Annotated in this window: 56 protein-coding genes (1 of these 56 running past the window's edge); 16 read left to right on the top strand and 40 right to left on the bottom strand. The window is 44.6% G+C overall.

The genetic code is table 11. From position 1 onward, the window contains the following. The 26 genes from LGT40_RS12805 to flgB all read right to left on the bottom strand — a co-directional run. Nucleotides 1–598, bottom strand: partial view of a flagellar assembly protein FliH gene (locus LGT40_RS12805; protein ID WP_226073159.1) — the 5' portion only. Its footprint begins 89 nt before the window's first position; the window shows 598 of its 687 coding nt (coding positions 1–598); it begins with the start codon at nt 596–598; its stop codon lies off the left edge, out of view. Beyond that, nucleotides 585–1,598 (bottom strand): flagellar motor switch protein FliG, encoded by a 1,014-nt coding sequence (fliG, locus tag LGT40_RS12800; RefSeq protein ID WP_226073157.1) that lies wholly within the window; start codon nt 1,596–1,598, stop codon nt 585–587. Before fliG ends, LGT40_RS12805 begins: the two co-directional genes overlap by 14 nt. Then, complete coding sequence (gene fliF / locus LGT40_RS12795; protein ID WP_226073155.1) at nt 1,598–3,289, bottom strand: flagellar basal-body MS-ring/collar protein FliF; 1,692 nt, start codon at nt 3,287–3,289, stop codon at nt 1,598–1,600. Before fliF ends, fliG begins: the two co-directional genes overlap by 1 nt. A gap of 29 nt (nt 3,290–3,318) precedes the next feature. Then, a complete protein-coding gene (gene fliE, locus LGT40_RS12790) occupies nt 3,319–3,651 on the bottom strand; it encodes a flagellar hook-basal body complex protein FliE (RefSeq protein ID WP_226073153.1) in 333 nt (110 codons plus the stop codon). Between the two features lie 44 nt (nt 3,652–3,695). Continuing rightward, a complete protein-coding gene (locus LGT40_RS12785) occupies nt 3,696–5,081 on the bottom strand; it encodes a sigma-54-dependent transcriptional regulator (RefSeq protein WP_226073151.1) in 1,386 nt (461 codons plus the stop codon). Continuing rightward, complete coding sequence (locus tag LGT40_RS12780; RefSeq protein WP_226073149.1) at nt 5,078–6,262, bottom strand: sensor histidine kinase; 1,185 nt, start codon at nt 6,260–6,262, stop codon at nt 5,078–5,080. Before LGT40_RS12780 ends, LGT40_RS12785 begins: the two co-directional genes overlap by 4 nt. A gap of 126 nt (nt 6,263–6,388) precedes the next feature. Continuing rightward, nucleotides 6,389–7,876 (bottom strand): sigma-54 dependent transcriptional regulator, encoded by a 1,488-nt coding sequence (locus tag LGT40_RS12775; protein ID WP_226073147.1) that lies wholly within the window; start codon nt 7,874–7,876, stop codon nt 6,389–6,391. 139 nt (nt 7,877–8,015) lie between these two features. Then, nucleotides 8,016–8,333, bottom strand: coding sequence for a flagellar protein FliT (locus LGT40_RS12770; RefSeq protein WP_226073145.1), 318 nt, complete (start codon nt 8,331–8,333; stop codon nt 8,016–8,018). Between the two features lie 6 nt (nt 8,334–8,339). Then, nucleotides 8,340–8,729 carry a flagellar export chaperone FliS gene (fliS, locus tag LGT40_RS12765; protein WP_226073136.1) on the bottom strand — a complete coding sequence of 130 codons (390 nt, stop codon included), beginning with the start codon at nt 8,727–8,729 and terminating at the stop codon, nt 8,340–8,342. A 29-nt stretch (nt 8,730–8,758) separates the two neighbouring features. Beyond that, on the bottom strand, nt 8,759–10,123 hold the full coding sequence (fliD, locus tag LGT40_RS12760) for a flagellar filament capping protein FliD (protein ID WP_226073134.1): 1,365 nt from the start codon (nt 10,121–10,123) through the stop codon (nt 8,759–8,761). A gap of 47 nt (nt 10,124–10,170) precedes the next feature. Further along, nucleotides 10,171–10,572, bottom strand: a complete 402-nt coding sequence (locus LGT40_RS12755) for a flagellar protein FlaG (protein WP_226073124.1) — start codon at nt 10,570–10,572, stop codon at nt 10,171–10,173. Nucleotides 10,573–10,641: 69 nt separating this feature from the next. Continuing rightward, nucleotides 10,642–11,475, bottom strand: coding sequence for a flagellin N-terminal helical domain-containing protein (locus LGT40_RS12750; protein WP_226073122.1), 834 nt, complete (start codon nt 11,473–11,475; stop codon nt 10,642–10,644). A 186-nt stretch (nt 11,476–11,661) separates the two neighbouring features. Then, complete coding sequence (locus tag LGT40_RS12745; protein ID WP_226073113.1) at nt 11,662–12,498, bottom strand: flagellin N-terminal helical domain-containing protein; 837 nt, start codon at nt 12,496–12,498, stop codon at nt 11,662–11,664. Between the two features lie 156 nt (nt 12,499–12,654). Further along, on the bottom strand, nt 12,655–16,599 hold the full coding sequence (locus tag LGT40_RS12740; RefSeq protein ID WP_226073111.1) for a glycosyltransferase: 3,945 nt from the start codon (nt 16,597–16,599) through the stop codon (nt 12,655–12,657). Nucleotides 16,600–16,607: 8 nt separating this feature from the next. Then, a complete protein-coding gene (locus LGT40_RS12735; protein WP_226073109.1) occupies nt 16,608–17,240 on the bottom strand; it encodes a class I SAM-dependent methyltransferase in 633 nt (210 codons plus the stop codon). A 128-nt stretch (nt 17,241–17,368) separates the two neighbouring features. Continuing rightward, nucleotides 17,369–18,274: a flagellar hook-associated protein FlgL gene (flgL, locus tag LGT40_RS12730; RefSeq protein WP_226073107.1), complete on the bottom strand. Its 906-nt coding sequence runs from the start codon at nt 18,272–18,274 to the stop codon at nt 17,369–17,371. Between the two features lie 10 nt (nt 18,275–18,284). Continuing rightward, nucleotides 18,285–19,676 carry a flagellar hook-associated protein FlgK gene (flgK, locus tag LGT40_RS12725; protein WP_226073105.1) on the bottom strand — a complete coding sequence of 464 codons (1,392 nt, stop codon included), beginning with the start codon at nt 19,674–19,676 and terminating at the stop codon, nt 18,285–18,287. Nucleotides 19,677–19,706: 30 nt separating this feature from the next. Continuing rightward, on the bottom strand, nt 19,707–20,678 hold the full coding sequence (flgJ, locus tag LGT40_RS12720; RefSeq protein ID WP_226073103.1) for a flagellar assembly peptidoglycan hydrolase FlgJ: 972 nt from the start codon (nt 20,676–20,678) through the stop codon (nt 19,707–19,709). Nucleotides 20,679–20,695: 17 nt separating this feature from the next. After that, nucleotides 20,696–21,793, bottom strand: a complete 1,098-nt coding sequence (locus LGT40_RS12715; RefSeq protein WP_226073101.1) for a flagellar basal body P-ring protein FlgI — start codon at nt 21,791–21,793, stop codon at nt 20,696–20,698. A 12-nt stretch (nt 21,794–21,805) separates the two neighbouring features. Further along, on the bottom strand, nt 21,806–22,513 hold the full coding sequence (locus LGT40_RS12710) for a flagellar basal body L-ring protein FlgH (RefSeq protein ID WP_226073099.1): 708 nt from the start codon (nt 22,511–22,513) through the stop codon (nt 21,806–21,808). A gap of 149 nt (nt 22,514–22,662) precedes the next feature. Then, nucleotides 22,663–23,448 carry a flagellar basal-body rod protein FlgG gene (flgG, locus tag LGT40_RS12705; RefSeq protein WP_226073097.1) on the bottom strand — a complete coding sequence of 262 codons (786 nt, stop codon included), beginning with the start codon at nt 23,446–23,448 and terminating at the stop codon, nt 22,663–22,665. Between the two features lie 33 nt (nt 23,449–23,481). Then, on the bottom strand, nt 23,482–24,225 hold the full coding sequence (gene flgF / locus LGT40_RS12700) for a flagellar basal-body rod protein FlgF (protein WP_226073096.1): 744 nt from the start codon (nt 24,223–24,225) through the stop codon (nt 23,482–23,484). A gap of 45 nt (nt 24,226–24,270) precedes the next feature. Then, entirely contained in the window at nt 24,271–25,554 is a 1,284-nt protein-coding gene (gene flgE, locus LGT40_RS12695; RefSeq protein WP_226073094.1) for a flagellar hook protein FlgE, read from the bottom strand. 13 nt (nt 25,555–25,567) lie between these two features. After that, complete coding sequence (locus LGT40_RS12690) at nt 25,568–26,251, bottom strand: flagellar hook assembly protein FlgD (RefSeq protein ID WP_226073092.1); 684 nt, start codon at nt 26,249–26,251, stop codon at nt 25,568–25,570. A 17-nt stretch (nt 26,252–26,268) separates the two neighbouring features. Next, nucleotides 26,269–26,682: a flagellar basal body rod protein FlgC gene (gene flgC, locus LGT40_RS12685; protein ID WP_226073090.1), complete on the bottom strand. Its 414-nt coding sequence runs from the start codon at nt 26,680–26,682 to the stop codon at nt 26,269–26,271. 6 nt (nt 26,683–26,688) lie between these two features. Beyond that, nucleotides 26,689–27,090 (bottom strand): flagellar basal body rod protein FlgB, encoded by a 402-nt coding sequence (flgB, locus tag LGT40_RS12680; RefSeq protein ID WP_226073088.1) that lies wholly within the window; start codon nt 27,088–27,090, stop codon nt 26,689–26,691. Nucleotides 27,091–27,419: 329 nt separating this feature from the next. Between flgB and LGT40_RS12675 the strand changes: the two genes are divergently transcribed. Genes LGT40_RS12675 through LGT40_RS12640 form a run of 7 tightly spaced genes read left to right on the top strand, consistent with a single transcriptional unit; the run spans nt 27,420 to nt 34,370 of the window. Continuing rightward, nucleotides 27,420–27,977, top strand: a complete 558-nt coding sequence (locus tag LGT40_RS12675; protein WP_226073086.1) for a GspH/FimT family pseudopilin — start codon at nt 27,420–27,422, stop codon at nt 27,975–27,977. After that, nucleotides 27,968–28,426: a type IV pilus modification protein PilV gene (gene pilV, locus LGT40_RS12670; protein WP_226073084.1), complete on the top strand. Its 459-nt coding sequence runs from the start codon at nt 27,968–27,970 to the stop codon at nt 28,424–28,426. Before LGT40_RS12675 ends, pilV begins: the two co-directional genes overlap by 10 nt. Beyond that, the gene (locus LGT40_RS12665) at nt 28,426–29,445 is read left to right on the top strand and encodes a PilW family protein (protein WP_226073082.1); all 1,020 of its coding nucleotides are present in this window, start codon (nt 28,426–28,428) and stop codon (nt 29,443–29,445) included. Before pilV ends, LGT40_RS12665 begins: the two co-directional genes overlap by 1 nt. Beyond that, nucleotides 29,445–30,011, top strand: coding sequence for a pilus assembly PilX family protein (locus tag LGT40_RS12660; RefSeq protein WP_226073080.1), 567 nt, complete (start codon nt 29,445–29,447; stop codon nt 30,009–30,011). The genes LGT40_RS12665 and LGT40_RS12660 overlap by 1 nt, the downstream gene beginning before the upstream one ends. A gap of 2 nt (nt 30,012–30,013) precedes the next feature. Further along, the gene (locus tag LGT40_RS12655; protein WP_226073078.1) at nt 30,014–33,646 is read left to right on the top strand and encodes a pilus assembly protein; all 3,633 of its coding nucleotides are present in this window, start codon (nt 30,014–30,016) and stop codon (nt 33,644–33,646) included. 11 nt (nt 33,647–33,657) lie between these two features. Then, entirely contained in the window at nt 33,658–33,966 is a 309-nt protein-coding gene (locus tag LGT40_RS12650) for a hypothetical protein (protein WP_226073076.1), read from the top strand. A gap of 2 nt (nt 33,967–33,968) precedes the next feature. Further along, entirely contained in the window at nt 33,969–34,370 is a 402-nt protein-coding gene (locus tag LGT40_RS12640; protein WP_285229311.1) for a type IV pilin protein, read from the top strand. Between the two features lie 70 nt (nt 34,371–34,440). Here LGT40_RS12640 and LGT40_RS12635 read toward each other — a convergent pair whose 3' ends face one another. From LGT40_RS12635 to LGT40_RS12595, 9 genes are all read right to left on the bottom strand, one after another. Then, entirely contained in the window at nt 34,441–36,369 is a 1,929-nt protein-coding gene (locus LGT40_RS12635) for a retention module-containing protein (protein ID WP_226073075.1), read from the bottom strand. Nucleotides 36,370–36,562: 193 nt separating this feature from the next. After that, nucleotides 36,563–37,021, bottom strand: coding sequence for a hypothetical protein (locus LGT40_RS12630; RefSeq protein ID WP_226073073.1), 459 nt, complete (start codon nt 37,019–37,021; stop codon nt 36,563–36,565). Further along, the gene (gene slmA / locus LGT40_RS12625; protein ID WP_226073072.1) at nt 36,982–37,596 is read right to left on the bottom strand and encodes a nucleoid occlusion factor SlmA; all 615 of its coding nucleotides are present in this window, start codon (nt 37,594–37,596) and stop codon (nt 36,982–36,984) included. Before slmA ends, LGT40_RS12630 begins: the two co-directional genes overlap by 40 nt. Continuing rightward, the gene (gene argB / locus LGT40_RS12620; RefSeq protein ID WP_226073069.1) at nt 37,593–38,498 is read right to left on the bottom strand and encodes an acetylglutamate kinase; all 906 of its coding nucleotides are present in this window, start codon (nt 38,496–38,498) and stop codon (nt 37,593–37,595) included. The genes slmA and argB overlap by 4 nt, the downstream gene beginning before the upstream one ends. Nucleotides 38,499–38,609: 111 nt before the next feature. Continuing rightward, the gene (locus LGT40_RS12615; protein ID WP_226073067.1) at nt 38,610–40,919 is read right to left on the bottom strand and encodes a phosphomannomutase/phosphoglucomutase; all 2,310 of its coding nucleotides are present in this window, start codon (nt 40,917–40,919) and stop codon (nt 38,610–38,612) included. Between the two features lie 8 nt (nt 40,920–40,927). Then, nucleotides 40,928–41,383 carry a dUTP diphosphatase gene (dut, locus tag LGT40_RS12610; protein ID WP_264177904.1) on the bottom strand — a complete coding sequence of 152 codons (456 nt, stop codon included), beginning with the start codon at nt 41,381–41,383 and terminating at the stop codon, nt 40,928–40,930. Next, a complete protein-coding gene (coaBC, locus tag LGT40_RS12605; RefSeq protein ID WP_226073065.1) occupies nt 41,364–42,584 on the bottom strand; it encodes a bifunctional phosphopantothenoylcysteine decarboxylase/phosphopantothenate--cysteine ligase CoaBC in 1,221 nt (406 codons plus the stop codon). Before coaBC ends, dut begins: the two co-directional genes overlap by 20 nt. Further along, the gene (locus LGT40_RS12600) at nt 42,581–43,915 is read right to left on the bottom strand and encodes a YhjD/YihY/BrkB family envelope integrity protein (RefSeq protein ID WP_226073063.1); all 1,335 of its coding nucleotides are present in this window, start codon (nt 43,913–43,915) and stop codon (nt 42,581–42,583) included. Before LGT40_RS12600 ends, coaBC begins: the two co-directional genes overlap by 4 nt. A gap of 34 nt (nt 43,916–43,949) precedes the next feature. Continuing rightward, nucleotides 43,950–44,708: a Nif3-like dinuclear metal center hexameric protein gene (locus LGT40_RS12595; RefSeq protein WP_226073060.1), complete on the bottom strand. Its 759-nt coding sequence runs from the start codon at nt 44,706–44,708 to the stop codon at nt 43,950–43,952. A 73-nt stretch (nt 44,709–44,781) separates the two neighbouring features. Between LGT40_RS12595 and LGT40_RS12590 the strand changes: the two genes are divergently transcribed. Continuing rightward, nucleotides 44,782–45,465: a DUF4126 domain-containing protein gene (locus LGT40_RS12590; protein ID WP_226073052.1), complete on the top strand. Its 684-nt coding sequence runs from the start codon at nt 44,782–44,784 to the stop codon at nt 45,463–45,465. Here the strand turns inward: LGT40_RS12590 and LGT40_RS12585 are convergent. Next, nucleotides 45,462–46,295, bottom strand: coding sequence for a CheR family methyltransferase (locus tag LGT40_RS12585; RefSeq protein ID WP_226073050.1), 834 nt, complete (start codon nt 46,293–46,295; stop codon nt 45,462–45,464). The genes LGT40_RS12590 and LGT40_RS12585 overlap by 4 nt on opposite strands. 105 nt (nt 46,296–46,400) lie before the next feature. Here LGT40_RS12585 and LGT40_RS12580 point away from each other — a divergent pair, with 105 nt between their 5' ends. From LGT40_RS12580 to cynS, 4 genes are all read left to right on the top strand, one after another. Further along, a complete protein-coding gene (locus LGT40_RS12580; protein WP_226073042.1) occupies nt 46,401–47,267 on the top strand; it encodes an SDR family NAD(P)-dependent oxidoreductase in 867 nt (288 codons plus the stop codon). Nucleotides 47,268–47,333: 66 nt separating this feature from the next. Continuing rightward, complete coding sequence (locus LGT40_RS12575) at nt 47,334–49,451, top strand: putative bifunctional diguanylate cyclase/phosphodiesterase (RefSeq protein ID WP_226073040.1); 2,118 nt, start codon at nt 47,334–47,336, stop codon at nt 49,449–49,451. Between the two features lie 194 nt (nt 49,452–49,645). Then, a complete protein-coding gene (locus tag LGT40_RS12570) occupies nt 49,646–50,473 on the top strand; it encodes a formate/nitrite transporter family protein (protein ID WP_226073038.1) in 828 nt (275 codons plus the stop codon). A gap of 75 nt (nt 50,474–50,548) precedes the next feature. After that, nucleotides 50,549–50,989 carry a cyanase gene (gene cynS / locus LGT40_RS12565; protein ID WP_226073036.1) on the top strand — a complete coding sequence of 147 codons (441 nt, stop codon included), beginning with the start codon at nt 50,549–50,551 and terminating at the stop codon, nt 50,987–50,989. A gap of 52 nt (nt 50,990–51,041) precedes the next feature. On the opposite strand, the gene clpB is transcribed toward cynS, so the two are convergent. The 4 genes from clpB to LGT40_RS12545 form a co-directional block, all read right to left on the bottom strand. After that, entirely contained in the window at nt 51,042–53,627 is a 2,586-nt protein-coding gene (gene clpB, locus LGT40_RS12560; RefSeq protein ID WP_226073034.1) for an ATP-dependent chaperone ClpB, read from the bottom strand. Between the two features lie 146 nt (nt 53,628–53,773). After that, the gene (locus LGT40_RS12555; protein ID WP_226073032.1) at nt 53,774–54,454 is read right to left on the bottom strand and encodes a lysophospholipid acyltransferase family protein; all 681 of its coding nucleotides are present in this window, start codon (nt 54,452–54,454) and stop codon (nt 53,774–53,776) included. Further along, a complete protein-coding gene (locus tag LGT40_RS12550; protein ID WP_226073030.1) occupies nt 54,451–55,077 on the bottom strand; it encodes an L-threonylcarbamoyladenylate synthase in 627 nt (208 codons plus the stop codon). Before LGT40_RS12550 ends, LGT40_RS12555 begins: the two co-directional genes overlap by 4 nt. 65 nt (nt 55,078–55,142) lie before the next feature. Further along, nucleotides 55,143–55,973 carry a PHP domain-containing protein gene (locus LGT40_RS12545; RefSeq protein WP_226073019.1) on the bottom strand — a complete coding sequence of 277 codons (831 nt, stop codon included), beginning with the start codon at nt 55,971–55,973 and terminating at the stop codon, nt 55,143–55,145. 52 nt (nt 55,974–56,025) lie between these two features. Between LGT40_RS12545 and LGT40_RS12540 the strand changes: the two genes are divergently transcribed. The 4 genes from LGT40_RS12540 to LGT40_RS12525 form a co-directional block, all read left to right on the top strand. Continuing rightward, on the top strand, nt 56,026–56,619 hold the full coding sequence (locus tag LGT40_RS12540) for a septation protein A (protein WP_226073017.1): 594 nt from the start codon (nt 56,026–56,028) through the stop codon (nt 56,617–56,619). After that, nucleotides 56,619–56,918 carry a YciI family protein gene (locus tag LGT40_RS12535; protein ID WP_226073015.1) on the top strand — a complete coding sequence of 100 codons (300 nt, stop codon included), beginning with the start codon at nt 56,619–56,621 and terminating at the stop codon, nt 56,916–56,918. Before LGT40_RS12540 ends, LGT40_RS12535 begins: the two co-directional genes overlap by 1 nt. Continuing rightward, a complete protein-coding gene (locus tag LGT40_RS12530; RefSeq protein WP_226073013.1) occupies nt 56,915–57,184 on the top strand; it encodes a BolA family protein in 270 nt (89 codons plus the stop codon). Before LGT40_RS12535 ends, LGT40_RS12530 begins: the two co-directional genes overlap by 4 nt. Nucleotides 57,185–57,196: 12 nt before the next feature. Beyond that, nucleotides 57,197–57,671, top strand: a 475-nt coding sequence (locus LGT40_RS12525) for a PilZ domain-containing protein (protein WP_226343212.1), incomplete at its 3' end; no start/stop codon positions are given.

Raw genomic sequence — 57,671 nt, 5'->3', positions numbered from 1 at the left:
CGGCGGTCACCAGCTTAGCTCCACCACGACTGACCAGTGGATCTTCATACCATTGCCAGCCGGTATTCTCATCCAGTTTCAAGCCATTTTTGACCAGCTCCATGTCTTCAGGGTTAAGATACACTTTTAATTGCCGATCGCTGACCGGCAACACCGCAAGCGCTTCACGGATGGCCGTTAAGATCAGTTCGGGACGTTGTTGGATTTCCTGGTAAATCATCTGACGAACGAGCAGACTGACCATCGACAGCAAGTCATTTTCGACAATGGTATCGACTTTTTTAAGCGGGTTATTGAGACTCTCGATCAAAGACTTCCATTGTTGTGCCTGATGCAGGATATCGGCTTCACCAGCCTTTAAGCCTGCCTCATGGCCTTGCTGATAACCTTCATCATACCCCAGCTTAAACCCCTCCTCCTGAGCAGCTTGCTGAACGGCTTCTAACGCTTCAACAGTGAGCGGATTCGTTTGCTCCGCTTCAACATCTGAAACAGATACTACACGAGGAATTTCCCAACGTTCATACGCATTAGCGAGCTCTTCGGCAGATAAAACATTTGCATGCTCAGTGGTGTAAAGATCATCAGATGAAGTCATCACCGCCACCACCGCTTCCTAATGCAATATCCCCTTTTTCAGACAGCATCCGTGCGGTAGCCAGTATGGATTTTTGTGCCGCCTCAACGTCACTGACACGAACCGGCCCCATAGCTTCGAGATCATCACGTAACATTTCTGCCGCACGCTGTGACATATTTTTAAGAAATTTCTCTTTCAGATTTTCGTCGGCACCTTTGAGCGCCAGTTGTAACTGATCCGTTTGAATTTCACGCATCAACGTTTGCATGCCACGATCATCTACATCAATCAAGTTATCGAAGACAAACATCAAATCTTCAATATTCTGTCCCAAATCGGGCTCTGCCTCTTTAATTTTTTCCATGATGGCAGCTTCGCGACTTCCCTCAACAAAATTCAGAATATCTGCTGCGGTTTTAGGCCCACCAACCGTCGCCGTTTGGCCCCCAGCATTGCCACTAAATTGTTTTTCCAGAATTTCATTTAATTCACTCAAGGCCGCAGGTTGTACACCATCTAATGTCGCAACTCGAAGTAATATTGCCGCTTGATCACGTTCCGGGAACATACCCAGTACTTGTGCAGCCTGATCCGAATCTAAAAAAGAGCAGACAATCGCAACAATTTGCGGATGTTCCAAGCGGATGACTTCATAGATAGCGCGTGCATCCATCCACTTTAATTGCTCAAGTCCATTGGTGTTGCCACCCGAAAGAATCCTGTCGAGTAAGCCCCCGGCACGCTCTTCACCCAGAGCTCCAACCAGCATTTTTCGAACATAGTCATGAGAACCTATGCCCAGCCCAGTCTCTTGCTCCACGGTAGTAACAAAATTGTCCAACACAGTTTCAACTTCAACGCGGGTGACATTGGTTAAAGTTGCCATGGCTTGACCAATTTTCTGGACTTCTTTCGGTCCCATATGCTTGAGTACCTGAGCAGCTTCCTCTTCCCCTATCGAGCGGAGAAATACAGCAGCTTTTTCTGTACCAGTTAACTTACGGGGTTGTTCGGCCATTATGCATCACTCGCTGCCCAGTTTTTTACCACTTGCGCAACAAGCGCAGGGTCCTGCTGTACTAAGCTACGGATATTAGTCAAATGCTGTTCAACGCGCTCAGAACCAGTCGTCAGTTTAGCAATATCCTCTCCATTTTTACTACTTGCCGCCAAAACCTGCTCTGCCGACATGCCTTCGCCATTTTCCGCCGATTGATTGGCTATCTGTTTTTCAGGTGATTTATTCAAATCTCTGAAGGCCGGCCGAATCAAACCAAAAATCAGAAATAAAACGACCAGAGCACCCAATACCTGCTTACCTACTTCCCATACCCATGGCTGCTCCCATAAAGGAATAGCAGGCAGCGGTTCTGCTTCAACAGGTGTCACAAAGGGTGCACTCACCACATTTAAACTGTCACCGCGAGCCATATTAAAACCAATAGCATCCATCACCAGCGTATTAATCCGGGCCATTTGAGCATCACTCATTGGTGTGGAGACAATATTTCCTTCTGCATCAGTCGTGGTCGGTTCATCAACCAGTACGGCGACACTTAACTTTTTAATATTGCCAGGTGCCAGACGACTGTGACTGATAGTTCGATCCAATTCAAAATTACGCGTAGTGCGTTTGCTAGTTGAACCCGGTGTAACCGTATTCGTTACGACTTCACCGTCTTCATCAACATTTTCCTGAACCGCTTCCTCCGGCGCGACGCCACCGCCAGGGGGCTGGTTGGTTAGAGCACCAGGTACACCCATGGGGCCCAAAGCACCTACACGCTCTTCTTCTGCTAATTGTTCGCTCCGTAGTGCAGCCAAATCGGGGTTGTAACTCTCTTGGGTCTGTTCAGTCACAGTGAAATCAACGTCTGCTACAACTTGAGCACGTACGCCATTCATGCCCACAATGGGAGTCAGAATATCTTCAATACGGCTGATATATAACTGTTCAAGCTTTTGGGTGAATTCTAACTGCGTATCACTTAACGCCATGCTAGTACTGCGTTCAGGCTGACTGAGCAAATTACCCCGCTGATCTACAACCGTTACATCACTGCTTTTCATATTCGGGATACTGGCTGCGACCATGTGGGTGATTGCAGCAATATGCTCCCGTTCCAACGTTCGTCCAGTATACATATTTAAAACGACGGAAGCTGTTGGTGGCTTACGTTCACGAACAAATACAGATTGTTTTGGGATAGCCAGATGAACGCGAGCGCTACGAACATTTTGTAATTCTGCTACTGAACGAGCAAGCTCCTGCTCCATCGCCCGCTGATAACGAGCCTGTTCGATAAACTGGCTGGTACCAAAACCTTGTTCCTGACTTAAAATTTCCATGCCTTGGGCAGAGCTGCGCGGTAAACCCTCAGCCGCCAGACGTAAACGTAAACCTTGAACTTCTGATGCAGGAACTAATAAGGCTCCGGTCGTTGGATCCAATTTATAGTCGATCTGCATTTGTTGCAGCACGGTAGCTACTTCTGAAGACTCCTGCGCTTCCATACCTGAAAACAACACCTGATATGAAGGTGTCTGAGACCACATAAAAACATACCCGCCCACGGCAATACTGGCGGCAATTGCCAATAGAAACATGATCTGCTTGGTAATCGGTTGACGCGAGATATTATTCTGCATTACTGCCAGAGGTGTATTGGCAGCAAATGTATTTGCTTTTGTAGCTGGTGCATTTTCCATATTCAGGCTCTTCAGTTAAATCAACACCATTAAATCGACATTCTCATGACTTCTTGATATGCCTCAATCAGCTTGTTGCGCACCTGAATAGTTGCATCAAAGGCCACACTGGATTTTTGCGAGGCAATCATGACATCCGTTAAATTCACATTAGGATCGCCCAATTCAAAAGCGGTGCGTAATTGACCTGCGGTTTGTTGTGTTTCATTCACTTTATCAACTGCATTTTTCATTAAATCTGCAAAGTCTACTCGGCCGCTGGGCTGGGTTTGCTCTGCAGGTAAAGGCATAGACTGATTTGCCTGGGTTTGCATTGCCCGCATTTGTGTCAGCAACTGGTTAGGATCAATAGCTTTTATCATGAGTTCTTTCTCGCTTTTTATAACTTAATGAATGCTGGATTGGGTTATGCAGACTTCTTGCCAAATTTTCCGGGGATAGCCACACCCTGTTCCCTAAACCGTGAGATTTTGTAACGTAAGGTACGCTCACTGATCCCTAATTCTTTTGCTGTTTCTCGGCGACTACCACGATGTTTGGCAAGTACGTCGAGAATATGACGCTGTTCATGACTACGCAGGTCATCGCTATTATCATCCGCCACGATACTGTCATGCTGTAACGGAATCTGTGACGATTGAGCCGGAGCATCATTTGATGGTGTTGCAGTTGTGGCTTCATAAGCCAGATCTTCCGCCTTGATCAGCGAGCCGCTTTGCAAAATTAACGCTCGCTGAATCACATTGTCCAATTCTCGGACATTGCCACGCCAGCTATGTTGAGCCAATTTGAGTTGTGCCTCGCTATCAAAATGTGGCGCTACCCGGCCACTATGCTGGCAATGCCTTTCTAGCAACTGCCGGGCTAATGGCACAATATCCTCTGGTCTTTCCCGTAGCGGCAGTAATTGCAGTGGGAAAACGTTCAAACGATAAAATAAATCTTCTCTGAAGCGACCGGCTTTTACTTCATCTCGTAACGTGCGGTTCGTAGTTGCCAGTACGCGGACATCCAACGACAAAGTTTTTCTGCCACCCAGACGTTCCACTTCACGCTCTTGAAGTACGCGTAGTAATTTTGCCTGTAAGGAAATATCCATTTCGGTTATCTCATCCAGCAATATGGTTCCCTGGTTAGCCTGTTCAAACTTACCCGCATAGGCTTGTGCAGCACCAGTGAAAGCACCTTTTTCATAGCCAAATAAAGTGGCTTCCAGCATTGACTCTGGTATGGCCGCACAGTTAATCGCCACAAAGGGTCCATCTTTACGGGGTGAATGGCGGTGAATAAATCTTGCCAGTACTTCTTTACCGGTACCACTCTCCCCATTAATCAAAACCGTTGCATCGGTATCAGCAACTCGTCGTGCTAATGCCTGTAAATCAACAGATGATTTTGCGGCAGCAACCATATCATCACTGACAGGTAACATACGGACATATCGCTGTACTCGTTGTAATAAATCATCCGCTTCAAAAGGTTTCATTAAGTAGTCACAAGCCCCTTCATGCATGGCTTCTACAGCACTTTGTACTGAACCATAAGCTGTCATCAACACAACGGGTAAAGAAGGCAACATTGCTCGTGCTTTTTTCAATAAGGTATGCCCATCCATTGGTTGCATCTGTAAATCACTGAGCAATAATCCAATCGGTTCATTAGCCAGCTTGTCGAGGGCTTTCTGACCGTGATCCGTTGCGGTGACTTTGTATCCAGCTAACTCTAAGGTGTCACACAACGCAATGCGTAAGTTGGCATCATCTTCTACCACCATAATCATTGATTGAGTCATACATGCGCTCCTGTTTGCATTGTTTCTTTTGCCATATTCACTGGTCGATAAACGGGTAGGCGCAAACAAAAAGTACTGCCAACGCCTTGTTCACTATCCAGCCACAACATGCCTTTATGTGCTCGAGCAACTGACTGTACAACCGCGAGCCCCAGTCCTGTTCCGGCCGATCGGGTGGTATAAAAGGGCTGCAAGATCTTGTCGTAATCGACTTCAGCAATACCAACACCGTTATCTTCTACACTTATTTCGATAAACTGCTGCTGATCTTCCTCAGCATAGTCAGCATGAATCGTAATTTTCCCTGACTCACCGCAAGCTTGACGGGCATTATTCAGTAGATTATTCAATGCACTGACTAATGCTGGCTGGCAGCCGTAAACATAGCCATCATTAACCAGATTAATGACCTGTACATTCAGTGATTCGCTTTCCGGCTGGGAGATAAATTGTTGGACCAACTCGTCAATTAACGCGTTGACACTGACAGGGGCAGTGCTATTCATGTCGCCTCTGGAAAAAGCCAGCATGTTGCGAACCAATTGCTCCATATGACTCAGACTTTCATGTAAACGACGAGCAAATTTCAATTGGGTGGTTTGTTCTGTCTCAGGCTTGAGTAGTGGAGCCAGATACAATGTGGCAGAGGATAAAGGGGTACGAATTTGATGAGCAAGGCGCGCTGCCATTTCTCCCATGGCTGATAGCCGTTGCAAATGCGCCACCTTACGTTGTAGTTGGCGAGTTTCAGTGACTTCCTGAAGTAATATAATCTGACCAGGTTCTTTATCTAACGGACTGGTTGATATATGCACCAGACGCCCATCCGCCAGCGAGACATCATGACCATCATCTTCCCGAGGTTTAAACGCCCGTTTGATGACATCAACCCAGCGCTGACCGGTCAGTGGCTCGCCCAGCAGATTAATGGCAACTTGATTGCAATCCTGAACCAGTCCAGAACCATCAATGACCACAACACCACCGGGAATAACCGCAAGCAAGCTGCTTAGCCGGTCAGCAATTCGGCTCTCAGAAGTCGGCAGCTTTTTTGGACTAACGGGTGGGATCCATACCGGAGAATTTTCAGCTTTTGCTTTTACTGTCCGCTTTAATGGCGGAGCTGGCTTTAACGCAAGGCTTTCGCTCTGAAGGGTTATCTCAGGCCATTTCAGGTTCATTTTTTTGCTCCACTAATGTGTTTTCATTAGTGTCATAGCAAAATACATGCCCTGTTTTTTATATATTTAAAATCAACAGGTTATTTTAATTTTATTTATTTTTGAGTCAAAATTCAGGCGCTGAAACTAATTAATTTCCACATCTCGTTGAATACCATATTTACGCATCTTTTCCACCAGCGTAGTCCGACGCATTTTTAATCTGCTTGCAGCATGTGCCACCACGCCAGCCGCTTCATCCAGTGCTTGTTTGATGAGTAAATATTCCAGATTGGCCAAATGCTCTCTTAAGTCCAGGCCATCCTCAGGTATGCTGTCCATTTGTATCAGCATATCGTTAGTGGAATTATGGCTGTTAACGTTTTTACCTGGTTGTGACGACTGATTCAGTGCAGTGACTTTTAAAGCAGTAGCGGACTCGGTTCGGGCTGAAATAGCCTCAGTAACGATATCCGCCAATGGCTCACCTTCAATTTGGTATTTTTCTGGTAGATCGTCAAAATCTACCGTGCCATAGGGATACAATATGACCAAACGCTCAACCACATTCGCCAATTCCCGAACATTTCCAGGCCAGCTATAGCGACATAAAGAAGCAATTGCTGCAGGAGTAAATCTGACTGCTCCACGATTCTCGTGCTCGATACGTTGTGTCAGCTCGTGTATGAGTAATGGAATATCTTCCGGTCGTTCACGTAATGCTGGCATCTCAATCGGAAACACATTGAGTCTGTAAAATAAATCCTCTCGGAAACGACCATCACCAATATGGGTTTCAAGATTACGGTGGGTTGCCGCGATCACTCTGACGTTGGCTTTTTGGGTTTTATTACTGCCAACCCGTTCAAAGGTTCTTTCCTGTAAAACTCTGAGCAGCTTAACCTGCATAGGCATGGGCATGTCGCCAATTTCATCAAGAAACAGTGTGCCACCCTCGGCCATTTCAAAGCGACCTTTACGAGCCGTTATTGCCCCGGTAAAAGCCCCTTTCTCATGTCCAAACAACTCACTTTCTAGCAATTCACCTGGGATTGCACCACAATTTACCGGCACAAAGGGTTTTTCACGACGGGAGGAAAAGTAATGCAGGTTACGGGCAACTACCTCTTTACCCGTTCCGGACTCACCCAATACCAAGACATTCGCTTCAGAATCTGACACCTGTTGAATCATTTTCTGCACGAGCTTCATCTTTGCACTATTGCCCACCAGGGAACGAAACAAAGGTTCCGTCTCTAGTGTATTTTCAGCTTGATTTTTATAAACAGAAGCTTGTTGCAAAGCATTATTGAGCTGGGGATATTTGACTGGATAACTCAGCGAACCAAGTGCGCCGGGAAATTCACTCATACCATTTTCAGGATAACCCAGAGTAAATACAGGAATTCTTGCTTCGTGGTTGACCAATTCTCTAAGGAGTTGTTTCGTCTGGTTCACACCACCACAATCACCCACCAGGGCCATTGCGATATCATCTAAATCAGAAATGTTATCAAACCAACTTTCCATGTCTGTCACGACGACGGCGTGACAATTTACAAACGCTATTAGCGTGGAAAGTGTCTCTCGGCGTTGAGGCTCAATATCTATCACCAAGATATTACACACATTCATAACTGCTCCTGAAGACAAGATCACTCCTGAACCTGTCGGTTTTACTGTAGGGATTGCTAATTCAAGTTAAGGACTTTAATGTGTGTTGTCAAAAAAATGACACCCGTTTTGGGAACTTTTTGAGATAAGTGTGCGCTAACTAATTGGAATGATAAGCAGTTACCGCTTTTTGTGTGAATTTTGCTTGGCGCATTTGCAGCTGCAGGGATTGCTTTCCCTCTTGGCAATGCGCAATCAGCTCTTGATTTGTATCAATGAGCGAGCGTAAAACGCTTGAGATGGTCTCCATCTCGTCAAGACTATCAGCGATGGGAAATATCGCTTGCAATAAAACCTGCCGTTGTTGATTAAGCGGTTCAATCGCTTCCCACTTTTCTTGCTTCGCCAGATTGAGCATCGTTTGGGTTAACTGATGCGTCTGTTGCAGCATTTTAAGTTTATTGTCTGAATGAGACATAGAAAATCAGTGATACTCAGCCGGAATATTATCCCAACCTGCTTTAACTTCCATTAGTAAGCTACTCACCTCATCCAGAATAACAACATCATTGGTCACATTGGCTTCTAATAAACGTCGCCCCATATATTCATAAAGCGAATCAAGATTAGCCGCCACTTCTCCACCTTTTTGGGCGTCAAGACTGGCACGTAATCCCTGAATAATATTCATTCCCCAGGTAATTTGCCGACTTTTTTCTGCAATATCATTTCGAGCAATACAGCCTTTTGCGGTCGCAATCTTTGATAAGGCACCTTCCATTAACATCTGAATAATGCGATGCGGCGAGGCAAAATTTACCTCGGACTCTACGGCGCCCCGACCATAACCTTCCAGCGCTTTTTTATTGATCATGTTTTGCATCATCCTAAGTTCGCTCTGTATTAATTATTACTATTATTCAATGAAGCCAGTTGCTGTGTTAAAAAGTTAGACGTGTTATTCAAACTACTGACTAATGTATCTAATGCCGTAAATTGTGCTCTTATTCGTTCTTCAACGGAAATCATTCGATCTTCCAACCGCAATATTTGGTCATCAATTCCTTCAACTTGAGTTTTTAAACCATCTTCGCGGGAGTCAATTAAGCCATTATCATTAAGCCAACCATCGGCTAATGTAGATAATTTCGCGGCAAAACCACCATTCTCGGAGGCAAATAAGCTGGTAAAAGAATCAAAATCCGTATTCATAATATCTGTGATACGGTCAGAATCAACGGCCATGACACCGTTTTTATCAATTGAAACACCCGCCTCAATCAAATAGCTAAACGAAGAACCTTCAATTGAACTTCCGGCATTTAATACATCAAATATCTGCCGTTCCAAAGTCAGCAACGTACTGTCTGCTTCAAGTTGACCGTCACGTTGCTTGTTAATTTCTGATCGTAGCGCGTTAAAAGCCGTCGCAAATGCTTCAACAGATTCCAGAATTTGTTCATCATCTCGGGTAACATTCAATGTGGAAGAACCCATTGAAGCGGCATTTATGGTAACGCCATCAATAGCACCGGTAATCGTATTGGTGTTACTGGTGACATTAAAACCATCCACGCGAATTTGAGCATTTTGGGCTGTAGAAATAGCCGCACGAAATTCCACACCACCTTCTGGATTGTATGCTAGAGCAGATAAACCGGTTTCATCAGTGTTATTACCATCACTGTCTGTTACGTTTATCCGCAGTGCATTATCAACTCCGGTTTCTTCGGAAGATAATACTAAGCGAGCGCCATCATCTCCGGTAACGATAGTGGCAGAAACGCCGGTGTTATCGGCCGAGTTATTGATCGCATCGCGAATACCAGCAAGTGTATTGTTGCTGCTATCGATAGTCAGCTCAAAACTTTCTGAACCGATACTGATATTCAGCGTGCCCTCACCCACAGCCGTATTGGAATCGGTGTAGCCTTTAGTGGCAATTTTGTCTCTTTCGGCCAGACTCACTACTTCAATATTGTAATTACCTGCGACAGCATTACTTGTAACAGAGGTGGTGAAAACCGATTCGTCACCACTTGAGCCTTGATAAACTTGAAACTTTTCTGGTGAGCTCAGGTTATCCATGGCAGTTTGAAAATCAGCAACTTTGCTTTTCAATGAACCATAGGCACTGATTTGGGCATTAATAAATGATTTTTTGGTCGTTAAGCTTTCGATCGGCTGACGCTCAATCTCCATTAACTTAGTGACAATATCATTTACATCTAAGCCTGAACCAATTCCTGGTGCTTGTATTGTAGCCATTGTATTGCTCCCGATTAGTTTGCAAATTTAAGCAATTTACAAGCCAATCAAACCCTCATTTCCAATAACATACCTCGATACTCCTCCAATGAACTTCGAAGTACCAGTAATTCTTCTGCAGGAATCTGTCTGATGAGTTCATCTGTTTCAGAATCAATCACCTTAATAACAGTATCACCACTTTGCTCATCTACTGAAAATTGTAAAGAGCGATTCAAGTTCTGCATGTAGCTATTTAGCTCAACGACACGCTCTTCAATCGCTGCTAACTGCTCCTCCGTTGCTTCCAGTTGTTTGGAGAGCATATTCGGCTGAGACATTGAATTGACTCGTTGTGTTGTAGCAAGCCCTGAAACAACTTCAGCAGGAACATTACTGCCCTGCTGAATATTGCCAGAATTTGGTAATGACAACGAATCAGGTTTCACTGTGAAATCGTTGGTAGTCATTCCTTCATCCTCCAAGAATATCGGGTAAGCTTTTCCCGGCTATTTGCCGGGAAGAGCCCCCCCGGTAACTTATCCGAGTAATGAAAGTGCTGTCTGAGGCAAGGTATTCGCCTGCGCCAGAATTGAAGTGCCCGCCTGCTGTAAAATTTGTGAACGAGTCAGATTAGCAGTTTCGGCAGCAAAGTCAGCATCTTGGATCCGGCTACGTGCAGCAGTCAAGTTTTCTGCATAGTTTTGCAGGTTTGAGATAACCGCTTCAAAACGATTTTGCAGCGCACCGTATGTTGCACGAGATTGGTTAACGGTATCCAACGCATCACTTAAGGCAGAAAGCGCTGCTGAAGCATTTGCAGCATCACTTACGTCGATCGTATCGGTTGCTGATAAACTTGCCGCATAACCTGCGATACCAGTTAAGCTTACAGTCGAAATGGATAACTGGTTGGAAGCCGCACCGCTCGCACCTACTTGGAAAGTTAAAGAGTTAGCTGCACTTAACAGAGCGTTTCCAGCAAATTCGGTTGTTTGAATAATGCGTGAAATTTCTTGAGTTAACTGGTCAACCTCGGCCTGAATACCTTCACGGTTACCTGTCGTGGCGTTGGCTGATTGTACGGCCAATTCACGGATACGTTGCAAGTTGTTGCCGATTTCACCCAATGCACCCTCAGCGGTTTGACCAAGTGAAATACCATCCGATGCATTACGAACCGCTTGGTTTGTACCACGGATATCACGAGTCAACTGTTCAGCGATGAACAGACCGGCCGCATCGTCTTTTGCGCTGTTGATACGCAGACCAGATGATAGGCGTTGCAGTGATTGATTCAAGCTGCTTTGTGATGATTCAAGATTACGCTGTGCATTTAAAGATGCAAGATTCGAGTTAACAATAACCGCCATGAGAATTCTCCTAGGCTTTTAAGGGCATTTTGCCCCACTAAACATGGCGGACAGACTGTGGAAAACCCAGTATTTACCGCCTCCGGAATGTTTAGCGACCTGCGATTATTTTTCTTTAATCTTTTTTTCAAAAAAATCGGAAAGCGGCAATGCGCCGTCATTCCGAAAGTTTTGAGCGAATCATGATTAACCCTGCAATAACGTTAAGGCACTCTGTGGCAAACTGTTTGCCTGAGCCAGGATTGATGTGCCGGCCTGCTGCAAGATCTGGGCACGCGTCAATCTCGCGGTTTCAGCAGCAAAGTCAGCATCTTCAATGCGACTACGAGCAGCTGTCAAATTTTCGGCATAATTTTGTAAATTTGAAATTACCGCTTCAAAACGATTCTGCAATGCACCATACGTTGCACGAGTCTGGTTGACGGTATCGATGTCCAGGGACAAACCGGACAGAGCTGCTGAAGCATTTGCCGCATCACTGACATTAATGGTACCGGTTGCCGTCAGATTCAATGCATAACCGCCAATGCCGGTGATATTCACCGTATCTAAAACAACTTGGTTATTAGTAGAGCCGCTGGCACCAACCTGGAATACGAGAGAAGTTGCACCACTTAACAATTTGGTTCCACTGAACTCAGTTGTTTGAACAATACGCGAGATCTCCTGAGTCAACTGATCAACTTCTTTTTGCAAGCCGGTACGGTCACCTACAGTGGCATTTGATGCCTGAATGGCGATTTCACGAATTCGCTGTAAATTGTTAGCAACTTGACCTAAAGCCCCTTCGGCAGTTTGGCCAAGTGAAATACCATCAGCAGCATTTCTCACCGCTTGGTTGGTTCCGCGTATATCACGAGTCAGTTGTTGGGCTACAAACAGGCCTGCAGCATCATCTTTGGCGCTATTGACACGCAGGCCGGATGATAACCGCTGTAAAGATGTATTCAGATCATTCTGTGAAGTACTCAGATTACGCTGAGCATTCAAAGAAGCCAGATTACTGTTGACGATTAGTGCCATAACACTCTCCCTAATTGAGCGATTTTATTCAGAACCTGCCGGCTTTCCGAACAGGTATACGATCAACTAAGCAGTGTTCGTGCCAATAATCTTTATTTTTTCAATGCAGTAGGCGTAACCCTATAAAAATAAAGGGCCAGAAGGCCCTTTACGTTTTTACGAATTGTGAACTAAAGCCTCAAGCCATTCATCCAGATGGTCCTCAAGCATGTAATGCTCAAGAACCCAGGACTTTAATGCTGTGCCGGCATGGGCCAATGCCGCTTTATCGGCCAATATTTGCCGGATTGCCGCCACCCATTCATCTACCTCATTTTTTACTCTGATAACCGGAGGATTATTCGTCTGATAGGGATAGATATCGGTACAAATCACCGGCCAGCCAAGCACACCATACTCAAGCAACCTCAAATTGCTTTTAGATTCGTTGAATGGATGAATTTCTAATGGCGCAACAGCTAAGTCAAGATTCAAACTGGCAAGTTTTGCCGGATATTCGTTCATAGGCACAAAATGATGATATTCATGAACATAGGGTTTGATTTCATCAGGGCACATCCCCATAAAAACCCAGTCCACCTCATCCGCTGTCGCTTTAACGATGTCAATCATTATCGCTAAGTCACCTTGATGTTGCTGAGCCCCGGCCCAGCCAACTCGAGGCTTTTGTCCCTGGTTTTGTAAGCTTGATAGTGACAACCAGGGATCTTTGGGTAATCGATTCGGTATGATACGAATATCATCAATCATATCGCTACAAAGGTCCGCCAATGGCTGTGTTGAAACGATCAGTCGATTACTGAATTGTAATGCTTTGCGCAAACGGGTTTTAACGTCGTAAAAATGACGCTTTAGCTCTTTATGTGCAGGACTCTGTTCAGGAACATTCGTTAATAAGTCATCAATGGTATAGACACGCAGAATATCGGGCAGAAAATCATGCAATTGTTCGAGCTGAAATAACTGAATGTCATTGATTGCCGCTTGAAAAACTACCGCATCCGGCGCAACACGTGCATATTCAGAAATCAGAATAGGTCGAGTCGTATTTTGATTAAACAGGTAATACTCACATTGTGCAATGCCGGCCAGACTGAGTGCAGAAAATGGTTGGATAACCCGATATTGACCACTTCCCCCTTTGAGAGGTAGCCCTAACACTCGGGGTCGATCATGAAAATTTGTATCCCAATTTGTGGGTATTTCAGATTCAATTCTTAAATCACGATATGCCAGACTTAAATGACGATTACTTGCAGGATCGTTGGCAATATATTTCATCCAGGTTTTGAGCATATAGCGGTTTTCAGTCTTCGCTCTGTTTCGCGAATTTTCAATTACTGCCGGCTTGAGATACTCCGATTTTTGGCTGACGCTTCCATGATGAACCAAAACGGCATAAGGCGTCCAAACCACTAGATGATTTGTTTCACGTACTTTCAGACATAAATCGACATCGTTATAAAGCACAGCCAGATCTATCTCATTCATGCCTCCGACATCTTCGTATAAAGATTTTCGAATAAGTAAACATGCTCCCGTTACGGCCGAGAAATTTTGATCCAACTGAGCACGATTCATATAGCCTGGTTCACGAATATTCAGATCATCCATGAAATGATGATCCGCAACATAAGTCATTCCCATAATGACACCGGCATGCTGCAACATACCCGTTTCGGGATAAACCAATCTGGCGCCTACCACACCAACTTCCGGTCTTTGAGCGTGAGACATCATTCGCTCAAGCCATTCAGGATGTAAGGCTTCAGTATCGTTATTCAGAAAAAGCAGATACTCGCCTTTAGCTTGTTGGGCAGCAAGATTACTGATGGCAGCATAGTTGAACGGCTTCGGATAATCGATTACCACCAAATCGATACCCGGTCTTTCTTTTAACTCATCAAAATAAGCCAGTGTGTCGACTTCTTCACTTAGATTATTAACGACAATCACTTCAACATTTGGATAATTATTCCGGTATAGCGCTGCTTCCACGCATGGTCGTAAAAATTCCAGCTTGTCTTTGGTGGGAATAATGATGGATACCTTAGGCGTGGTCGGCCATTGATAAACAACGCGCACCGCATTGTCTACTAGGCCCTCCTCTGCTACGGCAGGCACCTGCTGACGAATCAAATGTTGCTGAACGGCTTGTTGACTCATCCGCGTGCTATACAACGACAAACTTGTCTCAGGCAAATGCATCAGGATATCGGCGATATGACCGATGCCGTCAGCTCCAACCCGTTCAAAAATCTTGAAAGCCAAGCTCATATTCTCATGACCCGGCACCTTATCAAATCCACCGACAGCTTCGAAAAGTGTCCGTTTACACAGGATGGGTCCAATGTAATCCTGAGAGCGTAGAAGATCCAGATTAAAGTCCGGTTTAAAACGAGGCTTGCTGCGTTTTCCGGAACTACTGATTATGTCGTCATCACAATAAAAGGCTGCTTTATCGCTGGACAGATTTATATAGTCACCAAATTGCAACCATATCTGAGGTTCAAAACAGGTTCCTGCTGGAATAAAACCCAACCATTCGGCAGTAGATGCAGACATAGTGGAGTTGAGAAAATCATACGGCTCTACTTCATTCGGCAACGTCAGCCATTCCAACACATCCAGCTCTTCAAACATGGCATCCGGTGATGGAGAATCAGCAATCACGGTCAGCTTCCAATTTTGATAAAACTGCTGCCCTAATGATGCCAAAGTATCGGCCAATAAATTTTGTTCTTCTTTAAAGACGAACATATATAAATGAAACGTCGGTTTATTGCTCCACTGCATCATTCTTTCAGCATGGATTTGAGCATCAATTTCCATCAAGGCATGATTATTAATCCAGAATTCGTAACGTTTTCCTTCCCACATTTGTCGTAATAACAACTTCAGCTGGAGTGCAGAATCTGTCATTTCATTTAACGAAACAGGGGTTAATAGTTGCAGACAATCACGAATCGAAGCTTCTTGATGACTGTTGGCCAATAAACTAAACGATGCATCTTTTTCCAGCTCATTCAGTACCAGTTGTACAGCGCTTAGTACAAAAGTGTCTTTTAACTGATGACTGGTCAGCCAATTGAGGTTCTTATTTACAATGGCTTTAACGAGGGTTTGCACACCTAAATCGGTATGTTGCAAGTTAGTCTGAAACAGCTTTATCAATTGTTCCAGCGACATATCCTTCCAGTTGTGCAAATGCAGCTTGAAAAAATAGGCCGGATCAATTGACACTAAATTGGTTAGAACCGTTTTTAATTCTTCTTGGCTTAGAGGATGAGTCTGGCTGGCGATCAAGTTTGAACCAATATCGAATGCCTGTTGCTTGAGGTTGCCTACTACATCGGTATTGTCTGAAAAGAACTCCACCAGGGGACTTAATACTTTGAGCCAAAGAATAGATCGGGAACGTTGCGTTCTGGACGACCAATAACTCTCGCTATGAATACGGTAGGTCGCCATTGGTTTGGCAAAATATTTGATTTTCCCTTTCTGTGCTACGTAGAGGTGCAATACGTAATCCAAAACTGGAGAGGTAAGAAAAAAAGCAGGAAACTCGGTTGGAAATACATTTCGATAAACCACAGACGGAGTATGAATAAAATTACCTCGCGCCAAATCGTCTATAGAGAAATCCTCACCTTGCTTTTTTGTCAGGTTATCCGGAGATAGATGCCCGTTTTCATCCACATTGACCTCATGGAAACTCATCGAATAATCAGCATGAGATTGCAAAAAAGTCACTTGATGTTGCAGCTTATACTCATCTGTCCAATAATCATCCCCTTCACACAATGCGATGTAAGGTGACTTCACTTGCTGCAAGGTATGAATAATATTGTATCGACCCGGGCCACCGGAAAATTGGGAACGATCAGTATTTCTATCCCAGCAAAATAACCGAATGATGTCGGGATATCGTTCTGCATAGGCTTCACATATTTCGCGGGTACCATCGACAGAACCATCTTCACCTATCAAAATCTCAAAGGGAAAATCGGTTTTTTGAGACAGCACCCCATCAAGACATTGCTTTATATAATCTTTGTGTTGATAGGTGATGATACAAACTGAAACCAAGGGCACTGACATATTTCGACCTATATTGCTTCAAAAAGAAAAAGGGGCTCATCTTGATTGACACCATAAACTTCAGGAGCAATATCAGATAAAACTTGTTGGTGAGAAACCACCAGTGACTGGAAGCCTGCACTTGAGAATCGATCAAAAATATCCCGCCCATACAAGCGTACGTGGTCTTCCTGGCCATAGACTTCACGGCAAAGATAATCTCCTTTTATCCCATCATCTGCAAAAGTCGTTTCTAGTTGTTCGCTGTATGGCGTTTGTAAAATAGCCAGCCCACCCTTTTTAAGTACCCGTCGAATTTCACTCAACGCCAACAAATCATCGTTAACATGCTCAAGCACATGATTTGCAATAATCACCGAAAAATATTCATCTGGATAAGGTATAGCCAGCATATCTATTTGCTGGACATCTTCGCTTTGTGGAAACAAATCCGCTTTGATGTACTGTTCTGGTGCCTGAAGCTCAATAACATTTGCCACCCATTTTTCAGGGGCAAAATGCAAAATTTTTGCATGGTTAAATATGGAAAGTAAGTTTAACGAGGCGAGGTAAATTAATAAGTGTCTTTCGCGATCGTGGCTACGACATGATGGGCATAAAAAATGATCGGTATTACTGCCAACAACTTTTAACAGGCGCATCAGAAATGGTCGGTTGGCTGAACCTCCACGATAGGGTTCAAATTTCACAATATTTTGCCCGCAGACAACGCAGTACGCGTGAGTTTGCTGCATTGATAATCCTTTAGATTTTTACGACCAGCAAGATCTTACAAATAATTAAATAAGGACAAACCTTGTACTTTGACATAAACCTGTTGCGCAGCCTGCAAGCCGACTGATTTCAAGTTTAACTGTGTAATCGCCTCAGCATAGTCCAGATCTTCAATTTGAGAAAGCGTGGTGGTCATACTAAACGTCGAACTATCATTGATCTCCCGCTGCTGCTCTACCGCATTTTGGCGGGTACCAATGCGAGTGCGGGCATCCAACGAAGCATCCATGGCATAGTCCATATTTGCCAGAAAATCGCCATTATTTGGCGCGGTTCCAATGGTTCCATTTGAAAGCGCATCAGTAAAATCTTCAATTGTCTGAAAGATTGCCTGATTAGGCCCGGCAACTGTCTGGGTAACAAAGATATCGCTACCAGGTTCATTGATCGGCACCAGATAACCATCACTTACTCGTAATTGCCGTTGTCCACCATCACCATTGTAAGCATAGGTCGTCGTATCGAATGGTTGCACATCAGATTGATAACCGGAAAACAGATATTCACCATTAGAATCTGTTGTATTGGCTAAGGCGACCAGGGTTTCATTCAGCTCAGTAATCTCTTCTGCAATACCCTGACGAGATTCATCACTATTCGTATCATTGAGTGCTTGTACGGCAAGCTCACGTATACGCTGCATGATGTCACCCGCACTTTTTAATGTTCCATCCGTTGTACTCAGACGATTATCCGCAACATCGGCATTATCCTGATACTGTTGTGTCAAACCAATTTGTCTTTGTAAATCAAGCATTTTGACTGAGCCGATCGGATCATCAGAAGGCGTTTGAATCCGTTTACCTGAAGAAACCTGCAACTGGGTTTTGGCCAGTTCACTTTGTTGTCTCAACATGGCCTCCAAGCCTTGTTGAGTAATGCTATTTGTGGAGATACGCATTGAAAATCTCCTAAAATGCGCTAATTAATGAATTAAATACGGTATTGGATACCGTAATAATTTGTGAAGCCGCTTGATAAGCCTGCTGGAACTTGATCAGATTAGCCGCTTCTTCATCCAGATTAACTCCAGACACACTCTCCGCCCGCTGACGAATCTGACTCACCAAACCTGCTTGCGTTTCCTGCGTCACTGTCGCTTGATTGGTTCTTGTAGCAACTTGTGAAACAATTGAGCTGTATTGATCATTAAAGGAACGTGTAATCGCAGGCGGACCAGGATCCAGTACGACTGTACTCTTATCAGTTTGCAAAGCAGCCATTGCCAGTGCATTTTCATTATTACCTACACCCGAACCCGCAGTGGATGAAGCGGCAATCAACCGCGTATCCGTTATAGCCATTGACATGGTCGCAGCCGTAATACCCGTTGCATCAAAGAAATCGGTTCCAGCATTGCCATTGAGATCAATACCATTTCCATGAGCGGTATTCACTGCAGTAACAATCGACTCGGCCAATATGTCGAGTTCAGCCCGGGTGCTATCGACTATATCACTGCGCGCCAGCAACGCTCCGCCGATTTCGCCACCGCTAATTTGTTGTGTAATATTAATTTGGTTAGATCCATAGCCGATAGCGGTCCGAGGTGGATTAGTACTATTGTCGGCGATGGCTGATAGCTCCACACGACTATTTCCCACAACAAGGCCTTGTCCATTACCGATAAAGACATTTATTGCGCCATTCTCCTGCTCGACCACGTTAACTGAAACCAACTCGGATAAATCATTGACCAGTTTATCGCGTTGATCCAGGAGATCATTAGGTTGATAGCCCGCAGCTAAAGATTCTGAAATGGATTTGTTTAAATCGACAATACCTTGTGACAAGACATTAATATCTTTGACTGATGCGGAGATGGTACTGTCAATTTGTTTATCTAACTCTTGTAGTTGACTATCCATGGTATTGAAGCGATTGGCCAGCAAGTCGCCTTGCGTCAGCATCACTTGCCGTGCGGCAATGGAAGTTGGGTCATTGGCCACTTCCTGAACAGAGTTGAAAAATGCTTCTAATCCCCCACTAATACTTAATGAGGAAGATCCTAATAAGTCATCAACTTGTTTGGAAAATGTCAAAAAACCGTCTTGCTGGGACTCAGCTGAGGTATAGGTGCGTAACTGATTCACCAGAAACTGATTGAAGATACGGTCAACACCGGTTATGCCCACACCATTACCAATGTAATAACCACCTTCAAAGTTAGCTGGTTGAGTACCTTGATCGGTTCTTTGGCGCGAATAACCTACCGTATTCACGTTACTGATGTTATGACTGGTGGTTGCCAGTGAGTTTTGTGCGGCTAATAAAGCGGAACTACCAATATTCAGCATGCTCATTTAGATAATCCTCTGCGAGCTCTCGCTGGGTTAATACCCCAGATTCTGAATATATTTATGCGAATTCTGTGCCAGAGTATCACTATTCATAATGCGTTTTATTTTGTTGGCATATTGTGGATCGGTGGCATAGCCGGCTTCATGTAATTTTTCGACAAAGGTTTCTGGCCGTCCCACATGTCTGAGAGCTTCTTGATATCGAGGCTGTGATTGCAGGAAGCTGACATAGTCATCAAATGATTGCTGATAATCATCATAGGAACGAAAACGTGACTGTTCCGCCACCGGTTTGCCATCACGATATTCAAGGGCGTTTTTGGCAACAAAATCACCATCCCATCGACTATCCGCTTTGATATTAAACAAATTAAAACTGGACTGTCCTTCGCCATCCTTAAGCACATAGCGCCCCCAGCCCGTCTCCAACGCAGCCTGCGATAATATAACGTCTGCAGTGGTACCCAAAGCATCCGCCGCTTTCTGTGCCAGTGGCCAGAGCTGCTCGACAAAATCTTCTGGAGAGCGGAATCGTTGCGGTAAAGGATTTAATTGACGACTTTCAACACTATCAATACTTTGGTCAGCAATTGTATCGGTGTTTTCATGCAGCTCTTTCACTATTCGCCGTAAGTCTTGTCTGACGATAATGGTATCAACCCCAAAGGTTTTTCCTCCCTCCGGAATATCGGATCGAACTTCGCCCCCTAACTGCCGAATAATAACGTCTTGCAGCCCTAAACCGCCTCGCTTGGACAAATCCATAGCCAACTGTTGGTCTGCCATTTCTCGATAGGTTTTGCTGTGATTGGAATCAAAAATCCCTTCGGCTAAACTGGCCTGGCGCATACTTTTTAACATCATCGTGGTAAAAAGCGCTTCAAACTGTGCCGCCACCTGCTGCAACGTCTGATCATCATTATCAGAGTTTAATGCCGATTGCCGCAGTTGATTTAAACCGTGGAAGTCGACGGCATTTTGTTGGATATCAGTTGAAATAGTCATGGATTAATCATTAAAACTCAGATAATGACCAGCTCTGCACGTAATGCTCCGGCTTGTTTCAAGGCTTCCAGAATCGCAACTAAATCTCCTGGAGCCGCGCCAACCTGATTTACTGCCCGCACAATTTCATCCAAAGACACGCCAGGGTTAAACACAAACATGCGGCTATTTTCTTCTGATATTTCAATATCATAATTTGGCGTAATAACTGTTTCACCTGCAGATAATGCGTTGGGTTGTGACACTTCAGGATTTGCTGAAATCGTCACCGACAAACTGCCATGTGTCACCGCAGCAGGACTGACTCGTACATTCTGTCCAATCACCACAGTACCACTGCGAGAGTTCACAACCACTCTGGCTGCGGCCTCACCCGGATTCAGTTCCAGATTTTCTATTAAGGATAAAAATGGAATTCGTTGGTTGGGATCTCTTGGGGCATTAACCCTCACCGATGCGGCGTCCAGGGAGCTGGCTGTACCACGACCCAGCGTTTGATTAATCGCATCAGACAAACGACTGGCTGTGGTGAAATCTGCCTGATGTAAATTCAGAATAATATGATCACCCACATTTAGGGCATTTTGCACAGTACGTTCTACTGTCGCGCCATTGGGTATACGTCCTGCACTGGGAATATTGACCGTGACCCGTGAACCATCTCCCGCTTCAGCACCAAACCCACCCACGACCAGATTACCTTGTGCCATGGCATATATTTGACCGTCAGCCCCTTTGAGCGGCGTCATAATCAAACTGCCACCTCGTAGACTTTTCGAGTCACCCAAGGAGGACACGGTAATATCAATGGTTTGACCAGGCTTGGCAAAAGGCGGCAAATCGGCATGGACAGAAACTGCCGCTATATTTTTGCTTTTAGGGTCTACTCCTGCCGGCAACGTTACGCCCATTTCACGCAACATACTGCGTAACGTCTGACCGGTAAAAGCGGTTTTATCACCCGTACCATTCAGCCCTACCACCAGACCATAACCCACCAACTGGTTATTTCGCACTCCGCCAATGGAGGCCAAATCTTTGATACGTTCTGCCTGAGCTACCGACATCATCAACATCAAAAAAGCGGCAAAGAAGGTATTCAATAATGTTCTCATTTGTTTAACCCTTTAAAAAGGCATTAACGCGCCGATAAAGAAGCGACTTAACCAGCCCATTGAATTAGAGTCATTAGAGGGCCCGTCACCGACGTAGGTAATTTGTGCATCAGCAATACGAATGGATGAAATAGTATTGGTCGAGTCAATATCGCGGGGACTAATCATGCCGGTCAAACGCACGTACTCATTGCCCTGATTAATGGTGACAACTTTTTCCCCCCGAATAATCATGTTGCCATTAGAAAGCACTTCCACCACAGATACACTGATATCCCCACTTAAACGATTATTCTGTTCACTTTCACCTTCACCTTCGAAGCTGCTGTTAGAACCGGCACTAAACGCTAAATTGTTGTTATCGGTATCTGCCAAAGGTAAAAATCCTGGCAAACTGAACTGTGGTGTCGTACCAAACAGCGTCGGATTGTTGATGTTATTCGAGTTGGTTTTATCAATCGTTGTCGTGGCTTCTTTTTCCGCATCCGTTCGTTCATCCAGGCGCACTGTCAAAATATCGCCAACCCGACGAGCTTTATAATCTTCGTACAATGCAATGTTGCTGCGCGTATCAAAAATGGCACCATCGGTATTCACCACCGGTTCTGTGGCAACGGGACGGACAGCAGCATAAGCAGGATCACGTTTTACTTCATTACTGACACAGGCAGAAAGCAAAACAAGGCAACTTATCCCCACGAGTCGGTTAATGAATTTCATATGAATCTCCGAGACAACCTGATGTTCAAAATATAACTTGCAGAGTCCATGCCAGAATTACATTTTGAGTAAATAAATACTGACTGTTCTTTAAGCACAAAAAAACCCCGAAGCACATAGATCGTGCTATCGGGGTTCAGTGAATATGATTATAGATTCTGACTAGCGTACTGCAGCATTTGATCGGCTGTAGAAATGGCTTTGGAATTCATCTCATAGGCACGCTGGGTCTCGATCATATTAATCAGCTCAGTCACTACATTCACGTTTGAGGTTTCCAATGCGCCCCCAATCACTCGGCCTAGCCCATCCAGAGTTGGCGTGCCGACAATAGGAACACCACTGGCACCTGTTTCTTTAAACAGATTTTCACCAACAGGCTGTAAACCTGCTGGATTGACAAAATCTGCCAACTCAATTTCACCAATCACGGTGGGCTCGTTGTCTCCTGGTTGGGTAATGCTCACGGTACCATCCACACCAATAGTGACACTTTGCACATCCTCTGGAATATTAATACCCGGATCTAAAAGATAGCCATTTGACATCACCATGTCGCCATCGGCATTAATTTGAAATGTTCCATCCCGAGTATATGCAAGATCACCATCTGGCATCAAAATCTGGAAATATCCCCGACCATCGATCGCCACGTCCAATGCATTATCAGTTTGGACAATATTGCCTTGAGTATGCAGCTTTTCAGTGGCCACCGTTCGCACACCCGTACCAATCATTAATCCTGAAGGCAGCTGATTATCGGTCGTGGTTTGAGCACCAGGTTGACGAATCGTTTGATACAACAGGTCTTCAAACACCGCTCTATCTTGCTTAAAGCCGGTTGTGTTCACGTTGGCCAGATTGTTTGAAATGACCGACATCCTTGTTTGCTGAGCATCAAGCCCGGTTTTAGCAATCCATAATGCCTGGTTCATATATATTCTCCTAAAAACACTGTTGGCCTATAACTACCCATTAAGCTGCAACATGCGTGCCGAAGCAGCGCTATTTTCTTCTGCAGTACTCATCATTTTGACTTGCATCTCATATTTGCGTTGCAACTCGATCATATTCACCAAAGCCCCGACAGCATTGACATTACTGCTCTCGATGGTTCCTGATGCAACTTTAACGGTGGCATCTAATGGGGCTTCAGTACCATCAGCCATTCGCATGAGGCCGTCGCTATCTTTGAACACATTTTGCAGATCCGGTTTGACCAGTTTAATCCGGTCAATCACGGCTAATTCATTTTCAGCACCTCCGATTGGACGAATTGAAATGGTGCCATCGGCGCCAATATCCATTTTCTCAGCTGGAGGAATAGCGATAGGGCCGCCCTCACCCATCACGGGTAAACCGGTACCAGTGACTAACTGTCCCAGCTCGGTGACATGTAAATCCCCTGCACGGGTGTAGCCTTCACGACCATCTTTTCCCATGACCGCAATAAAGCCCTCACCCTGGACGGAAATGTCCAATTCGCGACCAGTCGATTGCACACTCCCCTGCTGATAATCGGTAGCAGGCCGCTCAGTCATCGAATAAACGCGCGTTGGCAAACCCTCACCAAACACCGGCATCGATCTGAACTGCTCCAAATCAGCGCGAAAACCGGTGGTATTTACGTTGGCAAGATTATTCGCATTAGTTGCCTGGGCCAGCATGGTTTGCTGTGCTGCATTCATTGAGATATAAAGCATGCGATCCATTGTCAGCCCCTTAATTTTTTATAACGAACATTAATCACGACCAAACTAACGCAGGTTAATAATGGTTTGAGTAATTGCATTGTTGGTTTCAATAGCTTTTGAGTTGGCCTGAAAATTTCGTTGTGCGGTAATCAATCCCACCAGCTCTTTGGTTAAATCGACATTCGATGTTTCCAAAGCCCCTGACTGAATCAACCCAAAACTGCCGGTTCCGGCTTCGCCAATCCGTACATCGCCTGAATCCAGTGTTGCTTCCCAGGCAGTATTTCCTATCTGTTTTAAGCCCTGAGGGTTAGGAAAATCCGCTAAAACAATTTTGGCTACATTGGTGGTTTGACCATTAGAGTATTGTGCTTGTACCAGGCCAGTATCATCAATATCCAACCCGGTCAGCCGCCCTGTCGGGAATCCATTTTGGTCAGTATCCAGAACAGTAAAAGCAGCGGAGTTCTGTGTCGACCCGGCAAAATTAATTTCAAACTCCAAATCTACTGCACCACTGCTTAAACCCGAAAATGTATAGGTCTCTGTTGGGGTAACACCAGCATCTAAAGCACCACCTAAAGCAGGATCAAAAGTAAGCGTTTTGGTAGTTTGCCCTGCCCCAAACTCCACTAAGGTTTGACTTCCTGCTGGTTCGTTAATGTAAACCTGAACATTCCACTCATTCGGGACGTTGGTTTTCTGATAGTAATAGGTCAGGGTGCTTTCATTACCCAAGGAATCAAAAATATTGCTCGAAGTGGAATTGGTATAGGTCGTTGGGTCTGTCGGATCAATTGGTGTTGCCACTGGATCAATATCTACCGCTGTTGAAGGAAGATTTGCAGCAATATCCACTTCAGTCGTTGCTTGCGGCACACCTGCAGCAACCGGCAACCTAATTGGATTAGTTCCACCTAACGCAGTTGATGAAACACTGCCATCATCATTTACTGGAAAACCCAATAAATATTGCCCGGAACTATTCGTAATATAACCATCACGATTAATATTAAAGGCTCCGGCGCGACTGTATAAAACCTGTTCAGAATCTAATGCTGGTGAAAGTGCATAGAAACCTTGTCCATTTCCACTAATTGCCAAATCCAGTGAGTTATTAGTGACTTCCAGATTTCCCTGATTGAACTGCTGGGCTACATTATTGAGCACAACACCTGTACCAATGGCGGTGTTGCTATTGCCAAACGTTGATAAGGCATAAACATCACCGAACTCTGCCCGGGAACCCTTAAAGCCAATGGTATTAATGTTAGCAATATTGTTCGATTTCACGTTCAAGTCAGCAGTGGCGGCATTGAGGCCTGTTAATGCAGTATTAAATGACATGTGGATTTACCCCTTAAATAATTTCTTGAACTTCACTAAACGGCACCGAACCAATACCGGCCAGATTCATGGTCAGTCCTTGTCCGCTTGAGCCAACCAAAACACTGTCCACTTTCGCTATTACCGCCGTGGCGAATGCGGTGTTCTGTCCATCAACATTGCCGGTAGCCATAAACTGATAGGCCCCTTCAGGCATTGCTTCCCCATCGTTATTCAACCCATCCCATTCAAAGTTGGTGTAGCCAGAAGCGGCCCCCATAGGGATGGTTCTGACTAATTCACCAGTATTGCTATAAATTTTCAGTTCCAGATTAGAGACGGGCTCAGCCACATTAATTTGTCCCCGCATAGGCGAGTCAGCTGTCATCATTCCAATGGAAGACGGAACCAATACTGAGCGCCCAACCAAAGACGAACCTTGTAATGCTTGATCGGATTGCATGACATTCGCAAAGCTGGCGAATGAGTCCTGCAAATCACTGATGCCAGTAACCGTGCTGAAAGAGGCTATTTGTCCCAGAAAATCACCATTCTCCATTGGCTTAAGGGGATCCTGATTCATCAACTGCGTGGTCATCAATGACAAAAAGTCATTCATTTGCAGTGAGCCGGGATCATTTTCCTCTTCAGTCGCACTTGTTGTATTTTTACTGTTGAGGAACGCATAAGGATTGTCGCTTACACCATTTACTGCCATTTCAATGACTCCCTGGTCTATTTGCCAAGCTGCAATGTCTGCAGCAGCAATTGTTTGGAAGTGTTGGCAATCTCAACATTGTTCTGATAGGAACGAGAAGCCGACATCATATTTGCCATTTCTGCAATGGCATCTACATTTGAGTGGTAAATGTAACCATTTTCATCCGCCATCGGATGGGCTGGGTTATATTCCTGCCGGATAGGGGCCTGACTTTCAGTCACACCGAGCACCTGCACCGCTCCGGATTTATAACCCTCTTGTGCATCATCTAAAACTGTGGCAAAAATCGGTTGACGTGTACGGTAGGTTTCATTGACACTGCTACTTACACTGTCAGCATTCGCTAAATTACTCGCCGTTGTATTCAACCGCAGAGACTGAGCACTCATTCCACTGCCTGCAATATCGAAAATATTAAATAATGACATGGCAGATTATTCTCCTTTGATTGCCTTGGTCAGCCCCTGGAAGCGTGAACCCAAAAATTCCAGACTTGCTTGGTATTGAACAGCATTCTGCATAAACTGTGCCTGTTCAACTTGTTCATCTACCGTATTGCCATCTAAGGAATCTTGAAGTGTTGTACGGTATTGGGTAGCCGCTTCAAATGGGTTTTCCCCATTACCGGCAATATGCCGTTGATGAGTCGTATTCAAAGCGGCAGAATTTTGCCCAGATGCCGCCAGTTGCAGCGCTGTTTGAAAATCCATATCCTTTGCTTTGTAGTTTGGGGTATCGGCGTTCACCAGGTTGGTAGCCAACATTTCTGCACGCTGGGTGCGAATTCGCAATGCATCGGCATGAATTCCAAGAGCAGAGTCAAAATTTATCGGCATGCTGTTTCTCCACAACAAACATTTACTTCCACTCAGCTAAGCATCATGTGTGCCACAATTTAATCTCTTTAAAATTCAAAACCTTAACTATGTTGCGGCAATACAAAAACGTTAAAGCGGCAAGCTCTTGCCACTCGCCTTACCCCCCCGTTACAACTGTTATAATTCGTCTGCAGCCCAAGGTTAGATTGAAGAAATTTCTGCCATTGACGATACATTTGCCAACTGGCTCACGTATTTAATAAATAGATAGTTAATGGGCACCATAAGTGCTTGACCCACAATACTTTTAGCGTTAAAACCAAATACCAACACGGAGCGTCATAGAAGTGAAAAAGTTTGCGGCAAATTCTGGTTTCACCCTGATTGAATTAATGATCACATTAGTCGTGGTCATCATCCTAGTTGCCATTGCTGCACCGAGCTTTAATTCTATGATTCGTGAAAATCGTGCGGCTACTCAAGCTAATAGTTTTCTCGCATCACTTCAAACTGCCCGTTCAGAATCCATTAATCGGGGTGTACAAGTCAGTATGCATCGTTTAAGCACTATCAACAGTGTATGGGAAGATGGCTGGCGTATATTTACCGATTGGGATGGTGATGGTGTGTTTGATGGTGATTTGAATGAAAAAGATTGTAGTGTGGAGGCGCAGGATTGTTTGTTAATGGAACAGCAAGCATTGGGTAATAATATTACACTCAGATCGGGGGCTAACCACGCGGTTGGATTAACTTTTCTACCTTCTGGTGAAATCACGGCTGCCGGTGGAGGAATTGTTACGGGCACATTTACTTTATGTATCCCCGACACCAATCGTCGAGAAATAATTATCAATTCTGGCGGTAGAGCAAGGATTAATCCGGAGGATGTAACATGTCCTTAAGCCAACAACGAGGTTTTACCCTGCTTGAAGTGATGATAGCCGTTTTTGTGTTAGCAATTGGTTTACTGGGAATGGCACATCTGCAAATCACCTCACTAAAACACAATCAAACTGCAGAGTTTCGTACACAAGCCGCACTCCTAGCCTCAGATATGTTGGACAGAATGCGGGCCAATCGCGATGCTGCTCATGATGGTAATTACGCTATAAGTCTTGAATCCGATCCACCGGAAACAACAAACTCAATTGCGGATGCAGATATTGTAGATTGGCACAATAATATTGCTACTTTTCTTCCTAATGGAGATGGTGAAATTACCTGCGGTGCATTCACTATCAATACTGAATTTATATGTGACGTCACCATCAGTTGGATCGATACCCAAAATGACGGTGATGATTATGACAGCCGAAGTACCTCGACATTTACGATTAGCGGGGCAATCTAATGTATTTCCATAAAAAACAACAAGGGTTGTCGTTAGTTGAACTAATGGTTGCTGTTGTATTGGGTTTGATATTAGTTGCTGGCGTCATTGAACTATTTGTTAATAACCGTCAGGTTTACCGTGTTCAGGATGCCAAAGCACGAATGCAGGAAAATGGTCGTTATGCCATGGCAATACTGGGACAGAATATTCGAGATGCCGGGTATTATGGTTGTGCCTCACGTAGGGCCGGAGCCGAAACCAATAATGTACTGAACAACAGTAATCTTTTTATATGGGATTTTGCTACAGCAGTTGAAGGTAACGATGCTACTGGTGATAGTGCATGGACCCCCACCAAAGATGATGACATTTCATCTGACTCTGGAACCGATATATTAACTGTTAGAAAAACAACCGGTTCAAGCATAAAAATTACTGCTCATCCCGGAGGAACACCACCCGGCTCAGCCAATATACAAGTTAATCCAGGGAATGGACTTGCTAATGGCGATATTATTATGGCAACGGATTGTTTAACCTCAGCCGTGTTTCAAGTTACATCAAATAATCCTGATACCTCAGGTTCAATTGCTCATAATACTGGGACTGGATCACCCGGAAATATCACTCAAGCGTTAGGGAAAAACTATACAGGTGGATGGGTCGTGCCTGTTGTTACCCTCAGTTATTTCATCAGTTCAAATAATATAAGAAATATGCCTGCCTTATATCAAAGAAATGCTGTGAGCACCGCTACTGTGGAATTGGTAGAAGGCATTGAAGATATGCAAATCTTATATGGGATCGATACCACTGGTGATGGGGTTGTAACTACTTACGAGCCTGCTGATGCTGTGGGTAATTGGAATGATGTGCTGAGCGTAAAAATTAGTTTATTACTAAGAAGCATTGAAGATAACCTAACTGCTGATGGGCCCCAAACTTATCGATTTAATGATACTAATGTTACAGCTAACGATCGTCGACTTCGCTCTGTTTATACCAAAACCTTTACGCTTCGCAATAGGGTTTCTTAATGCAAAACATCAGCCACAGAAATAAACAACATGGTGCGGCTTTGATTGTCAGTCTGGTGATCTTACTATTAATGATGATACTCGGGTTGGCGGCAATACGAACAAGTAGCTTGGAAGAAAAAATGGCGGGGAATACATTGGATCTTGAAATTGCCTTTCAAGCCGCTGAAACCGCTTTACGTACAGGAGAAGCCTGGATTGCAAGTTTATCAGTAGAGCCAGAAGCGACCACAGATGGTTCGAATGTAGTTTGGGTTGGAGATGCTATGGACCCTGACGCTACCAATGCTAAAAATTGGTGGCAAGAACGAAATGGAACCTGGTGGGCTAGTAATGCAATTCAGGTAGCAGATGCTATTACTTTTGAAACCACTGCTGGTACGACCAACATTGTTAATCCACGATACATTATTGAATATCAACAATTTGTAAATGATGACTTACTGGTAGGTACAGGTGGTGGTCCATCTACAGGTAAAGTGTTTTACCGAATTACTGCACGTGGTACAGGAGGAAGTGCTAATTCACGAATCCTGCTTCAAAGCACAATGGCTAAGAGATTTTAATCATGAACAAATTAGCTTACTTATGGTACCTCCTTTTACTTTCCAGCTTGAGTCCCTCGATAGTATTTTCGGCTCCCTTAAATTTGAGTAATGCTCCATTATATCTAGGTGGAAATGCTGAACCCAACATAATGTTTATTCTCGATGATTCCGGATCAATGCATTATGAGGTTATGCCAGATGAAGAATTTCGCTTTGCGTCATTAAACGTTAACACAAAATTTGTTTATCCTCGTGCTGCTCAGGTTTATGGCTCCAACGATTATAATAGTAACATTGCAACCATTCTTTCTTCTAGCGTACATGGAAGAAGAGCTCGTTCTCCACAGATAAACTCTCTTTATTACAACCCATCCGTCACGTATACCCCATGGGTTAAGGCGGACGGAAGCCTTTTCCCACCGGCAAACCCAAGTTCTGCTTATCATAACCCGGTTAGGACTACCCGAGGTTCAAGAAATCTTACTATACCTAATAATCGAACAGATACTGGTACAGGCTCTTCCGAATTTGATAGTTGGCGTGAATGCACGGGTCCCAGTTCAGGTCAATGCTCAAATCAAACCCTTTCAACTAATACATTTTGGCCTGCCACGTATTATTGGTTTACAGGAGATAAAACTAGTAATCGTTGGGCTATAGCAAACTTTGATGGTCCATTTGAAATAAGACCAACCATAGACGAATACTCAGGTCATGGTCGCATAAACCGTAATGAATGTAATGATGGAATTTGCACTTATGCTCAAGAAATACAAAACTTTGCAAATTGGTATACCTACTATCGCTCAAGAGTATTAACCGCCAGAGCTGGAATTGGAAGAGCTTTTGCTAAGCAAAGTCCCGGAATGCGTATTGGATATGCAACCATTAATAATAGCAGTATAAATATTGATGGAGTAAGTAGTGGCAGTGTAGTCACTGGCGTACGTCCGTTTTCTGGTATTGACCGGGCTGGCTTTTTTACCAACCTTTATGAAAGAACAATTCCGAATTCAGGAACGCCTTTAAGACAAGCTCTTTACGATGTGGGCAATTATTTTAGTAGTTCAGATAACCGTGGACCATGGGGCAATACACCAGGGGAAAATGATAATACATCTCATCTCCAATGTAGGGCTAGTTATGCAATTATGATGACAGATGGTTACTGGAGTGGAACCTTATCTGACACAGTTGGTAACACAGATAATACTGCCGGCTTGGTAATTTCAGGTCTAAATTATGAAGATTATCAATATTCCCCTGTATCCCCATTCAATGATTCTTTCTCTAATACTCTTGCTGACGTCGCTATGCATTTTTGGAAGCGCGACTTAAGAACTGACTTAGATAATAAAGTACCGACATCCAACTTAGATCCATCATTTTGGCAGAACATGGTCACATTTGGAGTTGGCTTGGGCGTATCTGGATCTATCGACCCAGATACAGCTTTTAATGCAATCAGTACCAGCAGTGAAATTGCCTGGCCCGAGCCCACTAGTAGTACTGAAGCAAAATTAGATGATCTTTTACATGCTGCGGTTAATAGCCGTGGGGGGTTCTTTAGTGCCTCCGATCCAGATACATTTTCTGAACAATTAAGTCGTATTTTGTCTAATATCGCTGATCGTACCTCTTCAGCATCGTCAGTTGCATTAAATTCTGGGGCAATTTCTAGCGAAAGCCTTGTGTATCAGGCACGATTTAACAGTGGGGACTGGACTGGACAACTGCTTGGATTCCCCATCATCAACGATACTGAAAATGATAATTTCGGAGAACTTTCTACTCCACCCGTATGGGATGCCAGAAATCTCATACCAGCTGCAAATGATCGGAAAATTGTGACATTTGATGGGAATGAAGGACAACCATTCCGTTGGGCTAATATTTCTGCCGAACAACAAGCATTACTTATATCAGAAACTATCTTGAGTTATCTTCGTGGTAATAAAAGTAATGAGCTAAGTAATGGTGGTGATTTAAGAAATCGTAATTACTTGCTTGGCGACATTATTAACTCTGCTCCTGCTTATGTTGCGGCACCAGTTCAACGGTATGCTGATAATTGGGGAACTGATGCTCCGGAGAATGCAAGTCCTTATTCAACCTTCAGAACAACAAATACGGATCGCCAACCAGTTGTTTATGTGGGAGCCAATGACGGGATGTTGCATGCCTTTAATGCCGATAATGGGCAAGAATTATTTGCATATATTCCGAACATTTTATTCAGTAAATTACCTGACTTGGCTAATCCCAATTACACCCATAAAAATTATGTTGATGGCAGCCCTACAGTGGTTGATGCATTTATCAATGGTGAATGGAAAACTGTGCTTGTTTCTGGGCTTGGTGGCGGAGGACAAGGTGTTTTCGCTTTGGATGTGACCGATCCAGGTGCGTTTACTACAGAAAGTACTGCTGCTAGTAAAGTTTTATGGGAGTTTACAGATGAAGATGATGCTGATTTAGGTTTTACCTACGGTCAACCCAGCATTGTTAGACTGCAAAATGGGGTTTGGGCAGCCATATTTAGTGGTGGCTATAACAATATCGTCGATAATAACCTAGATGGGGATGATACAAACGACAGTACAACAGGGAGAGCATTCTTATACATTGTTGATCTTTCGGATGGTTCTTTAATCAAAAAAATTGATACAGTAGTTGGAACAGTTGAAAATCCGAACGGCCTCGCATCACCTGCGGCAATCGACAGTGATGGGGACTTCATTGTTGATTTTGTATATGCCGGTGATTTATTTGGCAATATGTGGAAATTTGATCTTTCCAGTACAAACACTAACAATTGGGCTGTCGCTTATAGCAGTGGTGGTAATCCTCAACCCCTCTATAAAGCCTGTTTTGGAGCGACTTGTGATAGTAGTAATATCCAGCCTATAACAACTCGCCCGCAAGTTGTCAGGCATCCTACTTCAAACGGATTTTTAGTGTTATTTGGTACCGGTAAATATCTAGAAGTAAATGACAATAGTATTAGTGGTCAAGTCACACAATCCTTCTATGGTGTTTGGGATAAGAATCAATCATCATTAACAGCCTTTAGCAGAAGCGATTTGCTCCAACAAAGTGTCACTGACGAAGTAACTGTGGATGGCACCAGTTATCGGGTGACTTCAGATAATAGTATTAACTGGACTAATGACTTGGGTTGGTATATCGATCTTATTAGTCCAAATGCAACAGAAAATCTTGGAGAACGGCAGGTAAGCAATGCGATAATTCGGAATGGACGTATTATTTTCACAACATTACTTCCTTCAGATGATCCATGCGACTTCGGTGGTTCTGGTTGGCTTATGGAACTTAATTTCGCAACTGGAGCTCGTTTATCCTATTCACCCTTTGATATTACAGGGGAAGGCGTATTCTCAGTTGATGACTACGTTTGTGTGGCCAACTGTGATGACGATGACCCTACTAATGATGTGAATGTTCCTACAAGCGGAAAACAATCTGGAGTGGGGATTATTCCTACTCCCAGTATAGCGACGGATACTGGTGGTCAACGAGAATTTAAATATACCAGTGGCTCATCAGGAAATATTGAAGTGACCGTTGAAAATCCTGGGCCTGGTTTTGAAGGTAGACAATCATGGCGTCAATTGGAGTTTATCTTTAGATAAAGGTGAAATTTATGAAATTTTTATCACTAATTTTTCTAATATTACTCAGTAGCTATGTTTATGCTATTGCTCCTTTTCAGCATAGGGGCACTGTAACCGCGCCATACAATGATACCTCTACTATTGAAATTGATGGACAGCCTTTTTTAGTAAACAGTGAAACAATAATTCATCATTATGAAAATGGAGTATTAAAAGAAAAAGTTATTCTAGAAGGTTCATCTGTTGGTTATGAGATGACTTCTGAAACAGATGATGCATTAAACACAATATCGAATATCTGGCTTATCAGAAATGATGAACAGGATGTTGAGGAATAACGATGAATAATAAGCTTCACGGTGGATTTACTTTGGTTGAGTTGATGATTACCGTTGCCATTATTGCAATCATCGCAGCAATTGCCTATCCATCCTACCAAGAGCAGATTAGAGAAACACGAAGAGCAAATGCTCAGGCTGATTTACTTGAGCTTTCAAGCTATATGGAGCGTTATTATACTGAAAGATTTACCTATGCGGGCACCACTACTGAAACATTACCCTTTAATGAATCACCAAAACTAGGAAATAGCAAGTTCTATGACCTTGACTTACAAAATGTAGGAGCAAGCTCTTACACATTAAGAGCCATCCCAAAAGGGGCTCAAACCGGTGACCTTTGTGGCACGATGAGTATCAACGAAGTGGGACAAAGAAATGCAGATGGAGCAAATTGTTGGTAATAATTTTGCTAATAAAAACAATAAACCCGCTGTAAGCGGGTTTATTGTTTTGTATATTTACGGTTATGTTTTAACTATCTACATTCACATGGCCATCTTGCACCAGCTTATTAATGATTTCCGCCTGCTGAGTTGAGGTATCAAATCCTCCCAGCCCCAAATCTGCTAATGACGTTCCTTGAAGCGTTACTTTTTGTGTCACATCACTTGCATCGGGTTTAAGCTCAATCACGATATCCGAACCATCTTCAGTTATCGAAATAAAGTCCGTTAAATTGCCCGAATCTTCACCAACAAGAATATCCGAGAAATCCAGAACATCACCATCAGCGATATTAAAGTCATTCACGATGTCAATAGCAGGAGTACCAATGCCACCTTCATCACCAGTATTCCAAACAAAAATATCTTTACCAGCACCACCTGTAAGAATGTCATCGCCATTATTACCAATGATCATTTCATTTGCATCAGATCCTATTAATACATCATCTGTGGATGCGCCGGTAATTTCCGCATAAGCTGTTTCAGTTACACTTGATGATGAATCATCCATAGTCAAGGTTACTGAACCACTGATTTCATTGATTTGATCGGCAGTAAGTTGTTTGTCTGAAAGCAGTGTTAATACTACTTCATCAGAAGCATCAAACTGATAAAAACCATCGTCGTCAGGCATCAACCCAACTATTGAAACACCTTCTGGTAAAGAGCTCGCCGATAAACTCACTGGCCCAAGTTGGTCACTTGCACTAGATTCCAGCATTCCAGCAGCAATGGATAAATCATATTGATATGTAATTGGTGCTAACTGAATATTATCAACAGCCATGCCCCAATTATCAGCATTTTCGCCTACTTCAGTTAAAACAAGCGTATTACTTCCATCACCAGAGCCTGCTACTAATACGTGAGTAGTGGTTAACCATTCTGTACGGTTATTGCCGTCTATCGTGGCAATTATTTCTCCATTCCACATGATCTGTAATACACCAGATCTTTGACCTGCAAGTCCACCTTCTTGTTTAGCCGCTTTGTCTAAATAATCAATGCTTAATTGATAACTTGCACCATCTGCCAAACCGGTTACTTGTTGTTGAATAGATATCTCGCCTGGACTGGCGCCCAAATCCATATAATGTTCGCCATCTGAGGTACCTACACCAGCATGACCTTTAGCATGTGGTTCCATTGCTACAGAACCATCGGATAACGTCCAGCCTTCCATTGAAGTCATTTGAAGGAATTTTGTGCCAGATAGGCTGTCTGGAGCACTTTCTCCCATTTTTAAGAATTGTGTAGTGGCGTTATCTTTACCAGTTGTTGGGTTCGATTCAAGTGTAGCCTCAGGTCCACCAATATTTTCGAAACTACCATTCCTTATTAGGTTTGTTTCACCGACTATTGATTGCTCATTACCGACACTCATTAATAAGGTAGGAGCATTCGTTGGATCTACTGGATCTACTGGATCTACTGGATCTACTGGATCCAAATCATCCGACTCATCAACCAAAAACTCAAACGGTGGTGGATCTAGAAAATCAACGCCAGGGCCAGTCGTTTCAAAACCCGCATCTGGTGTGACTCGGGGAGCGAGATAATCCACAAAAACTGCTTCGCTTCCGCCTTCACTGGTTGGCTGTGCACCCGGTCCAGCTGCAGTTGGATCAGCGATTTGAGTTGGATCTTCGCCAGCCAGTAATGCTTGTTGAATGGCATCGATATCATCGGCAACATCTGTGGCAGGGGCAGGCGTCTCAGCCGCAGCAACATCAAAATCGAATGTCTCACTGTCTAATACGGCCTGAGAATTTCTTCCCAAATCCATCACACTGCCATCAGGAAATTCTATTTCGATCGCGCCAGCAAGACCTGTAGTGATGATCTCGTTGGGAAAAACTTTGTCACCGACCTGTAAATTTCTCACAGTCCCATCGACTGCTGTTGCAGTTGCAGTGCCAATTAAGGCTGAAATAATTCCGGCTTCTGTAGCCATAATGCTTCTCCGATGAAATGCTGCTTCCTTAGGTCAACACAACTTATGCGACCGACTTTGCAAATAGTCTCCCATGACTAGGAAGACCGATCTACTGTACATTGGTACTAAATATTAAATAATTTAGAAATATTCAATATTCGAGTATGCAAAATTTCCGCCAGAAGAAATCATATTAGGGTCAATAATTTAACTATCTGCCGATATCTCCAGCAGCAAAATGATTAAGCATATCGGCGACCAAGCGTCTTGGTAGCCAGGCTTCACCATCATGTACAGCTCGAATTGCTTTAACTAATTTGTCATGTTGTGTGGGAGTAATATAACCACGAGCTCTAAAACCTGTGGCTTTTAGCTGTTCAAAGTCAGGCGACTTTTCTGCCAAAATGATGGTTTGATTATGCGAGTAGCTTGTCGCCAAAACCAAACATAAAATATCGGTATTGATACGCTCGTTATGTTGTTCCAGCACAGTTATATCAGTTTCTGCGGCTTGAATTTCCATTACCGCTTCATCAATTGTCTCGGGCTGAATCATGGTAATGTTGAGATCATCATGATCAGCCAGATTAATTAAGCTCGGTATCGAACGACCTAACACCACTACATTGATCATGCGTATGTCCTGAGAATCATGTTGATAAGTTGCCATTGCTGTTCCCACCCTTGAAGTGGTGATTGGCGAAACCCACTACGAACAAACTGTTGCATGCGCCCCTCAACAATACTGAGAAGCAGATTAGCCGTTTCATTAACGGGTCGACCACCAGCTTGAGTCAATGTTAATTCACGCTCGCGCAATATTTGCCGGAACTGTGTTTCCAATCGGTCAAAAAATTGACTGACTCGCTGGCGAAGCCGCTCTGTCTCGCCAGTAAGAGCCGTACCAACAAGTACACTCGTTATACCTGGATTTTTTGAGCTGAATCCTAGCATCAATGCCATGATTTTTTCACATCGAGATACCGCATTCTCATCTTCATCGAGAATCCTGCGGATAAGACCGAAAACTGTATCTTCTGAGAATTCGATAAGACCTTCAAACATGCGGGCTTTACTCGGGAAATGCCGATAAAGCGCCGCTTCAGATACACCTAGACTTTCAGCCAACTGTGCTGTGGTAATTCGTTGTCCGGGATGTTGTTCAAGTTGCGTTGCCAAAGCTTCCAGAATGGCTTGATGACGCGACTGTTTATTCTGGGCACGCGTAGATTGTTGCTCCGTCATCGACCGCCTCCACGGATCAGCGTGCCAACCCCTTCATCCGTAAACATTTCCAGTAAGACCGCATGCTGTACACGACCATCGATGATGTGTGAGCTGGTTACCCCTGCCTGAACCGCATCTAACGCACAGCCAATTTTCGGCAACATTCCACCATAAATGACACCTGTCGCAATTAAATCATTGACTTGTTTTGCATTCAAGCCTGTAAGCAGCTTCCCGTCAGCATCTAGCAGGCCAGGTGTGTTTGTCAATAAAATTAACTTTTCAGCCTGAAGCACTTCAGCAATCTTGCCTGCCACGAGATCGGCATTGATATTATAGGATTGTCCATCCTGCCCGACACCAATTGGTGCAATAACGGGGATGAAATCACTATGAATCAACATATCGATAACACTGGTATCAATACTGGTTACCCGTCCGACAAAGCCCAGGTCTATGATTTCTGGTGCGTCATGGGTCACGTCATCCGATGAGGCAAATTTCATTTTTTCTGCAAAAATCAAACTACCGTCTTTGCCGGTCAAGCCAACAGCACGTCCGCCATGATTGTTGATCAAGTTCACAATGCTCTTGTTTACCTGCCCCCCCAAAACCATTTCAACAATGTCCATGGTCTCGGTATCGGTTACACGCATGCCGTTAATAAATTCCGACTCTTTGCCGATTTTTGCTAATAGCTGACCAATTTGCGGTCCACCGCCATGTACAATCACCGGATTGATACCGACCGCTTTCAGTAAAACGACATCGCGGGCAAAACTGTTTTTCAATGTTTCGTCGATCATCGCATTGCCACCATATTTGATGACCAGCGTTTTACCTGAGAAACGTTGGATATAGGGCAACGCCTCAGTCAGAACTTGAGCAATGTGTGACGCTTTCTGTGTATTCAAACTCATTAACGATTTTTCCTTGTCCCAAGTCGTTAAACCGGGCTTTTTTTATTATTTTTTGCTTATGCAAAATAGTGACCAGTTTCAATAATTTTTTAGATTGTCTGGTGAGTAAAATTAAAAATTCAGGCTTAAATTAGGTTTTACCTGCAACATTTGTTGAATGAATTGATGCTTAATCTGCTCCAGATCCGCTTCAGTTTCGGCTTCGAAACGTAATGTTAAACCTGGTACTGTATTTGAGGCTCTAACCAGCCCCCAGCCCTTGTCAAAATTCACTCGCACCCCATCGATTGTGATGATCTCAGCATTTTCAAACTGGGCGTTTTGAGTAAATTGTGTCATAAAACGGCGGCACTCCGCTGTATCTAAATCAACTAAAATTTCCGGCGTGTTAAAGCTCTGTGGTTGGGCTGCAAAAATTTCTGTAGCGCCACGACGTTGTGGATCATCTGCAATCAAGGCTAATAACCGACATGCTGCAAATAAAGCATCATCAAAACCGTACCAATTATCATTAAAAAAGATATGTCCGCTTAACTCACCAGCCAGCTTGGCATCATGTTTTAACATCTCAGCGCGAATGAGTGAATGCCCAGAAGGGCACATGATGGCTTTGCCGCCAGCTTTAGTTACGACCTGCTCAAGCAATCCCGAACTTTTAACATCGTAGATAATAGTAGCGCCTTTATGACGTTTCAGAATATCTGCGGCAAATAACATTAGCAGTCGATCCGGCCAGATAATCTCGCCTTCGCTATTGACGACTCCCAATCGATCGCCATCGCCATCAAATGCCAGTCCAATATCTAAATGCTTATCACGGACAAGCTTGGAAATATCACGCATATTTTGTGGTTGCGCAGGATTAGGATGATGGTTTGGAAAATGGCCGTCGACATTACAAAACAGCTCATGCACCTCACAGCCCAATGCAGTCAATAAGCGAGGCATCACTTTCCCGGCAATACCGTTGCCACAATCCACTCCCACTTTTAACGGACGGGAGAGCGTGATCGCCAGTTTCACTTTTTCAATATAACTGTCAATGATATCTGCCTGACGTAACTGCCCTTCTCCATTATATAAACGTGATTGTTGTATACGCTGATAGATACCTTGAATTGCGTCACCTGACAGAGTTTTATTATCAATGACGATTTTCAGACCATTGTAGCCCTGGGGATTATGACTGCCTGTGACCACAACACCACAATGCGTCTGCATATGTTGAGAGGCAAAATACACCAATGGCGTCGGAACCGCGCCAATATCTGTAACATCGCAACCACTGGCTAAGATCCCTTCAATCAGCGCATCACTGAAACTTTCACTTGAAAGCCGTCCATCCCGGCCGACAATGATCCTTGTCTGCTCCTGATGCTGGGCCTCGGTCCCTATCGCTAGCCCCAATACCCGCATAATCGGTTCGCTGAGTTGAGTGCCGACAATACCGCGAATGTCATAGGCTTTAAAAATGACCGGTTTGATATCGACCGGCCGGACTCTATCAACGGATTCGGTTTTACTAACTTTTGGCGCGGCTACACGGATGACAGCGGGTGTCGGCGTATTATCGATATTGACCTCATTTTCGACATATTCAACCGGTCGTGGCCGGGCACCAACTTGGGCCTGTTTTTTAGGTCGTAATGTACTGAATTTATTTGCGACTAACCAGCTTAGGACAAACACAATAATTGCCAACATGGCCAATGCTGGCCAAGCCGCTGATTTTGCAACACCTTCAGCTGGCCAGAATGCTAAACGCCAATAGGCACCGGGTAGTGCTTGTGTATATATCCGACTGGATTGCTGGGCTTTGCTGTCACCTTGCTCTATTAATGTGAGCCAGTTCTGAGCACCTTGTTGCAATGCCAGACTTCCCGAACCAATAGCTAAATAACGTTCTCTGAGTTTGCTTTCTAACTCTGTGACCTGCATCATCACGACCAGATAACTTGCGTTATCAAGACTTTTGCTGAGTAGGATATGCGCTTGTGGTGTATTGGGCTGCATCACGGCAATATCTGATATGCCTTGTTTGGTAGCCTGACGCAAACTATTGATCGTTCCAAAGCTAACGGGTATGCAAGCCTCTGAAGTCGGTGCAGAGGGTATTTCAGTTAACACACAAGCGGTAGTGGCATCAGGCCAGCCATATGCAACCGGATCTGCCGCATCATCAGCCGTCATTTCATTAAAACGCTGCTGCCAGACTTGCAGCATATCGGTCAGTCCTGAAGCGGCGAGCGCCAGCTTTTCTGTCTGTTGTTGGTTAAACACCGCTATGGCAGATTGTTTTTGATAATCATTTATCCAGATAGCGACAGCTAGGCCGCTAACCCATATCAAGATCATCAACAAAATAGCTAAAGAGCTTAGCCTTCTGCGAAAAATTTTCAGATTTTGCAGCGTTAATAGCACGTTTGTGCTCAGTTTCTGCCGGTATGACCAAAGCCGCCGCTGCCGCGTTCGCTGGCAGTAAACTCTGTCACTTGTTCAAACCCAACCTGCACTACTGGCACAAATAACATTTGCGCAATGCGCTCCCCTACGACGATTTCAAAAGGCGTATCGCCACGGTTCCAACATGATACAAATATTTGTCCCTGATAATCACTGTCTATCAGGCCAACTAAATTTCCCAGAACAATACCGTGTTTATGACCCAAACCAGAACGCGGTAATATCATTGCGGCTAATGCCGGGTCATCGATGTGAATAGCAATTCCTGTTGGGATCAGAATGGTTTCCCCAGGATGTAGTGTGAGATTCGCATCAAGGCAAGCCCTCAAATCCATTCCGGCTGAACCACTCGTCGCATAATCTGGAAGTTCAATAGAGTTGCCTAATCTCTCATCGAGAATTTTAAATTGAATCTTTTGCATGATAGCGCTCTGTTATGAATGTTATGAGTTCGCGTGCAATTTCAAGTTTCGGAGCATTTGTCAGTGACTTGTGCCCATTCTGCCAAAAAATTTCCAGCGCATTATTATCCTGACCAAACCCCAGGCCCTCCCCCACTTGATTAGCTGCAATCACATCCAGCCTTTTTTGCTGTAATTTTTGTTTTGCATAATAGGGCAAATTGTCTGTTTCTGCAGCAAAACCAACCATCATTGCTGGCCGCTGCTTTGCGTTGGCAACCGCGGTAATAATATCGGGATTCAATTGAAGTTGCAGGGATAAATCGTCTTTATCTGTTTTTTTAATTTTGCTTTGCGCAGCCTGTGCCGGACGATAATCGGCGACAGCTGCACAGCCAATAAAAACGGAAGAGGGGCTGATTTGCTGCATAACCGCTTCATACATTTGCTGAGCCGACTCCACCTGAATGCAATGTACTCCGCTTGGTGGATGTATCGCTACTGGTCCGGAAATCAACGTCACATCCGCACCGGCTTCAGCAGCCGCTTGGGCCAGCGCATAGCCCATTTTCCCTGAACTGCGATTGGCAATAAATCGAACGGGATCAATTGCTTCATGAGTAGGTCCGGCCGTCACGACCACCTTTATGCCGTTTAACGGGCCGGGCTGACTTTTTGTCAACAAATGCTTCAGCAAATTATCGACAGCTATCAAGCGTCCTTCGCCTTGCTCGCCACACGCCTGGTCCCCACTTTCCGGGCCAATAAACTCCACACCCCGTTGTCTTAGCAACTGGCAATTTTGCTGTGTAGCCTGGTGCGACCACATTTTATTGTTCATTGCAGGAGCCACCATCAGCGGTGCCTCTGATGCAAGACAAACCGTGGAAATCAAATCATCGGCCAAACCATGGGCCAGTTTTGCCAAACAATCTGCCGTGGCGGGTGCAATCAATATCCATTCAGCCCAACGTGCTAATTTAATGTGGCCCATTGCTGCTTCTTCATCGGCGTCAAAAAAATTCAAAGAAACCTGGTGGCCACTTACCGTTTGCATGGTTAACGGTGTAATAAATTGCGTGCCGCCATGACTCATCATTACACGAACATCTGCACCGTGATCTTTTAATCTTCGGACCAAATCTGCCGCTTTATATGCCGCAATACTACCTGTGACACCCAGCAATATCCGCTTACCTTGTAAAGCACTCTTTTCGATCATGCTGCATTTTTACCTATGGCTAAATCACGCAAACTTAAATCATCCAATACATCATTTTGTGCTTTGTTCATCTCGGTAAAAAAGGCTTCGATACTGGGTTCAGTGTGTTGTTGTAATTTCGAAACGCCAATTTCCTCAGCACTGCGCAAACTGGTCAATATTTCACTGACCCGAATTGTGCTGACATCACCCGCCAATGTGTAGGCAACTTTATCACCGGCGACTTCCACCAGAAATCCGCCCTGCTCAAGCATACCCAGCAAATCCTCTAGATTTTCACTGCTTAGCGCCGTGATCTGCTCCAGTTCCGAAAGCGTATATGCTGGCTTTTTGTCACAAAACCGTCGGGCAATAATCGTCATAAGCCACAATCCTTTCTTTTCTCGCAATCGAGGGCTTAAAACCAAGGTTTTTCCGCCCATCAATACAAATCTGGGATGCTGGAGATAAAAAGCCACCTGCGATCCGGTCAGCAGAATATACCAGCCCAGATAGAGCCAGATCATAAAGAAAAACAAAATGGCAAAACTGGAATAGATAGCCGTGTAATTCGAGGAAGATGCCACAAACGTGGCAAACAATGTTCCCAGACCAATCCACAACGCACCCGCAACTATCGCTCCCCCCAAAGCGGGGCCCAGTTTAACGCGGGTATTAGGAATAAAGGTATAAAGAAAGGTGAAAGCCAATACAATCATGAAATAAGGCAGCAACTTGCTTAACACTAACAACAATGTGCCAAATGGCTCAATTGATTGCAGCGTTAACACCACATCATGTTTCATCACGGTGGCGGCCACCCCAAGCGCAGAAAAAACCAGCACAGGGCCTATCATCACCACACTCAGATAATCTGTAAATCGACGCGCCAGACTTCTGGCGCGTTTAACTCTCCACACATAATTAAATGCACTTTCAACCTTCTGGACCAGTGCAATAATGGTGTAAAACAGCATGCCTAGACCGATTGAGCCTAAAACACCAACCTTAACATTCTCAACAAAGCCAATAATGTTACTCGTCATTTCCGCCCCACGCTCACCCAGCGGGGCCATAAAATTGAGCAATACAGGTTCTATTTGATTGTGTACGCCGAAGGCTTTCAACACCGAGAATGCCACCGCGATCAGTGGCACTAAGGAAAGCAAGGTGGTAAAGACCAGACTCATCGCCCGTAAATTCAACTCGCCGGTAGATAATTGTCGAATCATGACATAGGCCACACGGATGGCATGTCGACCCAAACGTTTTAGTTTACTGGCACTTTGAGCCGTTTCCTGCCATAACTGAACCTGAAAAAAATGCTTTAACTGGTCTATATAGTCATTCATGTTCGTACCATCCTGATGGCCATTCGTTTATCCATTAAACCGGATTATCAATATCGATGAAAATATGTTGCAGACCAAATTGTGCAGCCAGATGTTCACCTAATGCTTTTACCCCGTAGCGTTCCGTCGCATGATGCCCGGCAGAAATATAATGAATGCCAAGTTCCCGAGCCAAATGTGTAGTTTGTTCTGAAGCTTCCCCACTGATAAAAGCATCCAATCCCAATTCCGCAGCTTGCTGAATATAGCCTTGTGCGGCACCGGTACACCAGCCGATTGTGTTGATTACCCGATCGTGACCAGCGACAACCATAGGCTTACGGTCTAACTTGCTATCAATATAGTCAGCAAACTCATCTAGCGGCATTGGTGATTTTAAGCAGCCACACAAACCAATTGCTGGATCGCCGGTACCCGATATACGACCATCGATTTCAATATCCAGAAGCTTGGCTAACTGAACATTATTACCAAATTCGGTATGCGCATCCAACGGCAAATGATAGGCCAAAAGATTGATATCATGTTCTAACAGCGTTTTTAAGCGCTGATATTTAACGCCGATTACCGGAGCAGCTTCCCCACGCCAAAAATAGCCATGATGCACCAATATTGCATCCGCTTCATTAGCTACAGCTGCATCCAACAGTGCCTGGCTGGCCGTCACACCGGTTACAATGGTGTTAATTTGTTGTTTACCTTCCACCTGCAACCCATTTGGACAATAGTCCTGAAATCTTGACGTTGCCAATAACGCATCAACGTAGGCGAGCAGCTCTGTTCGGGTTATCATCCAATGTACTCCACACAAACTCCAAGGTCTGTTTATCCAGACCCCAGTCACTATAACAAACAGGAGTCTCAAAATGGATGCTGTGAGTATTATTGCGCTGAGTATGGGAGCCGCCTGGGCCAGTGGAATCAATTTATATGCTGCCGTATTCATGCTGGGGTATATGGGTACTACCGGCCATATTGTTTTGCCGGATGAATTGCAGTTGCTCAGTGATCCACTCGTGATGATGGCAGCAGGCATCATGTATTGCATCGAATTCTTTACTGATAAAGTGCCAGGCGTCGATACCGGATGGGATACTCTGCATACATTTATTCGCATCCCTGCAGGAGCGATGCTGGCCGCCAGCGCGGTTGGCGATGTCAGCCCTGCAATTGAACTGACGGCAGGACTGCTTGGGGGCGGACTTGCAGCAGCAACCCATGCTACCAAAGCAGGCAGTCGATTATTAATCAATACTTCTCCCGAACCTTTCAGTAACTGGGGCACCTCCATCACGGAAGACTTACTGGTGATTGCAGGGTTATGGACCGCTCTCACACATCCACTGTGGTTTTTAGCAGGCTTACTGCTCTTTGTAATTTTAATGATCTGGCTATTACCCCGTTTGTGGCGGGTAATAAAAACGATTCTGCAACATATTGGAAGTTGGCTAGGCTGGTGCGAAAAACCCGTTCCACCATCAACAACTCCAAGGTCACAAGCTGGTGAAACCGTATTGATTAAGTCCGAAGCAGATAAAACCGACGTTTAACGACGCCGGTACACCACGCCATGGGGCGTTCGTTGTAATTCAAAGGCATCCGTATAACCACTGATGGTTTCAGATGCACCTAAAAACAAATAGCCGCCGGGATTCAAAGACTGGGCAAGACGGGTGAGAATGTCGGATTTGCGTTCAGAAGAAAAATAAATCAGCACATTGCGGCAAAATATCACATCAAAGCGGCCCAGACTGGTATAACTTTGCAATAAATTCTGTTCTCGAAATTGCACGCGTTGTTTCAATTCATCAATGATATGCCAGCGCCCTTCAAGCTGTTTGAAGAATTGCTGCCGTCTGGCTGGTGAAATTCCTCTAATCAGCGCATGTTCCTCATATACTCCACGTTTCGCCATCGCCAGCATACTGTTGGAAATATCCGTGGCTACAATTTGTGTATTCTTCAATCGACTATCCGGTTTTTTACGAATATATTCACTGAGAATCATACTAATGGTGTAGGGTTCCTGCCCTGATGAGCAGGCTGCTGACCAGATTTTACAGGGCGGTGTAATCCGGGTTTCCATATCGGTCAGTGTTAGTTTTTCAAACACCTCAAATGGCCCACCATCACGAAACCAGGACGTTTCATTAGTGGTCATCGCGTCAATAACAGAATCGCGTAAATGTCTTGGATGGCCTCGTTGAATCGCATTTAGCAAATCGGCGACTGACGGGATATTTTCATCCCGAAGCAGCTTGGTTAACCGGCTGACAATCAGGTATTGTTTGCCATCACCCAAAACGATGCCGCAGGCTTGTTCCAAAAAAAGCCGAAACCGTTCGTAATCGGCCTGACTAATGTCATTTCCTTGTAACATACCTGCGATGTGCCCCACTCCTATTAACTAACGTCTATAGCATTTAGCGGTCAATATGCTTAAATGTTTAGCCATAATGATTTTAAACATACTCTGATTGCTTATATGTCAAAAAACAAGCCCAATCTTACTCGTCGCAATATTTTAATCACAGGATGTTCAAGTGGGATTGGATTGGAAGCGGCCCAAATATTACACCGGCGGGGTTATCATGTAATCGCTACGGTCAGGAAACCGTCTGATCAAGCCAAGCTTGCCGCCGCCGGTATCCAAAGTTTACATTGCGATTTAAATGACAGTCCCTCCATCTGCAACATGGTTAAGCAGGCACTCATCGTATTCGATGGGCAAATCGACGTGTTGTTCAACAATGCCGCCTATGGGCAGCCCGGCGCCGTTGAAGATTTATCCCGTGAAGCACTGCGTCAACAGTTTGAAACCAATGTTTTTGGCACTCAGGAGCTGACCAATCTTGTTATTAAGCAAATGCGCCAACAAGGTTTTGGCAGGATCGTCTACAACAGCTCCGTCTTAGGGCTGATCGCCCTGCCTTATCGTGGAGCCTACAATGCCAGTAAATTTGCTATAGAAGGTCTGGCAGATACCTTACGATTAGAATTGAAAGGCTCCGGCATTAGTGTTTCGCTAATTGAACCTGGCCCGATCATCAGTCAGTTTCGACAAAATGCCTTTGCCAAATATCAGCAACACATTGATAAAAATGCCAGTGCGCATCAAGTCACCTATAACGCCATGGAAAAACGTTTACAAACACAAGGTCCAGCAGCACCTTTTACCCTGCCAGCCAGTGCTGTCGTTGATAAATTGATCCACGCGATCGAAGCAGATCAGCCAAAAATCCGTTACTTTGTAACCTTTCCAACGTATCTGTTTGCCTACCTTAAACGTGTTTTATCTGCAAGCGCTTTAGACTGGGTGCTCGCCCGAGTTTCTCGAGGTGAACAGCACTAGGGTCTTTTTATCTTTCATCGATATGCCATAATCGCCGGCATAATACTTCCCATGGATGTGATTAATATGGCCAGGACGTCGTTTCAACTTCATTGGAAAACCTCCTACAGCATCTTTTGTATCAGCTTGTTCATTGGGCTGATTATTCTGTCAGTGATTATTCTTTTAACGGTGCAACAGGGAAGTTTTGAAAAGTCACAGTTGCTCAACATTTATTTACTCCCCTTTTTACTGATTATTCTGTTTTCATCGGGTCTGAGCTGGTGGGTATTACATCGGCTTTCTCGTCCATTAAACCAGATCGAACAGATATCGTTGGCTCTGCCACTTGTCTCAGCAAAAAAATATCAACAAGCTCGCCAATTATTAACCGATACTGATCGTAATATTGATCAACAGGTCATTGATCTCTCCAATATCACCAATCAGTTGATTAATGTTCTGGATCAATTGGATCAGAACGCCAGATTACGCAATCAACAAGTTCAAATTAAAAATCGTGAACTCAAAAAAGAACGGGACTTTATCCAAAGCCTGCTCAATACTGCCCAGTTAATCGTGTTAACCATGAACAAACAATTTGAAATCTCATTGTTTAATGATTACGGGGAAAAAATTACCGGCTACAGCAAAAAAGAAATGCTTGAATCCAATGTGGCAAGACTTTTTCCAGCTGGTCACTGGATACAAGCCAACATCCATTTCAATGAATTATTGGCTGGACACCAACGTATTGCTCAGCAAGATGCCGAGTTAATTGATAAAAATGGGCTTATTCGACAGATATCCTGGTTACACTCAAGGTTAGAGCATGATAATCAGCAGGCAGTGATCTTATCTGTTGGTCTGGATATGACCGATAAGAAAGAAGCTGAAAAACGCATCATCTGGATGGCAGAGCACGATCCACTGACAGATCTATGTAATCGTCGTAAATTTATTGAAGAATTCGAGAAGTCATTGCGCATGGCGGTTCGATATCACCACCGCAATACTCTGTTATATCTCGATTTGGATCAGTTTAAAGATATCAATGACACCTCTGGCCACCGTGCGGGGGATGAACTGTTAATTCTGGTAGCCCGAGCACTTAAACGGGTGACTCGATTTACCGATTTAGTCGCGCGGTTAGGTGGCGATGAGTTCGCCATACTTATGCCGGAAAGTGATCCTGCCGGTGCAATTAGCCTGGCAAAAAAGATCATTCATGAGCTGAGTACCATTCAACTTGAATATGGTGCCGTTCATCATAAGGTATCGACCAGCGTGGGAATCGTGCACTACCCACTTCAGGATGCCAGTATTCATGAACTGATGGGATTTGCTGATCTGGCCATGTATCAAGCAAAGGCGATTGGCAAAGGGGTTTATCATACTTTCTCGATCGATGATCGTACCCGTGAGCAACTGGAAGCACGGGTATTATGGAAACATCGGATTGAACAGGCACTAGAACAAGATCTATTCGTGTTGTTTTATCAACCCATCCTGGAGTTGGATTCAGACAAAATAGAGCATTACGAAGTTTTGTTACGGATGCGGGATCCACAAACGGGAGAGCTGCGCTTGCCCGGTAAATTTATTCAGATTGCCGAACAAGTAGGCCTTATTCAGCAAATTGATCACTATGTCATCAGACATGCGCTGAAACAATTAGGCTGCTTACAAAAGCAGCAGCGTAACGTCAGCTTTGCGATTAATTTATCAGGCCTGGTGATTGACACTTCTATTCTATTGCCTTTGCTGGAAAGCACCATTGCTGAATATGAAGTGGATGCAAGTGCCATCATTTTCGAAATTACAGAGACCGTTGCTGTTTCCAATCTTCAGCAGGCCAAGCAAATGATGCATTCCATTAAAGCACTGGGTTGTCGGTTCTCGCTGGATGATTTTGGGGTGGGGTTTTCATCGTTTAATTATATGCGAGAACTTCCGGTAGACATCATCAAAATTGATGGCATATTCATTAAAAATCTGGATAAAAATGCCGATGACCAGCTTTTTGTGAAGGCGTTGGTCGATGTTGCCAAAGGGTTAAATAGAAAAACCACGGCCGAATTTGTTGAAAATGAAGCCATTCTGGACCTATTGCGGGGTTACGGTGTTGATTTTGCTCAAGGTTATTATATTGGCCGACCTCAACCCATATTGCTTGAAGCCATTGTCTGGACACAACCATTTTGAAAAGACGCTTTTAATCATTTCACGCTCCATGCTTGTGCACCGGACAGTTTTTTTCGGGTCATATTGGTGCAACATCAGCAGCTTTAAAACACATAAATTACAGATAAACAATTGATATTAATAGACAAGTTCAGTTCGGCATAAAACATGCAAACTGCTTACCTGTTTAATATCTACTTTATTCTGGAGTTTATATGTCTTATCTCATGCCCAGCGAATTTGCCAAGAAGATGGTTGATGCCGGGGAAGCCAAATTAAAAATGGCTACCCGGGATGTTTTAATCCGTTCCTACATGGCTGGCGCGATTCTGACTCTTGCAGTCGCCTTTGCCGTTACAGCCGCAGTTCAAACCGGTTTGCCAATTGTTGGTGCCCTCGTATTCCCCGTTGGTTTTGTATTGCTGAATTTACTGGGTTTTGATTTGTTGACCGGTGTATTTGCGTTGGTGCCATTAGCATTGTTAGATAAAAGAAGCGGCTGTACCTTCAAAGGAATGATGAAAAACTGGTTGCTGGTCGGCTTAGGTAATTTATTAGGGGCCTTAACAACCGCATTATTAGTGGGTATTGCATGGACCTTTGCTTTCACCACCGAACCCGGCGCTGCAGGACAGGCGATTGCCAAAGCGGCTGAAGCTCGTACTTTAGGTTTTGCTGCTCATGGCGGTGCTGGGTGGTTTACCGTATTTGTCGCAGGGATTCTCTGTAACTGGATGGTTTCGACTGGCGTAGTGGGAGCGATGCTCTCAAACTCAGTTGCCGGCAAAGTGGTGGCGATGTGGTTGCCAATCGCCGTGTTTTTTGGCCTGGTATTCGAACATGCGGTGGTCAATATGTTTCTCTTCCCGATGGGCATGCTGATGGGTGCAGATATCACCATTACTGACTGGTTATGGTGGAATGAAATTCCGGTAATTTTCGGCAATCTGCTGGGTGGTCTGGTACTGACCGGCGGCATGTTGTATGCCACGCATTATAAAACCGGAGCCCCTACCGCTGAATTTTCGGAAAAAATGAACTGATTTCCTCGTTGACCAGGCACCTGTTTCCAGTGCCTGGTTTTTTATCCGCCCATCAATAAATATCTTGGAGTAACAATGAATAAACTTGCTATGACGCAAGCCATCATGGTGGCAAAAGAAACCAGAGAGTTGAGCTGGGAAAAAATTGGTCAAGCCATTGGGATGTCACCTGAATGGACAGCCTCCGCCTGCCTTGGCATGAACAGTATGCCTGCTGAGACGGCCCAAAAGCTTTGCCAGTGTTTGGGGCTTGAAACCGAAGTAGAACAGGCCTTGCAAAAGTACCCCAACAAGCAATGGGATCAGACTGTGCCAACAGATCCATTGCTCTATCGTCTCTACGAAATGATGGCGGTATATGGCCCAAGTATCAAAGAAATCGTCCATGAAAAATGCGGTGATGGCATTGTCAGCGCAATTGACTTTGCACTAAAAGTCGAAAAAAAGCCCGATCCCAAAGGGGATCGTATTGTCATCACACTTGATGGCAAGTTTCTTCCATATAAAGCATGGTAATACGCAAGAGCCGGGATGAATTGGCATTATTCACCCCGGCTATTTCTTGCTCTTAATGTCTCAACTCACTGGTAAAGACCAGTTCGTCATCTTCCACATCAACCTTAATCACTTGCCCGGCAACAAAACGTCCCGATAACAATGCCTGTGCCAAGGGGTTTTCCAACTCATGTTGAATGACCCGCTTCAAAGGCCGGGCACCATAAACCGGATCAAAGCCTGCCTCAGATAATCGGTCCAAAGCAGCATCGGTTAATTCCAGTCCCATTTCTTTTTCTGCCAGTCGTTTGCGTAAATGTGACAGTTGAATATCGGCAATCGCACGAATCTGTGATTTTTGCAACGGATGAAACACCACCACATCATCGACCCGATTAATAAATTCAGGACGGAAATGCTGCCCAACAATTTCCATTACCGCTTTTTTCATAGCTTCATAATTATCTTCACCAGCCATCTCCTGGATCACATTGGAACCCAGATTGGAGGTCATAACGATAACTGTATTTCTAAAATCAACAGTACGTCCTTGTCCATCAGTTAAACGTCCATCGTCCAGAACCTGCAACAGAATATTAAAAACATCCGGATGCGCTTTTTCGACCTCATCTAATAAGATCACTGAATACGGTTTACGACGTACCGCTTCAGTAAGATAACCACCCTCTTCATACCCAACATAACCGGGAGGTGCGCCCACCAGACGGGCTACCGAGTGTTTCTCCATAAATTCAGACATATCAATCCGCACCATGGCATCTTCGGTATCAAATAAAAATGTTGCCAGAGATTTGCACAGCTCGGTCTTACCTACCCCCGTTGGTCCTAAAAACAGGAATGAACCATTAGGACGATTGGGATCTGATAAACCGGCACGACTGCGACGAATCGCATTAGCCACGGAATTGACGGCTTCGTCCTGACCAATAACCCGTTCGTGCAAAGCTTCATCCATTTTCAGCAGCTTATCACGCTCACCTTCCAGCATTTTGGAGACCGGGATTCCGGTCCACTTGGAAACCACTTCTGCAATTTCTTCTTCGCCAACGCGGTTACGCAGCAAGGTGAAATCCTGCATCTCGGCCTGGGTCGCAATATCCAATTGTTTCTCTAATGCAGGTATACGCCCATATTGCAATTCAGACATTTTTTCCAGATTGCCACTACGGTTAGCCGATTCAAGTTCCAACCGGGCTTTTTCCAATTCTTCTTTAATATGCTGACTGCCATGCAAAGCCGCTTTTTCTGATTTCCAGACTTCTTCCAAATCAGTGTATTCACGCGCCAGCTTTTTCATCTCGGTTTCCAGCGTATCCAAACGTTTTTTGGAAGCTTCATCCGATTCTTTCTGCAATGCAACACGCTCAATTTTCAATTGGATCAAGCGTCTTTCCAGTCGATCCAGAACTTCAGGTTTGGAGTCGATTTCCATCCTAATCCGGCTGGCGGCTTCGTCAATCAAATCAATCGCTTTATCCGGCAGATTCCGGTCGGTGATATAACGATGCGATAAGGTCGCTGCAGCAACAATAGCTGGGTCGGTAATATCCACACCATGATGCACTTCATAACGTTCACTCAGGCCGCGTAAGATGGCAATGGTCGATTCCACACTCGGCTCGCCGACCAGTACTTTCTGAAAACGACGCTCCAGAGCCGCATCTTTTTCAACGTATTGGCGATATTCGTCCAGTGTCGTCGCACCGATGCAATGTAATTCACCCCGAGCCAGGGCAGGTTTCAGCATATTTCCGGCGTCCATTGCGCCTTCTGCTTTACCGGCACCGACCATGGTATGAATTTCATCGATAAACAGAATGATCTGGCCTTCCTGTTTGGACAGGTCATTGAGTACGGCTTTTAATCGTTCCTCGAATTCACCACGGAATTTGGCACCCGCAATCAATGAGCCCATATCCAACGCCAGAACCCGCTTGTTCTTCATGCCTTCAGGTACTTCACCGTTGACAATACGCTGCGCCAAACCTTCAACAATCGCGGTTTTACCAACGCCGGGTTCACCTATCAATACCGGGTTGTTTTTGGTACGCCGTTGCAGCACCTGAATGGTCCGACGAATCTCATCGTCCCGGCCAATCACGGGGTCGAGCTTGCCACTCTCCGCACGAGCAGTCAGATCGATAGTATATTTTTCCAGTGCCTGACGTTGTTCTTCAGCATTTTGATCGGTCACGCGTTCGCCCCCACGGATTTTATCGATTACATTATTAATATTCGTTTTGTTGGCACCATGCTTTCGCAGCAATTCACCTGTTTGATTTTTTTCCTCAACCGCAGCCAATACCAACAGTTCGCTGGAAATAAATTGATCCTGGCGTTGTTGTGCCAATTTATCAGTTTGATTCAGAAGACGGTTTAGCTCGGTTGAAATGCGAATATCACCATTGCCGCCCTCAACTTGAGGAAAGCGCTTTAGCTGTGCTTCCAAATCAGCTTGATAGGCAGGCACATTCACACCACTTTGAGCCAACAGCGGTTTGACGGTTCCTCCTTGCTGATTCAGTAATGCCAGTAATAAATGTGCAGGCTCAATCACCTGATGATCCCGTCCAACGGCCAGACTTTGGGCAGCGCCAAGTGCTTCCTGGAACTTGCTGGTCAGTTTATCGATTTGCATCGTAATATCCCTGTAAAAAATATGTTAATTACAAAATGGGGGGGTGACGATTGGAAATCAAGTGAGTTATCGCAGAAAAATAATTATTTTGATTAAAACAATAAGTTATTGAAAACAGTTTAATTATTAAACATAGATAACTATGGTTAGGGCTTTTTAATGCTTATTGGTGTTTCAATAGCTGTGCTGATATCTTGTAAACATTGTGACATGGTTTCAGTAGAACAATGCAATGCTGAATCCATCGTCAGTTGCACTCTGCTAGGTACAAATGGTGCAGTAAAAACCTTACCTTGAGCACTGACACCATCAATCCGAACAGGAAAGACAGGCGCTGATGACCAGCTTGCCAGTCGGCCCACACCACCTTTAATTTTTCTCGGCGGGTCACTGTCCAGATGAATCTTGCCATGCGGAAACAAAGCAATAACCTCACCCTGTTGCAAGGCCCGTAAAGCCTGTCTTAATGCCTGCTCCGGGCGACCGGTGCGATCCACCGGGATGCAGCCGGCTTTTTTAAATACCCAACGAACCAAGGGCCGTTCATATTCTTCACGGGCAATTAAAAAACGTAATGGGCGTTTGCTGGCCGAAATTAATAACAGCGGATCAACCCCCGAAACATGATTAGCCACCACGATAGCTGGTCCCGTCTCAGGTAAATTAATTTTTTGCTCTGGTAATCGCTGAATATAACGGCAAATCAGCCGCGTCCAGCCATCCAGCCAATTCACTGAAGGCCCGCCCCAATCCGCTTCAGCATGAAGAATTCCGATAAGCCAGATGGAGAAAGCAATCAAGACCAATGAGACAAAGTAGACGGTCATTCCACCTCAAAAGGGGCTGGGTCGCCCATACCGACACGGACGACTTCCGGTAGATCATTGATAAACTCAATAACTGTTGTCGGCTCAGGACCACAGGCGCCGCCATCAATAATCAGATCGACATGTTTACTCAGGCGATCGACCACCTCATCCGCTTCTGTAATGGGCATGGTTTCGCCAGGCATAATCAGTGTTGAACTCATTAGTGGTTCATCTAATTCTTCTAATAAAGCCAATGCAATATTGTTGACCGGAATGCGTAACCCAATGGTTTTACGTTTGGGGTGCTGCAGTCTTCTGGGCACTTCCTTGGTCGCCGGTAATACAAATGTATATGGCCCGGGAGTATGCGCTTTGATTAACCTGAATACGGCATTATTAAACTTGGCGTAAACCGATAGCTCGGATAAATCCCTGCACACCAGGGTGAAATTATGATCATCATCCAGCTGACGCAAGCGACGAATCCGATCCATGGCAGATTTATCACCCAAATGACAGCCTAGCGCATAGCCTGAATCGGTTGGATAAACCACTAAGCCACCGCTTAAGATAATCTGACAAGCCTGCTTGATCAGTCGCGCTTGTGGGTTATCAGGGTGAATTTGAAAATATTGACTCATGTAAAACCTTCGTTAACAGCTGGGAGTTTGTCTGCTTCATACCATAATACAAATGGAAGAATGATTCATTGCCATAAAGTCCAGACCGGCAGACATGAAGCAGGTAAAGGTAAAAAACGTCCGAGTTCACTCCAGCTTTGATCGGGGCTATGAAAGTCTGATCCACAGGAAGCGAACAATTCATACTGTTTAGCCAGGGCGGCAACACTTCTCAGTTGATCCGGATGTTGATGTCCTGAACTGACCTCTATAGCCTGTCCACCTGCGGTTTTAAAATCTTCAATCAATCGCCGCAGCTTAGTACTTGTCATTTTATAGCGCAAAGGATGCGCGATGACGGCTTGTCCTCCTGCTTCGGTAATCCACTCCACTGCAGAGTGTAAATCAGTCCACTTTCCGGGCACGTATCCTGGTTTTCCTCGCACCAAAAACCGTTTGAAAACATCTTTGGTATCAGACGCATGGCCTTTTTCAACCAAAAACTGAGCAAAATGCATACGCCCCAACATGGTTTTTGAAGCATATTGAGCCGCTCCCTCCAAAGCTCCCGAAATCCCGGATTTTTCCAAACGTTGCGCAATTTCTTCAGCGCGTTGTTGACGATAATCGCGAATTTCGGCTAAACCATTTTGTAATTTAGGGCAGTCAATATCAATATTCAGTCCAACAATATGCACTGTACTGCTATACCAACTGACTGAAATTTCGACACCAGGAATAAGAATAAGAGGCTGATCCTGCGCAGCCTGAAGTGCTGCAGTTATGCCCTCTGTACCGTCATGGTCGGTCAGTGCCAATACATCGACACCTTGCTGAACGGCACGTTCGACAAGTGCTTGAGGTGATAGGCCGCCATCAGAGGCGGTGGAATGGCAATGCAGGTCATAGTGCGTCATGGTGTTGATTTTACGTTAGAATGGGCTATCTCTGTAATAACTGAAGTAAAAGATGAAACTATTTACTGATTTTTTGCCTATTATCCTGTTTTTCATTGCCTATAAGTTCGGTGGTGGTACCTACCATTGGAATGGTCAGGAATATGATATTGCCGGTATTTATGTGGCAACCGCAGTGATGATGCTGGCGACTTTCGCACAGGTGATTTATGGGTTGCTGCGGCATGGCAAAGTGGAAAGACAGCATCTAATTACCTTTATTCTGGTCATGGTGCTCGGTGGTGCCACGCTCTGGTTACAAAATCCGGAGTTTGTGATGTGGAAACCCACCGCAGTGAACTGGTTGTTTGCATTAGCCTTTATCGGAGCCCGGGTATTCACTGACAAAACGCTGCTTGAACGTCTGATGGCAGCCCATCTGCAACTGCCTACTGCGGTTTGGTCGAGATTAAATACGGCATGGATTCTGTTTTTTATCTTTTCCGGATTTCTAAATATTTATATCGCGTATTACTACTCAGAAGAAACCTGGGTGAATTTTAAATTATTCGGCTCACTGGCCATTACTATCGTCTTTATTGCTGGCCAGGCGATTTATCTGTCACGCCATATTAATGACAACGGTAATTCGAAGGATGCCTCTTGATGTTATATGCCATTATCAGCGAAGATAAACCTGATAGTCTGCAACGCCGTCTGACTGCACGGCCGGCTCACCTTGCCCGTTTGCAGGAATTGCAAAATCAAGGCCGTTTAGTGTTAGCAGGTCCTCATCCTGCAATTGATAGCGAAGATCCCGGTGAAGCCGGGTTTACTGGCAGCCTTGTGGTGGCCGAGTTTGATGATTTGCTAAGTGCACAGCAGTGGGCTGAAGCAGATCCTTATCATGCGGCAGAGGTATATGCTAACGTCATTGTTAAACCTTTTCGGAAGGTCTTACCATGAGCAGCACGACACAACAACAACTGCAACAGGCTCTTCAACAGCTGAATCCGGTACAGCTTCAGATTACGGATGACAGTCATCTGCATGCAGGACATGCGGGCAATACCGGAGGTGGTCACTTTACGGTTTTTATTGTCAGTGAAGCTTTTAATGGCTTGTCCCCGCTTAAACGACACCGGCTGGTCTATGAGGCAGCAGCCGAATTGTTGCCATCCACAATCCATGCTCTGAGCATCCAAGCTAAAACACCTGCTGAACTCAATTAAATTAACTGAATAATGGCCACGGAAAGCAGCAAAGTTAAGAACCAAGCCTTTCTGGCACAATTGGAACGTCAGCGTCTACAAAAACCTTGCCAGCGGATTATTGATTTGCGTGGCAAAGTCAGCGGTGAATGTCAGCCATACCAGTTTGGTGAGATAACGCATTATCTTGATGATCGCAGTTATTTAATTCTCAAACAGCTGGTGGAACGGATGGGGGGGCAATATACCGTTGGTGCATACGAAGCCCTGATACAGGCAGTTCGACAATTTCAGCAACAAGCACAACAACAGTTATCTCCTCCCATTGAAGACAAGAGTGTGTTGCTTCTTCGTCTCGATAAACCGATAAGACGGCAGGCACAACGCGTTTTATTAACGTTGCCGGTCACTGTGCATAATGCAGATATCAGTTATCATGCCATGACTCTGGATGTCAGTATTGACGCGATTCGAGTCAGCATGAAACATGCATCAGCACTGAAAAAAA

Origin of the sequence: Methylophaga pinxianii (assembly GCF_020447225.1) — a bacterium.
GTDB lineage: Bacteria > Pseudomonadota > Gammaproteobacteria > Nitrosococcales > Methylophagaceae > Methylophaga > Methylophaga pinxianii.
The sequence above is the reverse complement of the archived record's forward strand: the minus strand, read 5'-3'. Positions and strand labels throughout refer to the sequence as shown.

Excerpts from the sequence above, each read along its gene's own strand:
- flgK (WP_226073105.1), bottom strand. The coding sequence starts at position 19,676 with ATGAGCATGCTGAATATTGGTAGTTCCGCTTTATTAGCCGCACAAAAC.
- argB (WP_226073069.1), bottom strand. The coding sequence starts at position 38,498 with ATGAGTTTGAATACACAGAAAGCGTCACACATTGCTCAAGTTCTGACT.
- flgF (WP_226073096.1), bottom strand. The coding sequence starts at position 24,225 with ATGGATCGCATGCTTTATATCTCAATGAATGCAGCACAGCAAACCATG.
- LGT40_RS12715 (WP_226073101.1), bottom strand. The coding sequence starts at position 21,793 with ATGAGAACATTATTGAATACCTTCTTTGCCGCTTTTTTGATGTTGATG.
- LGT40_RS12550 (WP_226073030.1), bottom strand. The coding sequence starts at position 55,077 with ATGAGTCAATATTTTCAAATTCACCCTGATAACCCACAAGCGCGACTG.
- LGT40_RS12535 (WP_226073015.1), top strand. The coding sequence starts at position 56,619 with ATGTTATATGCCATTATCAGCGAAGATAAACCTGATAGTCTGCAACGC.
- flgE (WP_226073094.1), bottom strand. The coding sequence starts at position 25,554 with ATGTCATTTAATACTGCATTAACAGGCCTCAATGCCGCCACTGCTGAC.
- LGT40_RS12785 (WP_226073151.1), bottom strand. The coding sequence starts at position 5,081 with ATGACTCAATCAATGATTATGGTGGTAGAAGATGATGCCAACTTACGC.
- LGT40_RS12630 (WP_226073073.1), bottom strand. The coding sequence starts at position 37,021 with ATGGCAACTTATCAACATGATTCTCAGGACATACGCATGATCAATGTA.
- fliF (WP_226073155.1), bottom strand. The coding sequence starts at position 3,289 with ATGGAAAATGCACCAGCTACAAAAGCAAATACATTTGCTGCCAATACA.
- LGT40_RS12780 (WP_226073149.1), bottom strand. The coding sequence starts at position 6,262 with ATGAACCTGAAATGGCCTGAGATAACCCTTCAGAGCGAAAGCCTTGCG.
- LGT40_RS12545 (WP_226073019.1), bottom strand. The coding sequence starts at position 55,973 with ATGACGCACTATGACCTGCATTGCCATTCCACCGCCTCTGATGGCGGC.
- LGT40_RS12595 (WP_226073060.1), bottom strand. The coding sequence starts at position 44,708 with ATGATAACCCGAACAGAGCTGCTCGCCTACGTTGATGCGTTATTGGCA.
- flgC (WP_226073090.1), bottom strand. The coding sequence starts at position 26,682 with ATGTCATTATTTAATATTTTCGATATTGCAGGCAGTGGAATGAGTGCT.
- clpB (WP_226073034.1), bottom strand. The coding sequence starts at position 53,627 with ATGCAAATCGATAAACTGACCAGCAAGTTCCAGGAAGCACTTGGCGCT.
- fliG (WP_226073157.1), bottom strand. The coding sequence starts at position 1,598 with ATGGCCGAACAACCCCGTAAGTTAACTGGTACAGAAAAAGCTGCTGTA.
- LGT40_RS12575 (WP_226073040.1), top strand. The coding sequence starts at position 47,334 with ATGGCCAGGACGTCGTTTCAACTTCATTGGAAAACCTCCTACAGCATC.
- LGT40_RS12735 (WP_226073109.1), bottom strand. The coding sequence starts at position 17,240 with ATGCGCCTGTTAAAAGTTGTTGGCAGTAATACCGATCATTTTTTATGC.
- LGT40_RS12650 (WP_226073076.1), top strand. The coding sequence starts at position 33,658 with ATGAAATTTTTATCACTAATTTTTCTAATATTACTCAGTAGCTATGTT.
- LGT40_RS12600 (WP_226073063.1), bottom strand. The coding sequence starts at position 43,915 with ATGAATGACTATATAGACCAGTTAAAGCATTTTTTTCAGGTTCAGTTA.
- LGT40_RS12570 (WP_226073038.1), top strand. The coding sequence starts at position 49,646 with ATGTCTTATCTCATGCCCAGCGAATTTGCCAAGAAGATGGTTGATGCC.
- LGT40_RS12590 (WP_226073052.1), top strand. The coding sequence starts at position 44,782 with ATGGATGCTGTGAGTATTATTGCGCTGAGTATGGGAGCCGCCTGGGCC.
- fliS (WP_226073136.1), bottom strand. The coding sequence starts at position 8,729 with ATGATCAATAAAAAAGCGCTGGAAGGTTATGGTCGGGGCGCCGTAGAG.
- LGT40_RS12580 (WP_226073042.1), top strand. The coding sequence starts at position 46,401 with ATGTCAAAAAACAAGCCCAATCTTACTCGTCGCAATATTTTAATCACA.
- dut (WP_264177904.1), bottom strand. The coding sequence starts at position 41,383 with ATGCAAAAGATTCAATTTAAAATTCTCGATGAGAGATTAGGCAACTCT.
- LGT40_RS12635 (WP_226073075.1), bottom strand. The coding sequence starts at position 36,369 with ATGGCTACAGAAGCCGGAATTATTTCAGCCTTAATTGGCACTGCAACT.
- LGT40_RS12750 (WP_226073122.1), bottom strand. The coding sequence starts at position 11,475 with ATGGCGGTTATTGTTAACTCGAATCTTGCATCTTTAAATGCACAGCGT.
- LGT40_RS12540 (WP_226073017.1), top strand. The coding sequence starts at position 56,026 with ATGAAACTATTTACTGATTTTTTGCCTATTATCCTGTTTTTCATTGCC.
- slmA (WP_226073072.1), bottom strand. The coding sequence starts at position 37,596 with ATGACGGAGCAACAATCTACGCGTGCCCAGAATAAACAGTCGCGTCAT.
- LGT40_RS12640 (WP_285229311.1), top strand. The coding sequence starts at position 33,969 with ATGAATAATAAGCTTCACGGTGGATTTACTTTGGTTGAGTTGATGATT.
- LGT40_RS12690 (WP_226073092.1), bottom strand. The coding sequence starts at position 26,251 with ATGGCAGTAAATGGTGTAAGCGACAATCCTTATGCGTTCCTCAACAGT.
- LGT40_RS12665 (WP_226073082.1), top strand. The coding sequence starts at position 28,426 with ATGTATTTCCATAAAAAACAACAAGGGTTGTCGTTAGTTGAACTAATG.
- fliE (WP_226073153.1), bottom strand. The coding sequence starts at position 3,651 with ATGATAAAAGCTATTGATCCTAACCAGTTGCTGACACAAATGCGGGCA.
- LGT40_RS12555 (WP_226073032.1), bottom strand. The coding sequence starts at position 54,454 with ATGACCGTCTACTTTGTCTCATTGGTCTTGATTGCTTTCTCCATCTGG.
- LGT40_RS12775 (WP_226073147.1), bottom strand. The coding sequence starts at position 7,876 with ATGAATGTGTGTAATATCTTGGTGATAGATATTGAGCCTCAACGCCGA.
- LGT40_RS12745 (WP_226073113.1), bottom strand. The coding sequence starts at position 12,498 with ATGGCACTAATCGTCAACAGTAATCTGGCTTCTTTGAATGCTCAGCGT.
- LGT40_RS12585 (WP_226073050.1), bottom strand. The coding sequence starts at position 46,295 with ATGTTACAAGGAAATGACATTAGTCAGGCCGATTACGAACGGTTTCGG.
- LGT40_RS12655 (WP_226073078.1), top strand. The coding sequence starts at position 30,014 with ATGAACAAATTAGCTTACTTATGGTACCTCCTTTTACTTTCCAGCTTG.
- LGT40_RS12710 (WP_226073099.1), bottom strand. The coding sequence starts at position 22,513 with ATGAAATTCATTAACCGACTCGTGGGGATAAGTTGCCTTGTTTTGCTT.
- LGT40_RS12660 (WP_226073080.1), top strand. The coding sequence starts at position 29,445 with ATGCAAAACATCAGCCACAGAAATAAACAACATGGTGCGGCTTTGATT.
- flgG (WP_226073097.1), bottom strand. The coding sequence starts at position 23,448 with ATGAACCAGGCATTATGGATTGCTAAAACCGGGCTTGATGCTCAGCAA.
- LGT40_RS12530 (WP_226073013.1), top strand. The coding sequence starts at position 56,915 with ATGAGCAGCACGACACAACAACAACTGCAACAGGCTCTTCAACAGCTG.
- fliD (WP_226073134.1), bottom strand. The coding sequence starts at position 10,123 with ATGGCTACAATACAAGCACCAGGAATTGGTTCAGGCTTAGATGTAAAT.
- cynS (WP_226073036.1), top strand. The coding sequence starts at position 50,549 with ATGAATAAACTTGCTATGACGCAAGCCATCATGGTGGCAAAAGAAACC.
- coaBC (WP_226073065.1), bottom strand. The coding sequence starts at position 42,584 with ATGATCGAAAAGAGTGCTTTACAAGGTAAGCGGATATTGCTGGGTGTC.
- flgB (WP_226073088.1), bottom strand. The coding sequence starts at position 27,090 with ATGCCGATAAATTTTGACTCTGCTCTTGGAATTCATGCCGATGCATTG.
- LGT40_RS12755 (WP_226073124.1), bottom strand. The coding sequence starts at position 10,572 with ATGACTACCAACGATTTCACAGTGAAACCTGATTCGTTGTCATTACCA.
- LGT40_RS12770 (WP_226073145.1), bottom strand. The coding sequence starts at position 8,333 with ATGTCTCATTCAGACAATAAACTTAAAATGCTGCAACAGACGCATCAG.
- flgL (WP_226073107.1), bottom strand. The coding sequence starts at position 18,274 with ATGCGTATCTCCACAAATAGCATTACTCAACAAGGCTTGGAGGCCATG.
- LGT40_RS12740 (WP_226073111.1), bottom strand. The coding sequence starts at position 16,599 with ATGTCAGTGCCCTTGGTTTCAGTTTGTATCATCACCTATCAACACAAA.
- pilV (WP_226073084.1), top strand. The coding sequence starts at position 27,968 with ATGTCCTTAAGCCAACAACGAGGTTTTACCCTGCTTGAAGTGATGATA.
- flgJ (WP_226073103.1), bottom strand. The coding sequence starts at position 20,678 with ATGACTATTTCAACTGATATCCAACAAAATGCCGTCGACTTCCACGGT.